Raw genomic sequence first — 55866 nt, 5'->3', positions numbered from 1 at the left:
TCCGGGCAGAGATCCCGGCGCGCGAACCCCTTCGCCTCCAGCCGGCTCACCAGCCGCGTCGCCGAACTCTGGTTCAACCCGACCCGCTGCGCCAGGTCGTTGACCCGCAACTCCTTGTCCGGCGCCTGAGCCAGGAAGACCAGGGCCCGGAACTCGGTGAGCCCGACCCGGTAGCTGTCCGCGAGCCAGCCGTCCAGGCTGGCGTCGACCGCGGAGGCGAACGCGGCGACCTTCGACCATGCCGCGCTGACGCCGCCATCGCCGGGTCCAGATGACTGCATGTGCATGCAGTTACCGTAGCAGAGAGGGCGGGACGGCGCGGATCTGAACGCCGACCCGGTGAATCCGAACGACGAACAGGTCGAGCCCTGACCCGGAGTCCACCGCACGGTCACTGCGGGGACGGGTCGCCGCCCAGATTGCCGACGATGCGCCGCAGGACCGCGATGCAGTCGTCGTACTGCTCGTCCGTCACCCCGGCGATCACGCGGCGATGGGTCGCGCCGCTGCTCTCGCGGGCCCGCCGGAGCCCCTGCTCCCCCGCCGGGGTGAGCCGCAGCCGTTGCGTCGACGCGGCGCGGGTGAGCCAGCCCCGGTCGATCAGATCGCCCAGTTCCCGGTCCAGGTCCAGGTGCTGCTCGTTCGCGTTGAACGGCGCGAGCCGGTCCAGCAACGCGGCCGGTGTCCAGTCACCGTTCGCGACATGATTGAGCATCCACCACTGCGGTTGGGTCACGCCGGCGGCGGCCAGGTTCGCCCGGATGGCGGCCGCGATGTGACGGTAGGCCTCCCCGGTCCAGTATCCGATGGGCTGCCGGGTGACCTCGGTGCGCGGTTGGGACATCAGTCTCTCCAGGATTGTGGCGTGCGGTGGTCACGCGGGCTGGGCGCGGCGGGCGGTCCGGAGCGCCGTCGCCCACCAGGCGAGTTGGGTCAGCAGCTGGTCGAGGGCCGCCCGGGCGGCCTCGTGCTGGTGCGGATTGCCGTCCGGCCCGAACGCGGACCGGGCGCCGTGGAAGCTGACGGTGTCCCGAACGGGTACGGCCAAGAGCTCGATGAAGACCAGCCGGAGCTGTTCGACGGCGCGGAGGCCGCCGGCCAGACCGCCGTACGAGACGAAGCCCACGGGCTTGCGGGCCCACTCGGTGGTGAAGCGGTCGATCACCGTCTTGAGCTCGCCAGGAAAGCTGTGGTTGTACTCCGGGACGACGAACAGGAAGGCGTCGGCCGCCGCGAGCCGGCCTCCGAGCGCCGCCACCGCCTCCCGGTCGACGGCCTGGTGATCGTCGATGTCGACGAGGTCGATGTCGACCTGACGGTGCCGCCGGGCCTGTTCGGTCACCCAGGACGCGACGACCGGGCCGAACCGGCCGGGGCGAGCGCTCCCGAGGACCACGGCCAGTCTGGACACCGCCGTGCCGGTATCGCCGGTGGGGACCCGGTGGCGGTCGTCGACGCTGCTCCCGGACGGATCGACGGACAGGTCTGGTATCACGAACGCTCCTTACTGCAAGGGGTGAGGCCGCCAGTAAACTTCCTCAAGTCCACTTGAGGTCAACGGCACGGATCAGGCAGGCACTGGGCCACGCGTGTAGCCCGACCGCCTCCCGGACACGCCGGTCCGCCCACTACCGACCGTGGCTTTTGCTGGAACATGCAAAACTTTTGTTCGTGTGACGAAGCCTTTTCATCTCTTCGACGGTCCGGTAACGTGACGTCGCAATATAGGCGTGTCGATAGATGAATCCCCCTGCCCATCGAGCCGTAACGTCCCCCGGTCCCCCACCGGGTCCGTCCGCTCACGCCCGTACCCCTGGGTCAACCGTCCCGGCCAACGGCCGGGAGGGTCGATCCACCGTGCCCACCGACGGCGTCCCGACCCTCCCACCTTCCGGCGGCGCCGCGGACCGTTTCCACCCGAGGAGGCGTCCATCATGGATCCACGCCAGGCCGACACCCCATCCCCCGCCGGACCCGACCGCCCGTCGGTCGGCCGCCGCGACGTGCTGCGTGCGGCCACGGTCGGTGCCGCCGCCATCGGCGTCGGCGGCGCCCTGACCAGCCCGGTGTCCGCGGCGCCGGCCGGTACGGCGCAGTCCGGAGGCAACCCGCACCGGGTGCCGGCCGACCGGATCAGCATCCAGCTCTACACGCTGCGCGACCAGCTCGCCGCCGACCTGCCGGGCACCCTCGCGGCCCTGCGGAAGATCGGTTACACCCGGGTCGAGCACGCCGGCTTCGTCGGGCGGACGGCCGCCCAGTTCAAGGCCGCGCTGGACGCCGCGGGCATCCGGGCCACCTCCGGGCACGTCGGCATCCCGCAGCCGTTCGACGCGAGTGCCTGGCAGCGGGCCCTGGACGACGCGCACGTGATCGGCAACCGTTACCTCGTGCACCCGTACTTCGGTACGGACTCCAGCGGCAAGCCGATCCGGGACGCCGAGGTGTACAAGCGGTTCGCCGACGACCTGAACAAGGCCGGCGAACTGGCCCGCCGGGCCGGGCTGCGGTTCGGCTACCACAACCACAACCTGGAGTTCTTCCCCCAGACCGGCGTCCGGCGGGCCGGCTACGACATCCTGACCAGCCGGACCGACCCGCGTCTGGTGCACCTGGAGGTGGACCTGTTCTGGGCCTGGCGCGGGGCGAGCGACCCGGTGGACCTGATCCGCGAGCACCCGGGTCGGATCCAGCAGTTCCACGTCAAGGACCTGAACAGCGCCGGCAGCTTCGAGGACCCCGGCCAGGGCCTGATCGACTTCGGTCGGATCTTCGAGCACGTCCGACAGGCCGGCCTCGACGAGTACATCGTCGAGCGCGACGACGCCGGCACCCCGCCGCGCAACCCGGCGGACGCCCTGAACACCGCCCGAGTCGGTTACGAGTTCCTCCGCTCGATCCGGTTCTGACCCCCTCCCCCGCCCCCTGGGCGAGATCCGTTCCCCCTCGGCGAAAGAGGTACCCGCATGAGAAGGGCCGCGTCACTGGCCGCCCTGGTCCTGCTCGCCGGCGGTCTGACCGCACCGACCACGTCGGCCGCCGCCGCACCGCCGGACCAGACCCCACCACCGGACAGCAGCTTCCAGAAGGTCACCCTCAACGACTACCCCGGCGAGCCGATCGCCCTGGCCGTCCTGCCCGACCTGCGGGTGCTGCACACCGCCCGCAACGGCGACGTCCGGATCAACGACCCGCGCACCGGGTTGAACACCATCGCCGCGAAGGTCCCGGTCTACCAGCACGACGAAGAGGGCCTGCAGGGCGTGGCGATCGATCCGGACTTCGCCCGCAACCACTGGGTCTACCTGTACTACTCGCCGCGGTTGAACACCCCGGTCGACGATCCCGCGACGCCGGGCGTCAACGAGGGCGACGCGCCGGAGACCGGTACGCCGGCCGACTTCGCGCCGTTCAAGGGATACCTGCAGCTGTCCCGGTTCAAGCTGAAGGGCAACACGCTCGACCTCGGCACCGAGGAGAAGATCATCCAGGTCGGCACCGACCGGGGCATCTGCTGCCACGTCGGCGGCAAGATCGACTTTGACGGCAAGGGCAACCTGTTCCTGTCCACCGGGGACGACACCAACCCGTTCGCCTCGGACGGGTACGTGCCGATCGACGAACGGCCGGACCGCAACCCGGCCTTCGACGCGCAGCGCAGCGCGGCCAACACCAACGACCTGCGCGGCAAGCTGCTGCGGATCCGGCCGAAGGCGGGCGGCGGCTACACCGTCCCGAAGGGCAACCTGTTCAAGCCCGGCACGGCGAAGACCCGGCCGGAGATCTACGCGATGGGGCTGCGCAACCCGTTCCGGTTCGCCGTCAACCGCACGACCGGCGAGGTCTACCTGGGCGACTACTCGCCGGACGCCAACAAGGCCGACCCGAACCGGGGTCCGGCCGGCCAGGGCCGGTGGATGCGCATCGACAAACCGGCCAACTACGGCTGGCCGTACTGCGTCACGCCCACCCTGCCGTACGTCGACTACGACTTCGCCACCAAGCAGTCCGGCGCGCCGTTCGACTGCAAGCGCCCGGTGAACGACTCGCCGCACAACACCGGCCTGACGAAGCTGCCGCCGGTGGAGCAGCCCGAGGTGTTCTACGGGTACGGCGCGTCGCCGCAGTTCCCCGGCCTGGGCACCGGCGGCATCGGCCCGATGGGTGGCCCGGCGTACGACTACGACAAGCACAGCCGCTCGCGGGTCAGGTGGCCGGCCTACTACGACGGCAAGCCGCTGTTCTACGAGTGGACCCGGGACTACGTCAAGGAGTTCGTGCTGGACCGGCGCGGCCAGGTCACGGACATCCGGCCGGTCGTACCGTCCGTCGTGGTGGACAACCCGATGGACATGGCGTTCGGTCCGGACGGCGCGCTGTACGTGCTGGAGTACGGCGACGGCTACTTCGCCGAGAACCCCGAGGCGCAACTGGCCCGGATCGACTTCGTTCGCGGCAACCGGACCCCGATCCCGAAGATCAGCGCAGACCCGATCGCCGGCCAGGCCCCGCTGACCGTGCACTTCTCCAGCGCCGGGACGACCGACCCGGACGGTGACGCGCTGGCCTACGCGTGGGACTTCGACGCCGACGGAACGGTCGACTCGACCGAGCCGAACCCGACGTACACGTACGCCAGCAACGGCCTGTACCAGCCGACGGTGAAGGTCACCGACAGCACCGGCCGGTCGGCGGCGGCGACGCTGCCGTTCCTGGTCGGGCCGCGGGCGCCGATCGTGGAGTTCGTGCAGCCGGTGACGGGCCAGCCGTTCGAGTTCGGCCAGACGGTGCAGTTCGAGGTCAAGGTCACCGACGACCTGCCGGTCGACTGCTCGAAGGTGAAGGTGACCTACATCCTCGGACACGACCAGCACGGGCACCCGCTCTCCTCGACGTTCGGCTGCACCGGGTCGTTCACCACGTTCGTCGACCCGGGTCACGGTGGGGCGAACAACCTGAGCGCGGTCTTCGACGCGGAGTACACCGACGCGCCGACCGAGCCGGGCGTACCGCCGCAGACCGGGCGGGCCGAGGTGGTGCTGCGGCCGGGCGGCGGCGGCTGACCGGCGATCGGTGATCGGTGATCGCGCCGGTGGCCGGAACCCCGGGGACGGGGCTCCGGCCACCGAACGGCGCGAGCCCGTCTTCGTCCCCGTCCGGCGAGGGACCGCAAGGTGGCTCAGTCGGCCGGCGTCAGCCGCCAGTAGCCGTACGGGTTGAAGTAGAGGTCGTCCTCCGGGTACCGCCGGCAGGGCCGGTGGTTCAGCACCCAGCGCGGCGCGTCCGCGCTGGTTCGGAAGCCCTCGCCGTCGCGCATCTGGCTCGCCCGGGACTCGGTCGCCAGGTAGACCGCCATGCCGTCCAGGGCGGCCACCCGCTCGGCGTCGGGGCGTCCGTCGGCGACCTCGACGTCGGGCAGGCCGAGCAGGTGCAGGCCGCAGCTGTAGATCACGTCGTCGTCGGTGATCGGCCGTTGCACCCAGGCGTCCAGCAGGGCCGTCGCCAGCTCGTGACCGGCGGGCAGCGTGGCGGGGCCCTCGGGCGTGCCGCGGGCCGCGTCGTCGGCCAGCGTGAGCCACCCGGCCCGGCCGTGTCCGACGCCGCTGCTCTCGCTCTTGACCGCGGTCGCCCCGGCCCGCAGCAGGGCGGCCGTGACCACCAGCATCCGCCGCGAGACGTCCAACGAGGTCTCCCGCGTCATCGGCGGCGACATCAGGTACGCGACGGTGTCGTGTCCGGCGACGGCGGCGCGGTCGGCGTCGCTCCAGCCGGTGGTGGCGGTGGCCGCCTCGAACGCACGCGGCATCCGTGGGTCGGCCGCCCGCTGGGAGTAGTCCCGGTCGAGCAGGACGGCCGAGCCGCCGGCGTCCCGGGTCACCCGCTCGACGAGGTCGAGGTCGAGATCCGAGCCGAGGACACAGAGGACGTGCCGGGGTGGCAGCGCGGAGGATTGATCATGCACGGCGGGAAGCCTACCGGCGAATACCGACAACGCCTCGCCCCGAGGCGGTGGCCGGGGACGTTCCGGCACCTCGTCGTTGTCCGACTGCTGACAGTGTCGTGGATCGGCCGGCTGGACAATCCTCGCGAGGAGGACATGCCGATGAGTTTCCCCGACACCCCGGCCGTCGACCCGGCGGCGCGACCCTGGCCGGAGCAGTGGGCGATCCAGGTCGCGGTGGAGGCGGACCGGATCGAGGGCCGGCTGCGCATCGCGGTGGCGGCCGACCGGCCGGACGCCGACCGGCGGGCCAGCCGGGAGGCGGTCGAACGGCACCTCGCCGCCGCCCGGGCCGCCTGCCTACGGCCGCCCCGGCGCTGGTGGCGGGGGCTGCGGGACCGCTGGCGGGGCACCTCCGTGGAGCAGGCGTACCGCAACGCGCACAGCGCGAAGGTCTTCCTGGTCGACCTGCTGCCGCCGAACGAGTTGCAGATGCTCGCCCCGGAGGTGGGCAGTCGGTTGGCGTCCGTGCTGGACCGCGCCGACCCGCGGCGGGTGGAGGCCGAGCGGCTGCTGACCGGCGACACCGACGGCCGGGTACGCCGGGCCGCGCTGAAGCAGGCGATGGAGACCTCGTACGACGCGGCCGACGAGAAGTACACCCGGCTGCGTGACTTCCGGAACATCATCCTGCTGACCGCCGCGCTGATCACCGTCTTCCTCGGGCTGCTGACGCTCGCCGTGGCGCGCACCCCGGACGCGGTGCCGCTGTGCTTCGAGCGACCGGCGACCGCGAGCACCGCATCGTCGGTGCCGGGCAGCGCCTGCCCGAGCGGACTGCGGCAGAGCCCGTCGCCCGGGGACATGCCGATCGTGGCCGGCCTGGGCGCGATCGGCGGCCTGCTGGCCGGGCTGATCTCGATTCGGACGCTGCGCGGCTCGTCGGTGCCGTACAGCATCCCGGTCGCGCTGGCCCTGCTGAAGGTGCCGGCCGGCATGCTCACCGCCGTGGCCGGCATCCTGCTGTTCGGCGGCGGCTTCGTCCCCGGCCTGTCCAATCTGGACTCGCAGCGGCAGATCCTCGCCTACGCCCTGGTGTTCGGCTACGCGCAGCAGCTCATCACCCGGCTGGTGGACGACCGGGCACAGAGCATCCTCAACAAGATCCCGAGCAAGAGCCCGGAAGCCCCGGCGGTCGAGCCGAACCCGCCGGTGCCGGCGCCGGCGACCGACCCACCGTCGGCGCCCGCCGCGCCGGCGGCCCGGCGGGCGCCGGCCACGCCGATCAACCAACGGGTCACCGGTCCGCCCCGGCCCACCGAACAGACGCCGCCAGGCGGTTTCCGATCGTCCGACGCGGGCGCCGCCGTGGGACAGCCGCCACCGGACCAGCCGACGCCACCAGCCGACTTCCGGCCCCCCGAGCAGGGGCCGACGGCGACCGACCGCGCCACCACCGACTGACCGGCCGCCGCCCGCTCCCCCTTGCCGCACGGGTGAGGAAGGGCCCCCGGCCACCTCGAAAAGTGAAAGGCGGAAGCCCTTCCTCTCCGCTCAGAGGGGGCGGCGCAGGCGGAGTTCGGGTTCGGCGTATTCCGGTTCGATCCGGGTGGTGCCGTCGGGGGTGAAACCGTGCCGGGCGTAGAAGGCGCGGGCCGACGCGTTCGCCGCGAACACCCACAGGGTCGCCGCGTCGTGCCCGGCGGCACGCAGCCGGTCAACAGCCGCGCCGAGCAGCCGGCCGCCCAGGCCCAGGCCCTGCCCGTCCGGGTGCACGTAGAGGCTGAACACGTGCCCGGCGTCCGGGTCGTCGGGGTCCGGGCCGAACCGGACGACACCCCGTACCCCGGCGTCGCCGGGCAGGTCGGCGACCAGGGTGCCGTCCGGGTGGCCGGTCAGGACCCGCCGCCACAGGGCACGCGCGCCGGCCTCGTCGTAACGGGCCAGGGCCGCGGGCGACAGCAGGTCGGCGTACGAGACGTGCCAGCAGGCCAGGAAGACCCGGCCGACCACGTCGGCGTCGGCCGGCGTACCCGGTCGCAGGGTGATCCGGCCGGTCACGCCGCGGACGGTTCGGTGGCCCGGCGGGCGGCCACGTGGCAGGCGACCTCGTGGGCCGGCCGCAGTGGCAGCAGGGCCGGGTCCAGCCGCCGGCACTCGTCCTCGGCGAGGGAACAGCGCGGGTGGAACGGGCAGCCCGACGGCGGCGCGGCCGGATTGGGCACCTCCCCCGTCACCGACGCCTCGATCGGCTGCGACCGGGTCGGGTCCGGTGCCGGCACCGCCTGGCACAGCGCCGCCGTGTACGGGTGCTCGGGCCGGTCCAGCACCGACTTCCAGCCGCCGATCTCGACCACCCGGCCCAGGTACATCACCGCCACCCGGTCGCTGATGTGTCGGACCATGGCCACGTCGTGGCTGATGAAGACGTAGCTCAGGCCCAGGTCGCGGCGCAGGTTCACGAGCAGGTTCATGATCTCGGCGCGGACCGAGACGTCCAGCGCGGAGACCGGCTCATCGAGCAGCAGGACCTTCGGTTCGACGGCCAGGGCCCGGGCGATACCCACCCGCTGCCGCTGCCCGCCGGACAGCTCGTGCGGGTAGCGGGCGGCGAACCCGCCGCTCAGGCCGACCATCTCCAGCAGTTCGCCGACCCGGCGTTCCCGACCGCCGTCGGCCAGCCCGTGCACGGCGAGCACCTCGGACAGGGTCTGCCCGACCCGCAATCGGGGGTTCAGCGACGAGTACGGATCCTGGAAGATCATCTGAATCCGGCGGCGCTGTCGGCGCAACTCCGCCCCCCGGGCGGCGGTCAGGTCCACGCCGTCCAGTTCGACCCGCCCGGACGTCGGGTCCTCCAACCGGACCAGCAGCTTCGCCAGCGTCGACTTGCCGCAGCCGGACTCCCCGACGACGCCCAGGATCTCGCCGTCGCCGAGGGTCAGTGACACGCCGGACAGGGCGTGCACCACCCCCTCGCCGCTCCGCACCGGGTACTGCTTGACCAGATCGGTCGCGGTCAGCATCAGGACCTCCCGTCCCGCGTCGACGCCGGCCGCCCCGGCGTGACCCACTTCTCCGGCGGTACCCAGCAGGCGGCCCGGCCGGCGAGCCGCTCGGTCAGCGGCGGCCGGGTCGTGCAGGCGGCCACCGCCTGGCCGCAGCGTGGCCGGAAGGCACAGCCCTCGACCGGTTCGGTCGCCACCGGCGGCCGGCCGGGGATCTGGGCCAGCGGCGGCCGGTCGTCGTCGGTGGGGTCGGGCAGCGCCGCGAGCAGCGCCGCCGGGTACGGATGCTGCGGCGCGGCGAACAACTGTCGCACCGGGGCGTCCTCGACCACGTTGCCCGCGTACATCACCACCACCCGGTCCACCAGCCGGGCCACCACGCCGAGATCGTGGGTGACCCAGATGGTGGTCATGCCCAGCTCCCGGCGCAGCTCGTCGACCAGCGCCAGGATCTGCTGCTGGATGGTCACGTCCAGCGCGGTAGTGGGCTCGTCGGCGATCAGCAGCCGGGGCCGCATCGCCAACGCGCAGGCGATCATCACCCGCTGGCGCATGCCGCCGGAGAACTCGTGCGGGTACGCCCGCGCCGTGCGACCCGGGTCGGGGATGCCCACCCGGGCCAGCAGGTCCAGCATCCGGGCCCGGGCCTGCGCCGCCGGCACGCCGTGCGCGGTCATCGCCTCGACCACCTGGTCGCCGATGCGCATCAACGGGTTCAGCGAAGTCATCGGATCCTGGTAGATCATCGCGACGTCGTTGCCGCGGATGGCCCGCAGTTCCCGCTCGGACAGGTCGGTCAGGGTCCGCTCGCCGAGGCGGACCGACCCGCCGGTGACCCGCAGCGGGTCCGCGAGCAGCCCCATCACGGCCAGCATGGTCAGCGACTTGCCGGAACCGCTCTCGCCGACCACGGCGACGGTCTGGCCGGCCTCGACGGTCAGGTCGACGCCGTGCACGATCTCCCGGTCGGTGCGGCCGGCGCGGGCCGACACCCGCAGGTCGGCGAGTTCCAGCAGGGCGGTCATCGGGCGGCTCCGGCGGTGGTCAGGCGCAGGGTGGTCGGGGCGACGGCGAGCGGCTCGGGCAGCCGCAGCGGACCGGCGCCGGGCACGATCGCGCCGAGCGTCCGGGCGCCGGTGGCGCCGGTGCAGGACGGCACGGTGGCCGGCAGGCCGTACGCGGTGTGCCAGCCGATCAGCGCGAACGCCACCGCCTCCTTGGTGTCGGTGTCCACGCCGAACTCGTCGGTGGTGGTCAGCCGCACCCCGTCGAGCCGGTCGGCCAGCATCGCCATCAGGGTGGGGTTGGCGCAGCCGCCGCCGGCGGCGACCACGGTGTCCACCTCGTACCGGCGAACCTCGGCGGCGACCGTCTCGGCGGTCAGCGCGGTGAGGGTGGCGGCCAGGTCGGCGTCGGACAGCTCCGCCCGGCCGGCCAGCATCCGTTGCAGGTAGCCGGCGTGGAACAGTTCCTTGCCGGTCGACTTCGGCGCCGGCAGCCGGTAGTACGGCTCGGCGAGCAGTTCCAGCAGCAGCGCCGGGTCGACCCGACCGGCGGCGGCGAGCCGCCCGTCGGCGTCGTACCGGTCCCGGCCGCCGGTGGCGCGTACCACCGCGGCGTCGATCAGCGCGTTGGCGGGACCGCTGTCGTAGGCCAGCGGGGCGTCCGAGCCCGGCGGCCGCAGCACCGTCAGGTTGGCGATGCCGCCCAGGTTCAGGCCCGCCGGCCGACCGGGCAGGCCGGCCAGCAGCATCACGTCCATCAGGGAGACCAACGGGGCGCCCTGACCGCCGGCCACCACGTCCCGGGCCCGCACGTCGGCCACCACCGGTACGCCGGTGCGTTCGGCGATCCATGCCGGCTGGCCGATCTGCAGGGTGCCCAGCACCCGGCCCTCGTCCACCCAGTGGTAGACGGTCTGGCCGTGCGAGCAGATCAGGTCCACCCCGCCGGCCGCCTCCGCGGCGGCGGCGACCTCGGCGAACGCCTGCCCGATCAGGGTGTCCAGTTCGCACGCCTCGGCGAAGGTCAGCGCGGCCGGGGGCAGCGCCCGCATCAGCCGGCCGCGCAGCGCCTCCGGGTACGGCGTGCTGCCGGTGCCGCCGACCTCGCCGTGCAGCACCCCGTCGCGGACGGTGAAGTCGACCACCGCGTGGTCGATCCCGTCGTGCGAGGTGCCGGAGATCATGCCGAGGACTCTCACGGGGTCGCCTCCAGTGCCTCACGCAGCCGGCCGCCGGTGCGGGCCAGCCGCTGCCGGGGATCGCCGTCGCCGTCCGGGCGGGCCACCAGCAGGATCGCGGTCTTGACGTCCAGTCCGGCGGCGTCCAGCGCCGACTCGGCGTCCGGGCGGGACGCCCCGGTCACCCGGCCGATGATCCGTACCGCCCGGTCCCGCAGCTTGTGGTTGGTCACCCGCAGGTCGACCATCAGGTTCCCGTACGTCTTGCCGAGCCGGACCATCGCGATGGTCGAGATCATGTTCAGCACCAGCTTCTGCGCGGTGCCCGCCTTCAGCCGGGTCGAACCGGCCAGCACCTCGGGGCCGACCAGCACCTCGATCGGCGCCTCGGCCGCCGCGCTCAACGGGGTACCCGCGTTGCAGGACAGCCCGACGGTGAACGCCCCGACCGCCCGGGCGGCCCTGACCGCGGCCAGCACATACGGGGTGCGGCCGCTGGCCGAGATGCCGACCACCGCGTCGGCGGCGGTCACCCCCGCCTCGGCCATCGCCGCCGCGCCGGCCCGTTCGTCGTCCTCGACGCCCTCCTTCGCGACGAGGATCGCCTCGGGTCCCCCGGCGATCACGGCGTGGACCAGGTCCGGCGGGGTGCCGAAGGTCGGCGGGCACTCGGAGGCGTCGATCACGCCGAGCCGGCCGGCCGTGCCGGAGCCGACGTAGAGCAGCCGGCCGCCTCCGGCCAGCCGTCCGGCCACCCCCTCGATCGCCGGCACGATCCGGGGCAGTTCGGTGCGGACCGCCCCGGGCACGTCCGCGTCGGCCTGGTTCATCAGGTCGGCCAACTCGGCCACGGACGCGGTGTCCAGGTGGGCGTACCGGCCGTCGACCCGCTCGGTGAGCAGGCCGTCGAGCTGTTCTTTCATTGAACCTTTTTCAACCCCCCCTTGCGCTCCGACGGAGGCGCGGGTGGGAGACGGGGCGCGAGCGCCGCCGGGTTCGGGTTGAAAAAGGTTCATCAGTTGCGTCCGTTCTTCGGGTCGAGCGCGTCGCGCAGTCCGTCGCCGAGCAGGTTCAGCCCGACCACGAACGCGACGATGACAGCGCCGGGCGCGGCCAGGTTCCACCACGCCGTACCGGCGAGGATCTTCGCGTCGAAGATCATCGTGCCGAGCGACGGGGCGGGTGGCGGGCTGCCCAGGCCGAGGAAGCTGAGCGCTGCCTCGGTGAGCACGGCCCAGGACAGCGACAGGCTGACCTGGACGATGACGATCGCGGCGATGTTCGGCAGCACGTGCCGCAGCAGCACCCGCCAGGCGGGGATGCCGAGCACCGTGGTGGCCTTGATGAAGTCGGTCTCCCGCAGCGACAGCACCGGGCCGCGGCTGACCCGGACGAAGATCGGCACGTAGACGACGGCGATGGCGATGGCGATGGTCAGCCAGTTACGGGTGAAGGTGGTGGCCAGGGTCAGCGCCAGCAGCAGCGGCGGGAAGGCGAACAGCACGTTGGTCACCGCCAGCACCGGGCCGCGGACCCTGCCGCCGTAGAACCCGGCGCAGATGCCGGCGGCGGTGCCGACCAGCGCGGACAGCGCCACCGCGACGGCGGCCACCCGCAGCGAGTTGGCCACCCCGGCCAGGCAGCGGGAGAACACGTCCCGGCCGAACTGGTCGGTGCCGAACCAGTACTCGCCGGACGGCGGGCGCAGCCGGGCCATCGGGTGCTGGGCGATCGGGTCGTACGGCGTGAGGCCGAGCAGGGCGGCACCGGCGGCCCCGACCACCAGCAGCACCAGCAGCGAACCGATCAGTCCGGCCGGGCTGCGCAGCAGCCGGCGCCAGGCGGCGGTGCGGCTGGGCGGGGGCGCGGTGGCCACCGGCGGCGCGACGGCGGCGGTCACGCGGCACGCACCCGCGGGTCGATGACCCGGTAGAGCAGGTCGGTGAGCAGGTTGACCACCACGAAGGTGGCGGCGATGACGAGCACCGTGCTCTGCACCACGGCGTACTCCTTCTGCTGGATCCCGGCGAGCACCTGCCGGCCCAGGCCCGGCACGGAGAAGATCTGCTCGACCACGACGGCGCCGCCGAGCAGGTAGCCGAACTGGATGCCGGTCATGGTCACGATCGGGTTGAGCGCGTTGTGCAAGACGTGCCGCACCCGCAGCCGGCGCGGGGCAACTCCCTTGCCGCGGGCGGTGCGGACGAAGTCCTGGGTCTGCACCTCCAGCAGCGCCGACCGGGCGGTCCGCATGATCGGGGCGGCCAGCCCGAAGCCCAGCACCAGCGCCGGGAAGAGCATCTGCTGCAGGTTGAGCAGCGGGTCGTCGAAGAAGTACGCGAAACCCTGCGCGTTCGGGTTGTAGTGCGCGTACCGGGAGACGACGGTGAGCAGGGCGGCGCCGAGCAGGAAGTTCGGGATGGACAGCGCGGCCAGCCCGACGAGTTGGCCGACGCCGTCACGGATCCCGTTCGGCCGGGACGCGGACAGCAGCGCCAGCGGCACACCGATCAGCAGCCCGATCAGGGTGGCCAGCACGGCCAGTTCCATGGTGACCGGCAACGCGTCGGCGGTCATCTGCAGCACCGAGGCACCGGCCCGGCGGGACTCGCCGAGGTTGCCGGTGAGCACGTTGCCCAGCCAGGTGAAGAACTGCACCACCAGCGGCTGGTCCAGGCCGTAGTAGGCGCGCAGCGCCTCCTGCTGCTCGGGGCTGAGGCCGGCGGCCTCGGTGCCCAGCGTGGCGGTGATCTCGTTGCCGGGAATCGCCCGCAACGTGACGAAGACCAGCACCGCGACCCCGAACAGGGTCGCCACGGTCTCCACGATCCTGCGGATCAGCGGGTGACGTGCGAACGCCCGCACCGGCCACCTCCTCGTGTCTGGCGGGTCCACGCCCGGGCGACGGCTCGGCGGCCGTCACCCGGGCGTGGACCGGTGGTCAGTTGAGCGAGACGTCCTTCAGGTTCTGCAGCGAACCGTTGGCCATCGGCGTGAACCCCTGCACGCCCTGCGCGGTGACGGTGTAGCCGTAGCTGGCGAACAGCCACACCCAGGCGGCGTTGTCCTCCAGCAGCTTGCCGACCTGGGCGTAGATCTCCTTGCGCTTGGCCGGGTCGGTGGTGGCCTTGCCGTCGGCGAACAGCTCGTCCAGCTCCGGCGAGGAGTAGCCGGCGACCTTGTTCAGGTTGCCGGTGGAGGTGAAGTACCGGCCGTACATGCCGTCCGGGTCCGGCCGGCCGCCGTTGAGGGCCACCGCGGCGGTGAAGTCTGCGGCCACCCAGCGGTCGACGTACGCGCCGGACTCCAGGGTCTTGATCTCCAGGTTGATGCCGGCCTCCTTGAGCTGGGCCTGCAGGTTCTGCGCCTCGTTGACGGAGGTGGCGTACTCGCCCTGGGAGACGATGGTGGGGATGGTCAGGCCGTTCGCGAACCCGGCGCCGGCCAGCAACTGCTTGGCCTTGTTGACGTCCCGGGTGGGGCACGGCCGGGCGTTCGGGTCGGACTTGTACGCCGGCGAGGTGATCGGACCGGTCACCTCACCCTCACCGAGGGCGGCGGTGTCCAGCACCTGCTTGCGGTCGATCGCGCAGGAGATCGCCAGCCGGACGTCGAGCTTGTCCAGCGGCGCCTTACGCGAGTTGAGCTGCAACACGTGGTACGACAGGCTCGGCGTCTTGGTCACGGTCAGCCCGCTGCCCTCGGCCGACTTGGCGACCAGCGGGTCGTCCAGCGTGGCGAACTGCACGTTGCCGGACTGCAGGCCGGAAACCACCGAGGTCTGGTCCGGGATGATCCGGAACTCCAGGTTGGCGACCTTCGGCTTGCCGCCCCAGTAGTTGGCGTTGGCGGTGAGCTTCACCGACTGGCCGGCAGTGCGGCTGGCGAAGGTGAAGGGGCCGGTGCCGTTGGGCTTCTGGGCGATCGCCTCGGAGGTGTCGTCCTTGGCGAGGACGGCCAGGTTGACGGTGGCCAGGCCGGCGAGCAGGCCGGCGTCCGGGGCGGTCAGCGTGAACACCACGGTCTGCGGGTCGGGCGCCTGGACGGTCTTGACGGACTTGACCGTCGCCGCCGCCACCGCCGCGGTGGCCGGCTTCTGGATGCGCTCGATCGAGGACTTGACGTCGGCCGAGGTCAGCGGCTTGCCGTCGGCGAACTTCACATCCTTGCGCAGGGTCAGGGTCAGGGTCTTGTTGTCGTCGCCGTACTGCCACTTCTCGGCGAGGCCGGGGACCACGTTCAGGTCGCCGTCCAGTTGGGTGAGCGTCCCGTACACCTGCTCCAGCAGGTGGACGGCCTGGAACTGGGTGGCCTTCCACGGGTCGAGGGTGTTCGGGTCGGCGGTGTAGCCGACGACCAGCGTGCCGCCGGAGGCCGAGCCCTTGCTGTCGGACCTGCCGCTGGAACAGCCGGTCGCGACGAGTGCGGCGGTCACGCCGACCGCCAGGCACCGGATCGCTGAGGACCTCAGCGTGCTGCGGAGCTTCACGTACCTTCCTCCGGATCATGGGCGGCTGCCGTGCCGCTTCTGGGTGGGCACCATCGCGGGAGTCGCGATGGTGCCCGGGGACCCGGAGCAGCCACTCGATTGAAATGTTCGTTTTTCGGGACGGAGCAGCAGGCCGGGCGCCTTGGCGACCGAGTATTGGCGCGCACCGGAACGCATGTCAACAGTTGCCGCCAAAATGATGACGGAGGAAAGTTTCTGTCAGAAGGAGTTATGCTCCACCGGTGCCCAGCGTGGAGAAGCTCCTGATCAGAGCGGTCGAGGCGACGGATCGACCGCCGTTCAGCGCGGCCGTGGCGCTGATCCACCGCGACGGCCGGCCGGTGGAGTCGGCCGCCGTCGGCGAACTGGCCCGGTGGGCCGACACCACCGGCACTCCCGCACCTGCCGCCGACCGGCGACCGGTCACCCCGGACACCCTCTTCGACCTGGCCTCGGTCACCAAACTGTTCACCACCACGGTGCTGCTCGGCCTCGCCGACGAGGGCACGGTGGACCTGGACGAACCCGTTGCCCGTCGGCTGCCGGAGTTCGACACCCCCGAACGGCGCGAGGTCACCACGCGGCGGCTGCTCACCCACACCTCGGGCCTGCCGGCCCTGCTGCGGTTGTGGACCGACCACCCCGACCGGTCCGCCCGGATCGCTGCGATCCTGAACGCCCCCCTGGTCAGCCCGCCCGGCACCGCCTTCGAGTACTCCTGCGTCGGGTTCATCGTCGCCGGGCTGCTCGCCGAACGGATCACCGGGCAGCCCCTGCCGGACCTGGTGACCGAACGGGTCTGCCGACCGCTCGGACTGACCGACACGGGTTACCTGCCCGACCCCGCCCGGATCGCCCGAACCGCCGCCACCGAGTACCAGCCGGACGCCGGTCGGGGCCTGGTCCGCGGCAGCGTGCACGACGAGAACTCCTGGTCGCTGGGGGGCACCGCCGGCAACGCCGGGCTGTTCGGCACCGCCGCCGACCTGGCCCGGTTCGGCGAGATGCTGCGCCAGGGCGGCAGCCTTGACGGGGTACGGGTGCTGCGCCCGGAGACGGTCGCCGAGATGACCCGGGACCACCTGCCGGCGCACCTGGACCCGGGCTTCCGACACGGACTCGGGGTCCGCATCGCCGACCCGAACTGGATGGGCGCGCTCGCCGGCTCCGGCGCGTACGGGCACACCGGGTTCACCGGCACCTCACTGACGGTCGACAACCGCCGCGGCCTCGTGGTAATTCTGCTGACCAACCGCGTCCACCCGAGCCGGGACTGGTCCGACATCGCCGGACTCCGCCGGGCCGTGGCCGACGCCGCCGCGGTGAACCGCTGACGGGAAGAGGACGGATGACCCGCACCAGTGCCGGCACCACCGGCCCGAGCAGCGACATCCTGGTCCGGATGCGCGGGGCGCTGCCGTCGCTGCGACCCGCCGAGCGGCGCGTCGCGGAGGTGATCCTGGCCGACCCGGGGGCCGCCGCCGCCGAGTCGATCAGCGCCCTGGCCCGCCGCTGCGGCACCTCCGAGTCGACGCTGATGCGGCTGTGCCGCGCCCTGGGCATCGACCGGTTCCCGGAACTGCGGCTGGCGCTGGCCCGGGCGGCCACCCGGGAGGAGGCCCAGCACGGCTACGGCGAACACGTCAGCGGCGACATCAGCCGAACCGACAGCCTCGACACCATCGTCAAGAAGATCATCTTCAGTGACGCGCGGGCCATCGAGGAGACCGGCTCCACCCTCGATCTGGACGCGCTGCGCCGGGCCGTGGACGCCCTCGCCGCCGCCCGGCGGATCGACATCTACGGCATCGGCGTCAGCGCCTTCGTCGGCATGGACCTGCACCAGAAGCTGCACCGCATCGGCCTGTTCGCCTTCGCCTGGCCGGACCCGCACGCCGCGCTGACCTCGGCCGCCCTGCTGAACGAGGGCGACGTGGCGGTGGCGATCTCGCACACCGGCACCACCATCGACACCGTCGAGCCGCTGCGGCTGGCCCGGGGCCGGGGCGCCACCACCATCGCGGTCACCAACTTCAGCCCGTCGCCGATCACCGAACACGCCAGCCTGGTGCTGACCACCGCCGCCCGCGAGACCACCTTCCGGTCCGGCGCGATGGCCAGCCGAATCGCCCAGCTCGCCCTGGTGGACTGCCTGTTCGTGGCCACCGCGCAACGGTTCTTCGACCGCACGGTGACCGCGCTGGAGAGCACCTACGCGGCCGTGCAGAGCCGGCGTTATCCGCCGGCCGGCCCGGGCCGCGCCGAGCGGGGCCGCATCCCCGGCCCGACCACCCCGTCCTGAGCCGTCGCCCGCGACCTGGCCCGCGATCTCAGGCGTTCAGTGCCTCGGCGTGATCGGCCAGGAACCGGGCGAGCGTTCCGGGTGGGCGGCCGGTCGGCTCCTGGTACCTGAACCTCATGCTCGACGGCATGCGGACGACGGTCGCGACGCGGGCCGCAGGCTGAGCGTGGTCAGCCACTTCAACAAGGCCACCAAGGGCCGGCTGGTCCGCGACCTGCTGGTGGCCGGCGAGGGCGGCCTGCGCCGGACGTCCGGTGGGCAGGTCCGGTCGCCGTTTCGGCGTAGCCGATTCGGGTAGCCGGGGGCACGACCGGGGACCCGGTCACCGTGCCGGCGGCAGCCGGGTACGACGCGAAGGAGGCAGCGGGGTCTGATGGCTGGCATCCTCATCCGCAGTACGGCGTTCAACGACCACGACCTGATGCCCGACCGGTTCTCCCGAGACGGCGGCAATCTCTCTCCACCGTTGGCGTGGTCCGGCGTACCGGAGTCGGCCACCGAACTGGTGCTGCTGGTCGAAGACCCCGACGCGGGCCGGGAGCCGTTCCTGCACTGGCTGGTCACCGGCATCGACCCGGCCAGCCAAGGAACGGACGAAGGTCAGTTGCCGGGTGGCGGCCGGGAATGGACCAACGGCTACGGCAGCCCCGGCTGGGGTGGCCCGCACCCGCCGAAGAACGACGACCCGCACCGCTACTTCTTCCGGCTGTACGCGGTCGACAAGCCGCTGGCGCTGCCCACCAACCCGGGAGCGCAGGACATCCACCGGGCCGTCGAGGACATCGAGTTGGCCAGTGCGAACATGGTGGGCACCTTCGCCCGTTGAGGGCGGGGGCGGACAACCCGGCGGGTTTCCCGGTCGCCGGTCAACCGGCGAGTACCGCCACCCCGAGCAGCACCGGAACCGCGGCCACGGTCGACAGGAGTACGGTGTCGCGCGCCAGTACCGCACCCCGGCCGTACCGGACCGCGTAGACGAAGACGTTCTGGGCCGTCGGCAGCGCGGCGGTGACCGTACCGGCCAGCACGATCGGGTGCGGCAGGCCGAGCACGAAGCGGGCGACCACGTAGGCGACAACGGGCTGGGCCACCGTCTTCAGGAAGACCGCGAGCCGGACGTCGGGCCCGGTGTCGCCGGAGCCGGGCGCGGAAGCACCGCGTAACGAGATGCCGTAGGCGATCAGCGCCGCGGGGACGGCCATCGCCGCGACGAGTTCGATCGGCTTCAGCACCGGTTCCGGCGGCAGCCAGCCGGTCAGGTTGACGGCGAGGCCCAGCCCGCAGGAGATGGTGACCGGGTTGGTGAGCGGTTGGGTCACCACCGTGATCAGCCGCCGGCTACCGCGCGTCGTCGTGATCTCCAGGACGGCGAACGCGAGGGGCGCCATCACGACGAGCTGGAACATCAGGACGGGCACGACGAACGAGGAGTCACCGAGGACGTACACCGCGATCGGGATGCCGATGTTCGCCGCGTTGACGTACGAGGAGGCCAGCGCGCCGATCGTCGCCTCGGCGACCGACCGGCGCCAGCACAGCCTGGCGACCACCACGAACAGCGCCGCGACGGCGGTGGTGCTGATCACCGTGACGACGAGGGCGGACGTGATGACCGCGCGCACATCGGCCCGGGCCACAGTCTCGAACAGCAGCGCCGGAGTCGCCACGAAGAACGACACCCGGGAGAGGACCGTGGTCGCCTCCGGCCCCAGCAGCCCTCGGCGTCCGAGCACGTAGCCGACCGCGATGACCGTGGCGATAACGGCAAACCCGGTGAGCACCCCTCGCACGTCGGCCCTCTCCTCGTCACCGTATCCCGGTCCCCCAGGACTCCGGGCTGCCGATTGTCGGATCAGGCGTTGCTGACCACCTGCTCCGCGCGCGCCGCCTGTCGACCGCGGACGGCCCGGAGAATCGGCACGACGACCACGGTCAGCACGAGCACGACGACGAGCACCGCCGACACGGGGCGCTGAACAAAGCCGATGAAATCTCCCCCGAAGAGACGCATCGACCTGCGGAACGACGACTCCAGCAACTTGCCGAGCACGAAGGCGAGGACGAAGGGACCGGGCTCGAAGCCCAGCTTCTTCATTCCGTAGCCGAGCAGGCCGAGCGCGACGACAAGGAACATGTCGAAGGCGTTGTTCCGGATGCTGTACACGCCGACCATGGTGATCAGGATCGTGAGCGGAGCCAGGATCCCCGCCCGGACCTTGAGCAGGCGCACGAACACTCCGATGAGCGGGATGCTGAGCAGAATCAGGAAGATGTTCCCGACGTACATGGAGTTGATGACCCCCCAGAACACGTCCGGGTGCTCGCTGATGAGCTGCGGTCCTGGCGGGATGCCTTGCAGCAGCAACGCACCGAACAGGACGGCCATCGTCGCGTTCGCCGGGATACCCAGCGTCAGCAGCGGAATGAACGACGACGTCGCTGCCGCGTTGTTGGCGCTCTCCGGACCGGCCACCCCTTCGATCGCTCCCTTGCCGAAGCGCGACGGGTCCTTGGCCGAGCGCTTCTCCACCGCGTACGCGACGAGCGAGGACATCGTGGCGCCGCCGCCGGGTAGCACACCGAGCACGAAGCCGACGACCGACCCGCGCAGGATGGCCATCCGGGACTGGAGCCACTCAAGCCGCCGGGGGACGGCTCGTCCGAACGACAGTACGGCTGGTTGCGGTCGTAGCCGGTGCTCCAGGTTGTAGAGGATCTCCCCGACACCGAACAGCCCCATGGCGACGATGACGAAGTCGATCCCGTCCGCCAACTGGTCACTGCCGAACGTGAACCGGGAGGTTCCCACGATCGGATCGAGCCCCACGGTGGCGAGGACGAGACCGACACCGGCCGCCGCGACGCTCTTGATCAGGGACCCGTTGCCCAGGGTGGCGACCAGCAAGATACCGATCAGGGCCAGGACGGTGTACTCGGCGGGCCCGAACTCCAGCGCGAAGCTGGCGACCATGGGTGCGATGAACGTCAGCAGGATGATCGACGCGGTACCACCGATGAAGGAGCCGATCGCCGCGATCCCGAGTGCCGAGCCGGCCTTCCCCTGGCGAGCCATCTGATGCCCGTCGATGACGGTCACCACCGATGAGGCCTCGCCCGGCAGCCGCAGCAGTACCGACGTGATCGTGCCGCCGTACTGGGCACCGTAGAAGATGCCGGCGAGGAGGATGACCGCCGCAGCGGGCTCGATGTTGTACGTGATCGGCAGCAGGATGGCGATGGTCGCTGCCGGGCCGAGACCCGGCAGGATGCCCACCAGCATGCCGAGCGTCACGCCGAGCAGGCAGTACAACAGGTTCTGTGGCTCGAAGACCACCGCGAACCCGGATAACACAGGAGCTAGGTCCATGGCGGATCTCCCCTCGGTCCCTTGGTATGGGTGGGACCAGTTCCGGTCAGAAGACGATGAGGTGGGGCAACGGCACCCCGAGCGCGATGATGAACAGTCCGTACACGGCCGCCGTGGTCACCACCGACACGACGGCCGTCGAGCGCCAGCCCTCGCGTCCGAAGAACTTCAGCCACAGCACCAGCAGGAGCACGGTGGGGATCTCGAAGCCGACGAGTTCGAACAGGAACGCGTACACCGCCAGGCTGGCCGCGGCGATGACCACGACGGTCGTTCCCCGCGTGAATGCCTCGGTGTCCTTCGCCCTGCGGACGCCGAGCATGATGGCGACACCCGCGAACACGAGCAGCACCGCGACCAGCATCGGCCAGAGCCCCGGACCCGGCTCGGTCAGCGTGCCGAAGCCGAGGCCCTTGGCGAGCCAGATCGTGACCAGGCCCAGCAGGACGGGGACGGCCCCGGCCACGGTGGCGAGGGCCGGGCCGCCCGGGGGGATCTCCCCCTCGGGCGGCTCGGTCGCCGGCTGCAGGTCGTCCTGCGGCACGGCGTCGACCTCGACGGTTTCCCGATCCGTCATTTGCCCGAGCCGAAGGTGAGCCCGAACTTCGCCGTCAGGTCCGCGTACTGCTTGGTGGCGTCCTTGAGGTGCTGCCGCGCATCCTCGTCGGAGACCTCCCAGCGCTCCATGTAGTTGTCCTTGAGGAACTTGTCGTACGCCGCGTCCTTACGAGCCTCGGTGAACGCGCTCTCCAGCGCCTTCGACACGTTCTCGGGCAGACCCGTCGGCGCGATGACGAAGCGCCGCTGGTCGACCACGACGTCGAAGCCCTGCTCCTTGGCGGTGGGGACGTCGGGCAGGTAGGTGCTCCGCTTCTCCGAGAAGACGGCGAGCGGGCGGAGCTTTCCGGCCTTGATCTGCGGCATGGTCTCGGCGAGCGAGGCGGACAGGGCCTCCACCTGGTTGCCGAGCAGAGCCGTCGTGGCCGGCGCGCCACCGTCGAACGGCACGTCCGTCGCCTTCACGTTCGCGGCCTTGAACAGCAACGCCTGCGACAGTTGGGCCCCGGTGCCCACGCCCGCGGTGGCGTACCGGATGGTGGGCGCCTTGAGCAGATCCGGCAACGTCTTGTACGGGGAGTTTCCGTTGACGACGAGGACGTAGTCCTCCTGGTTCAGGGTCGCCACGATCTCCATGCTGTCGATCTTGATGGCGGTCGGGTCCTTGACGGCGAGCGGTGTGATCGCGAACAGCGACTTGACCGCCAGGGCGAGGTTGTAGCCATCCGGTGAGGTGGCCAGCACCTCCTTGTCCCCCACGGCGCCGTTGGCGCCGGCCTTGTTCGTGATGACGATCGACTGGCCGAGCGGCTTCTCGGCGGCCTTGGCGACGGCACGGCTGATCAGATCGCTGCTGCCGCCCGCCGCGAAGGGCACCGTGAACTGGACGGCACGGGTGGGGTATTTGCTGCCGGCGGCGTCCTTGCCGCCCTGCACACCGGAGCAGGCGGCGGCCGGCAGCACCGCCAGCGCGGCCAGCCCGGCCAGCAGGCGTCGGCGTGCGGTGCCACGGGACCAGACGGACAGATTCATGAGCGGACTCCTCGTTGAGCTTTTCGGGGGTTCGGGGGTGGTTCAGCCTCGGGCGAGGCAGGCACGCTTGGGGTCGAAGGCCCACCCGGGGATGAGGTACTGCATGGCCACGGCGTCGTCGCGGGCCCCGAGGCCGTGTTTCACGTACAGCTCGTGCGCCGCCTCGACCCGTTCGAGGTCGAGTTCCACTCCGAGTCCCGGTGCGGTGGGGACCTCGATGGCACCGCCGGCGATGGTCAGCGGATTCTTCGTGAGCCGCTGGCCGTCCTGCCAGATCCAGTGGGTGTCGATGGCGGTGATGTCTCCGGGCGCGGCGGCGGCGACGTGGGTGAACATCGCCAACGACACGTCGAAGTGGTTGTTGGAGTGCGATCCCCAGGTCAGCCCCCAGGCCTCGCACAACTGGGCGACGCGCACCGACCCGCCCATGGTCCAGAAGTGGGGATCGGCCAACGGAATGTCGACCGCGTCGGCGCGTACCGCGTGGGCCAGCTCGCGCCAATCGGTGGCGATCATGTTGGTGGCGGTACGCAGGCCGGTGGCCCGCCGAAACTCCGCCATCAGCTCACGGGCCGAGAAGACGCCCTCGGCCCCGCACGGGTCCTCGGCGTAGGCGAGCACGTCGCCCAGGCCTCGGCACAGTTCGATGGCCTCACGCAGCAGCCAGCCGCCGTTCGGGTCAAGCGTGATGCGGGCCTGCGGGAACCGGGCGGCCAGGGCGGTGACCGCCTCGACCTCCACGGGACCGGGCAGCACACCACCCTTGAGCTTGAAGTCCCGGAAGCCGTAGCGGGTTTGGGCCGCCTCGGCCAGGGCCACGACCGCGCCCGGCGTCAGGGCCTCCTCGTGCCGCAGACGCAGCCAGTCGTCGGCCGCGTTTTCCTCGGACCGGTAGGGCAGGTCCGTGCGGTTGCGGTCGCCGATGAAGAACAGGTAGCCCAACGTCGGGACGCTGGTGCGCTGCTGGCCGTCGCCGAGCAGGGCGGCCACCGGGACCTCAAGGTACTGCCCGAGCAGGTCCAGCAGCGCGGCCTCCAACGCGGTGACCACATGGACGGTGGTGCGCAGGTCGAACGTCTGCACGCCGCGCCCACCGGCGTCGCGGTCGCCGAAACGGCGTCGGACGGCACCCAGCACGGCGTGGTAGTGCCCGACCGGACGACCGACCACGAGGTCACGGGAGTCCTGCAGGGTCTGGGCGATGGCCTGACCCCCCGGCACCTCACCGACACCGACGTGCCCGGTGCTGTCGGTGAGGATGACGATGTTGCGGGTGAAGAACGGGCCGTGCGCACCGCTGAGGTTGAGCAGCATGGAGTCGTGGCCGGCGACCGGCACGACGCGCATGTCGGTCACGACCGGCGTGCCCGGTGGGACCGTGTCGGTTGTCATGATTGCTGGCACCTTGTCGGGGTGGTGGGTTACGGCTACGGCGGGGCGGGTGTCAGTGCCGTCCGAGTTGTCCGTCGACGCGCCGCCACAGGTTGAGCGGGTTGTCGTCGGCCAGGGCGACCGGCAGGAGGTCGGCGGGCACGTCCTGGTAACTGACCGGTCGCAGGAACCGCTCGATCGCCAACGTCCCCACCGAGGTGGTACGGGAGTCGGACGTCGCCGGGAACGGTCCGCCGTGCACGACGGCGTGTCCCACCTCGACCCCGGTCGGCCAGCCGTTGAACAGCACCCGGCCGGCCCTGAGCTCCAGCCGGGGCAGCAATCGTCGCGCTTCCTCGTAGTCGTCCGGAGTCGCGTGCACGGTCGCGGTCAGCTGCCCGTCGAGCCGCTCGATGATCTCGTGGAGCTGCTCGTCGTCGGCGACGCGCACCACCAGGGACACGGCCCCGAAGATCTCCTCGTGCAGGGCGGGATTGGCGAGGTAGGTCGCCCCGTCGGTCACGAAGAGGCCGGTACGGCCGGCCGAGACGATCGTGTCGTCCTCGCCGCCGTTGGCCACCGGGCTGACGCCGTCGGTGGCCCGCAGCCGGTCGACCCCGGCGGTGAAAGCGGCGCAGATGCCGGCCGTGAGCATGGGGGCGGCCGGGGACGCCCGCACGGCGTCGGCCGCCGCGGCGAGGAATTCGTCGAAGCCCTTCTGGTCGCGAAGGAAGACCAGGCCCGGGCTGGTACACAGCTGACCGACGCCGGTGGTGACCGAGCCGATCAGCGCCCTGCCCAGCTCGGCACCCGTCGCGGCCAGGGCGCCGGGGAGAATGATCACGGGATTGACGCTGGACATCTCGGCGTAGACGGGGATGGGCTCCGGGCGGCCGGCCGCCGCCGCGGCCAGGGCCAGTCCGGCCTCGCGGGACCCGGTGAACCCGACGGCCTTGATCCGCGGGTGCCGGACCAGGTCGGTCCCGAGTCCGCGACCGTCCCCGAACAGCAGCGAGAAGACCCCCTCGGGCAGGTCGTGCTGCCGGACGGCGGCCTGGATGGCCCGTCCGACCAGCTCGGAGGTGCCGGGGTGGGCCTGGTGTGCCTTGACCACGACCGGGGCGCCGGCGGCCAGCGCGGCGGCGGTGTCGCCGCCGGCCACCGAGAACGCCAGCGGGAAGTTGCTCGCGCCGAAGACCGCCACGGGACCGAGGGGGATGCGGCGCTGGCGGATGTCCGCCCGCGGCAGCGGCGTCCGATCGGGCTGCGCCGGATCGATGCGCGCGCCGAGCCAGCTGCCCTCGCGCACGACCGAGGCGAACAGGCGCAGCTGGTTGCAGGTGCGGGCGCGTTCGCCCGTCACTCGGGCCCGGACGATGCCGGTCTCGGCCTGCACCCGGTCGATCAGGAGGTCGCCGAGCGACTCGATGTTGGCGGCGATCGTCTCCAGGAACGCGGCTCTGGTCTCCAGGTCGGTGTGCCGGTAGCTGTCGAACGCCGCCCAGGCCAGCTCCGCGGCGCGGTCGACCTCGGTGGTGCCGCCCAGCCCGTACGCCGGTTCGAGTTGCTCCCCGGTGTGCGGGTTCACCGCGCGGACCTCGCCGGTGCCGCCTCGGACCTCACTACCCCCGATCAGCATGGCGCCGGTCAGATCCGTCTTGACGGACGTGCTGTTGGCATCGATGGTGGTCATACGTTCAGTCCAACTTCTCGATGAGGGTGGTCAGGATGGCCTGTTCGTCCGCGGTGAGGTCGGTCAGGGGGGGCCGGACCGGGCCGGCCGAGCGGCCGACCGCCCGCATGCCGGCCTTCACGATCGAGACCGCGTAGCCGGGCTTGCGGCTCCTGATCTTCAAATAGGGCAGCACGAAGTCGTTCAGCCTGCGGTAGACCTCGGTGCGGTCCCGGGTCCGCACGGCCTGGTAGAAGCCGAGGGCGAACTCTGGCGCGAAATTGAAGATCGCGGAGGAGTAGGTGGTAACGCCGAGTTCGAGGTAGGGCAGGGCGAAGGTCTCGGCGGTGGGCAGACCCCCGATGTAGAGCAGACGATTACCCACCGTCGCGTACAGGCTGGTCATCAACTCGATGTCACCGACCCCGTCCTTGAAGCCGACCAGATTGGGGCAGGTCCGGACAAGGTTCTCCATCGTCGACACGGTGAGCGTGGCGTTGGCCCGGTGGTAGACGATCACGCCCAGCGAGGTGGCGGCGCAGACTGCCTGGACGTGCGCGGTCAGACCCTCCTGGCTGGCCTCGGTCAGGTAGGGCGGAAACAGCAGGACCCCGTCGGCTCCCGCCCGCTCCGCGTCGCGGGCCATCTCGGCGGCGGTCGCGGTGCCGTAGCCGGCCGGGCCGATGATCGGCGTCGCGCCGCCGCTCGCCTCGACCGCGGCACGCACGACCCGGGCCACCTCGCCAGGGGTCAGGGAGAAGAACTCGCCCGTTCCGCCCGCCGCGAACAAGCCCGCCGCCGCGTGCGACGACAGCCAGCTCAGGTTGGCGCGGTAGGCCGCCTCGTCGAACTCCAACTCGTCGGTGAAGTGGGTGACCGGGAAGGAGAGCAGCCCGGCCCCCAGCACCTGCTGAAGTTCTTCGGGGAGGTATCGCGTCATGACTCAGGGCTCCAATTTCGAATAGGTGTCCGGGAGGTTACCGAGGCCAGCTCATACCCGTCCAACATGAATTTAGTATCGTGCGATACCTTCTCAGCATCGCCACCGTCTCGACCCGCTCGCTGAACCCCTCGCCTCGTATGACCGGCTTGCCCACGACCGCCGATCCGGCTCACCGACCCAACCTTCGTTCTCATATGTGGAACTTGTGCACCTGGTCGGCTAGCCTCGCTCAGGCGGAGCCGCCCGATACGCGTTGAAGGAGTCGTCGAGGCCGTGGCAGACAACCTCGAAGAGACCGGCGGTGTCCGGGCGGTCAAGTCGGCCGTGCGCACGGTCGAACTGCTGGAGTACCTCGCGGCGAGACAGAACCGCCCCGCCCGCCTGCGCGAGCTGAGCGAGGCCCTCGGCGTTCCACGGAGCAGCCTGCACGCGCTGCTGCGCACCCTGATCAAGCACGGATGGGTGCGCGCGGACGCGTCGGGCAGCATGTACGGCATCGGTATCCGGGCGCTGCTGGCCGGGACCAGCTATCTCGACACCGATCCCTGTCTGCCGATGGTCCTGCCCTTCCTGAGTCAACTCCGGGAGCAGTTCGACGAGACGTTCCACCTCGGCCGACTGGACGGAGTGGACGTGGTGTATCTGGCCACCCTGGAGTCCAGCCAGTACCTGCGCCCCTACAGCCGGATCGGTCGGCGACTGCCCGCGTACACCACGTCGCTCGGCAAGGTGCTGCTGGCCGAACGCACCCCGGAACAACGCCGAGGGCACATTCCGGAAACCCTGGTGGCGTTGACCCCGTACACGATCGTCGACCACTCCGCGCTCGATGCCGAGCTGGAACGCACCCGCAAGAGGGGTTACGCGATCGACGAACAGGAGAACAGTCTTGGCCTGCGCTGCTACGCGGTCGCACTGCATTACGCGGAGCCGGCTACCGACGCCATCAGCGTCTCCATCCCGCTGGCTCGGCTGACCCCGCAACGCGAGCTGGAGGTGGTCGAGATCATGCGCCAGGTCCAGACCAAAATCGCCCGCCTCGTCAACCCGATGGCCGGCGGTCACGTCTGGCTCTGACCCAACGTGCTGTCGGGCCAGCCACGTCATGGGTCCCACCCATGACAAGCGGGCGTCTACATATGTGAATTGAGTCTGTGCTGGTGGGCAAGCGTAGGAACGGGTTGCTGGCGACTTCAAGGGTTCCGAACAGGTTTCCTTCAGGTGAACGGCGCGGCCGCAGCGTGATCGAGCAGCACCGCGAGGGCTGGACTGTCATTGCGGGGACGCCAGGCGGCGTAGACCTCGACGCAGTCCGGCTCGGGCCCGTCAACCTCCAGAAACTGGAGATTCGCCAACCGCATGGCAGCTGCGGACGCCGGCACCAGTGCCACCCCCAGCCCGGCGTTAACCAGGGAGAGCACGCTGTTGACCTGGGTCGCGTGCTGCGTGTAGCGGGGCTCGACGCCGGCCGTCCGGAACGCCGCGACGATCAGTTCGTGAAAGTAGCGGGCCTCTGACGGCGAGTAGGTGATGATGTTGAAATCAGCTACCTCGTGCAGGCGGGGCCGCCGGCCCAGCCGGGTGAGTACGTGCCCACGCGGGACCGCGAGGAGCAGCGACTCCGTGTGCACCAACGCGGCCCGCAGCACCCCTGACCGGGGCACCCCTCGCAGCAGGCCCAGGTCGATCTCGTTCGCCAGCAGCGCTTCGACCTGCACCCCGGTGACCATCTCCTTGAGCACGAGGTCCACCTCGGGCAGCCGCTCGTCGAGGTACTTGACCCACCGACCGAGAACGCTCAGCGCGGCCACCGCGGTGAACCCGAGCCGCAGCGTTCCCTTCGAGCCGTGCGCCGCACGCTGGGCCAACAACGGCGCCGCGTCCGCGAGACTGAGCAACCGGCGCGATTCCTCCAGGAACACCCGGCCGGCCGGGGTCAGTCCCACGCCCCGGGCGGTCCGGTTGAGAAGATCGACCCCGACCGCCCGCTCCAGCTTCTGCACCTGACGGCTCAACGGTGGTTGGGTTATCCGCAGCCGCTCGGCGGCGCGCGCGAAGTTGCCCTCTTCGGCGACGGCGACGAAGCCGCGCACCTGGTCCAGACTGAACATGATCACCCTCCTTATGCCGTACGGGTATTGGACCATGCCATATCTGACGTGGACAGGTATGCCAGCGCCCACGTACCCCCATTCCTTCGACGAACAGGTTGACCATGACCGAACGGACAGCCGGTGGCCGAGTACTGCAGGTGGGGCCATTGATGGCCTCGCTCGAGGCCAGACTCCGATCGAGATTCGCCGCTGTCCGGCTGCCCGACGCACCAGACACGGACTCGTTCCTGAACCAACGCGGCAAGGAGTTCGTGGCGGCCGTGACATCCGGGCGAGTGGGCGTCAGCGACCAGCTGATGGACGCGTTGCCCAACCTCAAGGCGATCATCAACTTCGGCGTGGGGTACGACACCACGAACATCGACTCGGTACGCAGCCGCGGACTCATCCTCAGCAACACGCCCGACGTGCTCACGGACTGTGTCGCCGATACCGCCGTGGGTGCCCTGATCGACGTCATGCGGAGTCTGAGCGCCGCGGACCGGTACATCCGCAGAGGAGATTGGCTGGCCAAGGGCAACTTCCCGCTTACCCGACGGGTCAGCGGTACGACGGTGGGCATCCTCGGTCTTGGCCGGATCGGCTTGGCGATAGCCCATCGGCTTGCCGGCTTCAACATCCACGTCGCCTATCACAACCGCAACCGGCGCGCCGACGTCCCGTACCCCTACGTCGACTCGGTCATCGCGCTGGCGGCCCGCTCCGACATTCTCATCGTGGCGGCCTCCGGTGGCGACTCATCGCGGGGTCTGATCTCGGCCGAGGTGCTCGACGCCCTAGGGCCGGACGGCTTTCTGGTCAACGTGGCCCGGGGCTCCATCGTCAACGAAGCCGCCCTCGTCGACAGCCTGGCGCACCATCGCATCGCCGGCGCCGGACTCGACACGTTCGTCAACGAGCCGCACGTACCGGCCGAACTCCTCAGCCTCGACAACGTGGTGGTACTCCCCCACGTGGGTAGCGGCACCCAGGAAACCCGCGAGGCCATGGCCGAGCTCGTCCTACAGAACCTGTTCCAGTTCCTGGCGGACGGAACCCTGGTGACGCCGGTGACCAGCCCATAGGTGGATCGAGGACGGACCGCGGCCGCTGGCTGGTCACATCTCGGCCCGGATGCCGGTCCCCTGGCCGACCTCGATCAGATAGCCGTCCGGGTCCCGCAGGTAACAGCGGATCTCCACGCCGTGGTCCTTCGGCTCGGTCAGGAACTCGCCGCCCCGGGAGCGCCACTCGTCATAGACCGCACGGACGTCGGTGACCCGGATGTTCATCGCACAGCCCAGCGTGGCCGAGTCGGCCGGCGCCTGGGCTTGGACCCCCGGTTTGTCGTCGGTCGGGCCGCCCTCGGTGTTGAGCACGATGTAGCTGTTGTGGAAGCGCAGGATCGCCGGCATCCGGTCCCGGACCACCTCGGCGCCGAGCACCCGCTGGTAGAAGTCCCGGGACCGGTCGACGTCACGCACGATCAACAGATGGGTGAGCACGGCGCCACCCGCCGGCTCGAAGTAGTCCGGCGCCTCGTCCGTCATCCCCGCCCCCTGGCTCGGCCGTCGCCGGCGGATACCCTCCTGGCGGGGAGCAAACGCGCTCCCCGCCAGGAATTGGGGACCGGGACGGGTCAGGCGTCGGCGATCAGCAGGGCCGGGCGTTCGACGCGGTCCGCCACGTGCCGCAGAAAACCGCCGGCCACCCCGCCGTCGCAGACCCGGTGGTCGAAGGTGAGGCTGAGCTGGGTCACCTTGCGGACGGCGAGCTGCCCGTCCACCACCCACGGCTTGTCGACGATACGGCCCACCCCGAGCAGCGCCGCCTCCGGATGGTTGATGATCGGGGTGGAGCCGTCCACCCCGAACACGCCGTAATTGTTCAGCGTGAACGTGCCGCCGGTCAGCCGCGCGGGCGGCAGCAAGCCGGCCCGGGCCGCCGCCGTGGTCTCGGCCAGCGCGTCGGCCAGTTCCCAGGTGGTCAGCCGGCCGGCGTCCGGGATCACCGGCACCAGCAGCCCCCGGTCGGTCTGCGCGGCGATGCCGAGATGGATCGCGCCGGACTGGACGATCTGCTGCCGCTCGGTGTCGACCCGGGCGTTGAGCTGCGGGAAGCGCCGCAGACCGGAGACGCAGATCCGGGCCAGCAGGGCCAGCACGCCGACCGGCCGGTCGGGCCGGTCGGGCCGGGCCACGTTGATCTCGGCGCGGGTCGCCAGCAGCGCGGTGGCGTCCACGTCGACCCAGATGGTGACCTCGGGGATCTCCCGCCGGGAGCGGGCGAGCTTGTCCGCGATCGTCTTGCGCACCCCACGCAGCGGGATGACCACGTCGGCGTCGCCGGTCGGGAACCCGCCCCGGGCCGCGTCGCCCGCTCCGGCCGTACCGTCGGGGTCCGCCCCGGCGGCGCGGACGCCCGGCGCGGCGAGGACGTCCCGGGCGACCAGGGCCGCGTCGATGTCGCCGCGCCGGATCATCCCGCCGGGACCGGTGCCGCGCACCACCCGTACGTCGATGCCCCGCTCCCGGGCCAACCGGCGGACCAGCGGGGAGATCACCAGCGGCGCCCCGGCGGCGTCGCCGGCCGGCGGTGCCGCGTCCCCGGCGCCGCCGGAGGCCACCGGCATGGCCGGGAGCCGGTCGATCCGGCGCGGCGGCGGATCGACTGGTACGGACCCGGGGTGCCGCCCCGCGAGCGTCCCCACCCGGGCCCGGCGGCGCCGCCCCGGACCGTGCCCGGTGCCGTAGCCGATCAGCACGTTGCCCGACCCGGCCCGCTCCTCCTTTCGGTAGGTGGCGTGCCCGGGCGGTTCCGGCGCCGCGCCGTCACCGCCGTCGACCGGTTCGATCGTGATCAGCGGCTGGCCGACCGGCCGCGCCTGCCCGGGTGTGCCGTGCAGGGCGACCACCCGCCCGGCGTACGGGCAGGGCACGTCCACGACGGCCTTGGCGGTCTCCACCTCGACCACCGCCTGGTCGACCTCGACCAGGTCACCGACGGCGACCCGCCATTCGACGATCTCCGCCTCGGTCAGCCCTTCCCCCAGGTCGGGCAGCAGGAAGACCTGGGTGGTGCCGGCGGTCATGCCGCCACCGCCGCGTCCGACAGCCACCGGGTGTCCGGCCGGTCGTCCCACTGCAGTCGGGCCACCGCGTCCAGTACCCGGTCGACGCCGGGCAGGTGCACGTGTTCCAGCTTCGGCGCCGGGTACGGGATGTCCAGCCCGCTGACCCGCAGCACCGGGGCGTGCAGCGAGTGGAAGCAGCGCTCCTGCACCCGCGCGGCGATCTCGGCGCCCACCCCGGCGAAGCCCTGCGCCTCCTGGATCACGACGCACCGACCGGTGCGGCGGACCGACTCGACCACCGTGGCGTCGTCGAACGGCACGATCGTGCGCAGGTCGACCACCTCCAGGTCCCAGCCCTCGTCGGTGGCGGCCGCGGCGGCCTCCAGCGCCACCGGCACCGACGGCCCGTACGCCACCAGGGTCGCGTCCCGGCCGGGCCGGCGGATCACGGCCCGGCCGAACGGCTCGGTGTCGACCGGCAGCTCGGCCTCGGCCACCGAGAAGTAGAGCTTCTTCGGCTCCATGAACACCACCGGGTCCGGGTCCGCGATCGCCGCCCGCAACAGCGAGTACGCGTCGTCCACCGTCGCCGGGGTGACCACCTTCAGCCCCGGGGTGTGCGCGTAGTACGCCTCGCTGGAGTCGCAGTGGTGCTCCACGCCGCCGATGCCACCCGCGTACGGCACCCGGATCACGATCGGCACGCTCAGCGCGCCCCGGGTCCGGTTGCGCAGCTTCGCCACGTGCGAGGCGATCTGCTCGAAGGCGGGGTAGGCGAACGCGTCGAACTGCATCTCCACCACCGGGCGCAGCCCGGACATCGCCATCCCGACCGCGAAGCCGACGATGCCGGCCTCGGCCAGCGGCGTGTCGAAGCAGCGGGTGTCCCCGTAGGCCGCCAGCAGCCCGTCGGTGATCCGGAAGACGCCGCCGAGCTGGCCGACGTCCTCGCCGAACACCACCACCCGGTCGTCGTCGGCCATCGCGTCGCGCAGCGCGGCGTTCAGCGCCTTCGCCATCGTCACCGGTGCCATCAGGCGTCCCCCTCCTCGTCCCGGGCGGCCGCCAGCTCGGCCTGGACCTGCTCCCGCTGCTCGACCAGTTGCGGCGTCGGCTCCGCGTAGACGTGCGCGAACAGCGACAGCGGGTCCACCGTCGGTTCGGCGTTCATCCGGGTACGCAGGTCCGCGGCGAACGCCTCGGCCTCGGCGCGGACCGCCTCGACCTCGGCGTCGTCCAGCGCACCGACCCCGCGCAGGTACGTCTCCAGCCGGGCGATCGGGTCCCGCCCCACCCAGGCCGCCACCTCGTCGGCGTCCCGGTAACGGCTGGCGTCGTCGGCGTTGGTGTGCGGTTCCATCCGGTAGGTGTGCGCCTCCACCAGGAACGGACCGTTGCCCGACCGGGCGTGCTCCACCGCCCGGTTCAGCACGGCCAGCACGGCGACCGGGTCGTTGCCGTCCACCTGCTCACTGGCGATGCCGTAGCCGACACCCTTGTACGACAGGGCCGGCGCCGCCGTCTGCCGGGACAGCGGCACGCTGATGGCGTACCGGTTGTTCTGCACGAAGAACACCACCGGTGCCCGGAACACGGCGGCGAAGTTGACCCCCTCGTGGAAGTCGCCCTCGCTGGTGGCGCCGTCGCCGATGAACGCCAGCGCGACGGTGTCCCGGCCCTGGTGCGCCTCGCCGTAGGCGAGCCCGGCGGCGTGCACGGTCTGGGTCGCGAGGGGGGTGCACTGCGGCGCGGTGCGCCGCGCGGCGGAGTCGTACCCGCAGTGCCAGTCGCCGCGCAGCAGGGTCAGCACCTCGACCGGGTCGATCCCCCGGGCGACCAGCGCCATCGACTCGCGGTAGGTCGGGAACACCCAGTCGGTGTCCCGGACCGCCATCACCCCGGCCACCTGACATGCCTCCTGGCCCCGGGCGGACGGGTAGACGGCGAGCCGGCCCTGCTTGGTCAACGCGGTCGACTGCAGGTCGAACCGGCGGCCGACCACCATCCGGCGGTACAGCTCGCGGAGCGTCTCGGGGGACGGTTCGGCGTATTCGGCCGGGCCCGGGACCCGGCGGCCGGACTCGTCGAGCAGCCGGACCGGTTCGGCGTGCGGCAGCAGCGCCGCCACCCGATCGGCCGGCGCGGTGGTGGTCGACTCGGGACCGGCGGCGGTGGCCTCCGGACCGGGCGGGGATGGCCTGCGGACCGCCTGGGGTGTGGTCGTCACGGCAAGGACCTCCTGGACATGTGGTGGGCCTATGCTCACGGCTGGCGGATGTTTGCTCAACATCCGTCGCGAAGGTGGGACGGATGACCGTGAGGAGGGCCTTTAGTGAGCCAGGAGCCCCGGCCGGAGGCCGCAAACCCGGCCGGCGCCGGACGATCGGCCCGCCCGCCGGATCCGGGCCGACCGGTTGGCCCGGCCCGGCCCCTCGACGAGGTGGACCGGCGGATCCTGGACGCCCTGGTCCGGGACGGACGCACCTCGATCCGGACCCTCGCCGAACGGATCCACATCTCCCGCACCAACGCCTACGCCCGGGTGGAACGCCTGATCGCCGACGGGGTGATCACCGGCTTCCGGGCCCGGATCGCCCCGGAGCCGGCCGGGTTGATGACCTCCGCGTACGTCAGCCTGACCATCGAGCAGAACACCTGGCGGGAGGTGTCCGCCCGGCTGGCCCGGATGCGCTACATCGAACACGCCGCGCTGCTCGGCGGCGACCACGACGTACTGGCCCTGGTCCGGGCGCCGGACAACGCGGCCCTGCGGGACCTGGTCCTCAACCAGGTGCAGGGCATCCCCGGCGTGCTGTCGACCCGTACCTGGCTCGTCTTCGAGGAATTCGACGGCGTCGAAACCCCCTGGCCCTGACCGCACGGCAGCGCGCGGGCCGCCGGGGCGGGGATTCCGACAATGTCGGGGGCTTTGCTGCATCGACCACGCCCCGAAGCAGCAATGTCAGGGATTTTGCTGCTTCCCGAACGACGTCGCTGTGGCTGATTCCGATCAGGCCTCGTCGGGGTTGACGCCACGCGCCTGGTGGGGTCGGTGCACCGCGATCCACGCCTCCACGTCCTCGACCAACCACACCGTGCCCCCAGCCAGGCGGTCGAAGGGTGCGGGGAAGTCAGGCCGGCTCGTGATCTGCACGACGCGCGCGCGGGATACGCCGAGACGCTCCTGAAGCTCCGCCGAGCCGTACAGCCTCCGAACCATGATCCGACGCTATGCGGACCGATAGTGTCATGTTTGACACCTATACAACTTGACACTATTAGGTCTGAGAGGGCATGGTGGCTGTAGAGCAGCCGTTCCACCGAGCACAACCTCTGGAATGACGACGCATCCACGGAGGTAATCACCGGTGAGCCCCACTCCTCTCGCCGAACCCGACCAGCCCGACGACGCCATCCCCTCCCAACAGGATCTCGACGACGCGGAGTTCGTCCTGGCCGCCCATCCGCCGCGGGCCGTCGCCCGGCTGGTCTGTGCCTGCGGTGAGGACTACCCGTGCGACGAGGTGCGCTTCGCCCAACTCGTGAAGGAGGGCTTGTGACCGGCCTGTCCCCCACCGACCTCGTCGACTACGCCGACCAGCGGTTCGCCGAAGCGCAACAGACGATCGACACGCACACCACCTCCTCGTACACCGGTCTCTGCGTCGCCTGCGGACGGCCCGGCCCCTGCGAGGCACTGACCGCCGCGCGCGACCAGGCCCGCACCTACAGCCGCCCGGACCTACCGGTCGGAACCACCGCGCCGACGCCACAGACGCTCGCGGTCACGGGAGCGGCCGGCGCCATGGAGGACCTACGCCAGGCCGTGCTGGCCGCCATCGCCTCGGCCGACCGGACCCACGGCAACCTCGCCGACCTCCCCGGCCTACGCCGGTGGGCGGTGCCCTGGAAAGGCGCGATCACCGCCGGCTGGGAGGCCCTCGGCCACCTGCACGCCGGGCTCGGCCACGCCCGCCGGACTGGTCGCGGCCCGCCGCTGGGCGGCGGCCATCACCGCGTCGGCCGGCGTCAGGGGCGAGTAGCCGGCTCCCGCAGGCGCCAGGCGCGGCGTGGGGCGGAGGGTGTGCCGTCGATGGCCGCCTTGTCCCGAGGGACGGCACTGCCCTCGTCGACACCGGACTGCAGGTCCGCACCGCTCTTCTCACCCGAGACGGAATTCGCGTCGGCGGTGCTGTGCTCGGCTGCGGCGGACTTCCCGTCGGTGGCGTGCCTTGTCGCGGCGGCGGGCGTCCCGTCGGTCGGGGCGAGGGTGTCAGCGGTGGCGGCGGACGGCTGCGGGCCGGCGGTGGCGAGGGCACGGCGCCGGGTGACGGAGATCGCGACCGCGCCCAGGGCGAGGCCCGCCGCGACGCCGCCGGCCAGCCCCATGGCCAGCAACTCGCCGCCGCTCAGGCCGGATCCGTCGTCGGTCGACGCGGCGGCCTCGTCCACCGGAGCCGCCGCCGCGTCGTCGGCGGTACCGGTTCCGCTGTGACCGCCGGCGTGCTGCTCTCCGTCACCGTGCACCGGATCCGGGCCGACCAGCAGGGTCAGCACCGGCGCCGGGCCGGCGGGCTCCGGCGCGCCCGCCACCGGGTCGCCGAAGGTGGCCACCGTGCCGTCGGAGTAGGTCTGCAGGAGCGTGAACGTCAGCCGGTCGCGCTGCGGTATCGGCCCCATCGAGATGGTCAGGTCGGCGGCGCCACCCGGGCGACCGGCGCCGGCCCGGGTCCAGATGACCGCGGAGGTGACCGTGCTGGTGGCACCCTGGTGCAGCCCGCCGATGGGGTTGTCGAGGGTGCGGGTGGTCATCTGCGGCGCCCAGTCCGGCACGGACAGCGGGTACACCTCGGCGACCGGTACGTCCGCCGGGAAGCGCAGCTCCACCTTGGTGGTGTACGCCCCCGGCCGGGTGTCGCTGACCCGGAAGGTCACCTTGGCCGCGTCCCCGCGTACCGCGAAGTTCGGGGTGATCGCGACGTCCGCCCAGGCCGGGGCGGCGAGGGCCGTCGCGCAGGCCACCGCGGCTCCGACGATCGCGGTACGGACCAGCAACAGCGCCCTACGAGTCACCCCGGTGTCCCTTCGCCTGCCGGTACGTACCAGGCGGAGCGGGCCGACCGGCCGGACAGGGCCGGGCGCGGCCGGACGGGCGCACCGGCATCGAGACCCGTCCTCACGTGCTCCAACCATGTGGTTCGGATCCGAGGGCCGGAAGGTTCAACCGGACGTGGATTTTCTTCACCCGACATCCGCGGGTGGGGCGGTCGGTCAGTCGGTGGCCTCGATCGTCGCCTCGAACTGCTCCGCCGCGCCGCCGGCACCCGCCCAGGCCCGTCGCCGGGCCAGTCGCAGCGGGGAACTGCCCGCGCCGACGACGCTGAACCGGAACTCCCGCTCGCCACCCCCGCCCAGCGCGGAGCCGGCCGCCGGGCGGAACTCGTCACCGGCGAGCCGGAGCACGTCCGGGTCGTACCCGTCGAGCGCCCACCGGTAGCCGGAGGTGGGCGTCTCGGGCAACCGGAGGATCACCAGGTCACCGGCGGTGACCTGGTGTCGCTGCCCGGCGCCGGCCCGGTCCAGATCGCGTCGCGCCATGCCGTCGCCGGTGGCTCAGCGCGGGAGCTCGACGGCGCAACACGCCTCGCCGTCGGCGTGCAACAGGCTTTCGAAGTCGCTCCGCTTCATCGTGAACCGGCCCTTGGCGCCCCAGGTCGCGCCCCAGGAGTTCTGGAACAGGTAGGCGTCCTCCGCGTCGATCTTGTCGATCAGCAGGTAGCAGTGGCCGCCGGCCACCGCGCCGGTGGGCTTTACCAGTCCCTTGGCGTCCGGGTGGAACATGTCGTCGGTCCAGTTCGTGCCGACCACCACGGAGCCCTGCTTGTTCACCCAGTCGTCGATCTCGCCGAGCGTGGTGGCGAAGGCGAACGCCGCCAACCGTCCCCGGGCCCGTACGGCGAGCGCCCCGGACCGGACGGTGGAACCGTTTTCCGCCCGCGGTTCACCGTCGATCACCTTGCACTCGTAGTAGAGGGCGTGCCCGTCGGCGTTCTGGTACTCGCCCTCGACCGGTGCGGCGTCCACCCAGCCGGACCAGCCGAAGCCCACGCAGTGCGGGGTGTCCGCCTGGTCCAGTTGGATCTTCAGCTCCCAGGCCGGCGCGGCGTCGGTGGGCGGCGGCGGCGTGGGGCCGGGCGGCACCGGCGGGCGGTGCTTGCGCAACCACCGCCAGAAGACCAGGTACGACCGCCAGTCCGAAAAGTACGGGGTCTCCCGCAGCACCTGCTCGACCGTCCGCTGCAGGACGGCCTCGTCGGGCTCGGCGATCTCCAGCAGCCGGTCCAGGCTCCAGTCCCGGGGATCGGGACGGTAGACCCGACCGAGCAGGTGCGGGCCGACCCGCTCGGCGGCGCTGCGCTCCGGCGGATCGATCGCGAGTCGTCGTTCGTTCGCCATGGGACACACTCCTTGAGCCGGCGCCGCCGGCCGACGACGGCACCCGCCGCCACCAGCGGGTACGCCCGTCAAGCCTGCGCGATTCCGACCCGGAACGCTGTCCACTACACGACTGGCCAGGTGTCGGACGACGCCGGTCCCGGTCCGTCGGTCAGGGGCTCTCGGCCGCCAGCCGGGTGCCGAAGCCGAGCAGGGCCAGTCCCGTACCGGTGTCCAACGCCCGGCGGACCCCGCGGCGGGCGAACACCCGGCGGGCCCGGTGCAGACCGGCGACCAGGAGCGTCAGGTACGCCAGCGACAGCAGCGCGTGGCTGAGCGCCAGCGGCAGCACCTGCCAGACCGGCGCCGCCGCTGGTGATGTTGGACAGGAAACCGTTGCGTGCGAGTGAGCAATAGTGCACCCAGCCGTTCGCAGTCCGGCGTTACCACCGGACGCTCCTCGTCTGACCCGCCTACGCGGTGCGAGGTTGACGCTTCACCGACCACTGCCAGCACAAGCGCTGGTCCTACACGGTCTCCACGTCCGTTCGACCCTGCGGGGTCCGGCTCCCGAGGCACTCCCGGTACCGATCACACCGACGTGTTTAACCTGCCGCCGCAGGCGTCCTACGTGTCAGACGAGCTTGGCTATCGCCCGTTTAACGGTGAAGACTCTACCACCGGAGCGCTCCGAAATATGTCAATGTTTACTCCGTCGCCAACAGTCGCCACCCCCGCCGCCGCCCACCAGCACGCCCGCCGGCGAGGGGTTGCAGGTGACCACGGCGAAGACGAGGAACGAACCGTAGCTCTGCCAGTCCATACCGGCGACGCTACTCCGGGCGCGACGCGCGCCCGCGACCAGCCGGGGACGCGCCCGCGACCAGCCACGATCGTACGGGCGTTCGAAGGATGGGTATGGTGGTCCCATGTCCCCGCTGGCCCACCAGCCGTCGATGTTCGACCAGGCGCCCACCACGACCCTGGGCGACCTGACCGGCCGGGTGCGCCGGCACCGGCTCACCCGGGGCGCCTGGGTGGATCACCTGCCCGGCTGGGTCAGCGGCTCGGACCCGGTGCTGGAAACGCTGCTGCGGGACGTCGACTGGCGCGCCGAGCGGCGCCGGATGTACGACGGCGAGGTCGACGTGCCGCGCCTGCTGCGCTGGTACTCCGGTCGGGAGACGCTGCCGCACCCGGTGCTGACCGAGGCCCGCGAGCGGCTGTCCGCGTACTATGCCGACGAGTTGGGCGAGCCGTTCGTCACCGCGGGCATGTGCCTGTACCGGACCGGCGCGGACAGCGTGGCCTGGCACGGCGACACGCACGGCCGGTCGGCCCGGATCGACACCATGGTCGCGATCGTCTCGTTCGGGACGCCCCGACCGTTGCTGCTGCGCCCGCGCGGCGGCGGGGACAGCCTGCGCTTCCCGCTCGGCCACGGCGACCTGATCGTGATGGGCGGCTCCTGCCAGCGGACCTGGGAACACGCCGTCCCGAAGACCGCCCGTCCGGTCGGCCCCCGGGTCAGCGTCCAGTTCCGCCCGGCCGGCGTGGCCTGAAACCGGGCCGCTGGTCAGCCGCAGAGCCGGTCCCGGGCTCGCATGAGGGCGAAGCCGAGCAAATTCAGCCCCGGCCACTGGTCCGGGTCCGCGGCGCGCGGATCGTCGGCGGCCAGCCCGATGCCCCAGATTCGGTCGACCGGGCTTGCCTCGACCAGCACCCGGCCCCGAGTGCCGGTCAGGTATGCCGCCAACTTCGGGTGCTGGCCGAACTTGGCCTCACTGCCGGCCACCACGATGTCGAAGCGATGCGCCTGCCACGTCGCCTCGTCGAATTCGCGCACCTGCGCGCCGAGCGCCTTGGCCGCACCGGGGCTGGACGCGTCGAGGATCTGGCGGGCCACCGTGTCGTCGCCGAACAGCCACGCCTTGTGCGCCATCATGTAGTGCTCGGCGGAGGCGTACCGGATGTCGTCGACCACAAACGGCGCCGGCCACCACTGGCTGAGGCAGTGCGGGCCGGCGGCGCCGTCCCGGCGCGGCCGGTGCCCCCAGAAGTAGAGATAGTCGATCCGGTCGCCGGCGGCGAGCCGCCGCCGCAGGTCCGTCAGGTCGCGTGGATCGGCACGGGTCTCGGACACCGCCGCAGCCTGGCAGAAGGCCCTGCCGCACCGCCACTCCCTTTCCCGACCCCGCGTCCCGGCGATTCCCCACAGGCATGTCTAATGCCGGCAGTACGTGAACATCTGGTGCTGTTCGAGCGACACTCAGCGCGCACAAATAGATCCGCCGCCACGCTTCGCCATACGTGGAGGTGCCCCGCCGGGCGGCGGTCCCGTGTTCGCTGTCGGAAAAACGTTAGTGAGTGAGTGACTCACTCAGTTATCCTCTCCGGCGTGCCAGCCACCAGCTCACCCGGAACACCGGACCACTGCGCGCCGAGACCCGGCCGGGCCCGACCGTTGCCGCCGGACGAGCGCCGGGCCGCCCTGATCACGGCGACCCTCCCGCTGATCGGCCGGTACGGCAAGAAGGTGACCACCCGGCAGATCGCCGAGGCGGCCGGGGTCGCGGAGGGCACCATCTTCCGCGTCTTCCCGGACAAGGAGGCGCTCATCCAGGCCGCCGTCGCCACCGCCCTCGATCCGGAACCACTCTTCGAGCGGATCGAGCGGATCGATCCCGCGCTGCCGCTACGGGAACGGCTGACCGAGTTGACCACGGTCATGCAGGACCGGTTGATCACCGTGACCAACCTGTTGCTGGCGCTCTGCATGCACGGGCCGCCGGAGGACACCGACGAGCACCGGCGTCGCAACGACCCGGTCAACCAGCGCATCGCCGCGGCGGTGGTCCGGCTGCTGGAACCGGACCAGCACCTGCTCCGTTACCCGGTACAAGAGGTGGCGCGGCTGCTGCGGCTGCTCACCTTCTCCGGTTCGCACCAGTTGATCGCGGACGGGAACCTGCTCACCGCCGATCAGATCGTCGCCGTCCTGCTCGACGGCGTCCGCACGCATCACCCGGACGACCACGACGGCGTCCGCGCACACGACAAGGACGACCACGACGGCGTCCGTCCGCACCACCCGGCCGACGCCGCGGCGGCGTCGGCCGACCGACCATCCGGGGGAAACCAGGAATGTTGATCCGACTACTCCGCGGCCACCTGAGGCCGTACCGTGGCCCGCTCGGTGCGGTGCTGCTGCTGCAACTGGTCGGCACCATGGCCTCGCTGTACCTGCCGAGCCTGAACGCCGACATCATCGACAACGGCATCGCCAGGGGCGACACCGACTACATCATCAGCACCGGCGGCTGGATGCTGCTGGTGTCCGCGTTGCAGATCGCCTGCTCGATCGCGGCGGTCTACTTCGGCGCCCGGACCGCGATGAGCTTCGGTCGGGACGTCCGGTCGGCGCTGTTCCATCGGGTCGGCCAGTTCTCCAGCCGGGAGGTCGCCCAGTTCGGCGCCCCGTCGCTGATCACCCGCAACACCAACGACGTGCAGCAGGTGCAGATGCTGGTCATGATGACCTGCACCATGCTGGTCGCGGCGCCGATCATGTGCATCGGCGGTGTGATCATGGCGTTGCGCGAGGACGTCGGGCTGTCCTGGCTGATGGTGGTCTGCGTACCGGTCCTGGTGCTGGCCCTCGGCCTGATCATCCGGCGGATGGTGCCGTTGTTCCGGCTGATGCAGACCCGGATCGACACGGTCAACCGGGTGCTGCGCGAGCAGATCACCGGCATCCGGGTGGTCCGGGCGTTCGTCCGCGAGCCGTACGAGACCGAGCGGTTCGCCGCCGCCAACGACGATCTCACCTCGGTGGCGTTGCGGGCCGGCCGGCTGATGGCGCTGCTCTTCCCCATCGTGATACTGGTGCTCAGCGCCTCCAGCGTGGCGGTGCTCTGGTTCGGCGCGGCGCGGATCGACTCCGGCCAGATCGAGGTCGGCGCGCTGACGGCGTTCCTCAGCTACCTCATGCAGATTCTGATGTCGGTGATGATGGCGACCTTCATGCTGATCATGGTGCCCCGGGCCGCGGTCTGCGCCGAGCGGATCAGCGAGGTGCTGGACACCGACTCGACGGTCCGGCCGCCGGAGCGCCCGGTCACCGAGCCGACCGCCCGGGCGGAACTGGAACTGCGCGGGGTCGAGTTCCAGTACCCGGGCGCCGCGGCGCCGGTGCTGCGGGACGTCTCCTTCCGCGCCGGACCGGGCCGGACCACGGCGATCATCGGCAGCACCGGTGCCGGCAAGACCACTTTGCTGTCGCTGGTCCCCCGACTGTTCGACGTGACCGGCGGCTGCGTACTGGTCGACGGGGTCGACGTCCGGGAACTCGACCCGGACGTGCTGTGGGACCGGATCGGCCTGGTCCCGCAGAAGCCGTACCTGTTCACCGGGACGGTCGCCAGCAACCTGCGGTACGGCAACCCGGACGCCACCGACGAGGAACTGTGGGAGTGCCTGGAGATAGCCCAGGCCCGCGACTTCGTGGCGGCCATGCCGGAGGGCCTGGCGGCGCCCATCGCGCAGGGCGGCACCAACGTCTCCGGCGGTCAGCGGCAGCGGCTCGCGATCGCCCGGGCGCTGGTCCGCCGACCGGAGATCTACCTGTTCGACGACTCGTTCTCCGCGCTCGACCTGGGCACCGACGCCCGGCTGCGGGCCGCGCTGCGCCCGGTCACGGCGGACGCCGCCGTGGTCATCGTCGCGCAGCGGGTGTCCACCATCGTCGACGCCGACCAGATCATCGTGCTGGAGGACGGCGCCGTCGTCGGCATCGGCCGACACGACGAACTGGTCGAGACCTGCCCGACCTACGCGGAGATCGTCGAGTCCCAGCTCCCGATGGGGGCGGCGGCATGACCGAGGCACGCGAAAACACCGGTCCGGAACGCACCGACGGCGGTCCGGGACACAACGACGGGGGAACGATGACGAAGCAGGGCGGCACGGCCACGATGCCGAAACGGTTGCCGCCGGCGGGACGGCGCACCGGCGGACCGCCATGGATGACCGCCGGGATGCCGGCGGAGAAGTCGATGAACTTCGGCCCGTCGGCGAAACGGCTGATCGGCCGGCTGCGTCCGTACCGGACGCGGCTGATCATGATCATCGGGCTGGCGGTGGCCAGCGTGGGACTGAGCGTCATCGGGCCGAAGGTGCTGGGGCACGCCACCGACATCATCTTCTCCGGCCTGTTCAGCAAGCAGTTCCCGGCCGGCACGAACATGGCGGACGTGATCGCCGGCATGCGGGCCCGGGGCGACAACCGGCTCGCCGACATGCTGGCGCACATGACCGTCGTGCCCGGCGCCGGCATCGACTTCGGTCGGCTCGGTCAGGTGCTGCTGCTGGCGCTGGGCCTGGCCGTGGGCTCGTCGGTGCTCAGCTGGCTGCAGGGCTACCTGCTCAACGACGTGGTCCAGCAGGCCGTCCGGCAGATGCGCTCGGACGTGGAGGACAAGCTCAACCGGCTGCCGCTGCCGTACTTCGACCGGCAGCCGCGCGGCGAGTTGCTCAGCCGGGTCACCAACGACATCGACAACGTCGCGCAGAGCCTGCAGCAGACGTTGAGCCAGCTGCTCACCTCGCTGCTCACCGTGGTCGGCGTGCTCACCATGATGTTCGTCATCTCGCCGCTGCTGGCGGTGATCGCCCTGGTGATCGTGCCGCTGTCGATGGTGCTGACCAAGCAGATCGCCAAGCGGTCGCAGAAGCAGTTCGTCGCGCAGTGGACGCACACCGGCGCGCTCAACGCCCAGATCGAGGAGGCGTTCACCGGTCACGAGCTGGTCAAGGTCTTCGGCCGGCGACGGGAGGTGGAAGCGGCGTTCGCGGCCAAGAACGATGAGCTGTTCAAGGCCAGCTTCGGCGCCCAGTTCGTCTCCGGCATCATCATGCCGTCGATGATGTTCCTCGGGAACCTCAGCTATGTGGCGGTCGCCGTGGTCGGCGGGCTACGGGTCGCCTCCGGCGCGATGAGCCTCGGTGACGTGCAGGCGTTCATCCAGTACTCCCGGCAGTTCACCCAACCGCTGACCCAGGTCGCCTCGATGGCCAACCTGCTGCAGTCCGGGGTGGCCTCGGCCGAGCGGGTGTTCGACCTGCTCGACGCGGACGAGCAGAGCCCGGAGCCGGCCACCCCGGCCCGGGTCCGGGAACGGCACGGGCGGGTCGAGTTCGAGCACGTGTCGTTCCGGTACCAGCCGGAGAAGCCGCTGATCGAGGACCTGTCGCTGGTAGCCGAGCCGGGACACACCGTCGCCATCGTCGGACCCACCGGCGCCGGCAAGACCACCCTGGTCAACCTGGTCATGCGCTTCTACGAGCTGGACGCCGGCCGGATCACCCTGGACGGGGTGGACATCACCACCATGCGCCGGGACGACCTGCGCGGCGAGATCGGCATGGTGCTGCAGGACACCTGGCTGTTCGGCGGGACCATCCGGGACAACATCGCCTACGGCAACCCGGCGGCCACCGAGGAACAGATCCACGCGGCGGCCGAGGCGACCTTCGTGGACCGGTTCGTGCGCAGCCTGCCGGACGGTTACGACACGGTGATCGACGAGGAGGGCAGCAACGTCAGCGCCGGCGAGAAGCAGCTGATCACCATCGCCCGGGCGTTCCTGGCCGACCCGTCGCTGCTGATCCTGGACGAGGCGACCAGCTCGGTGGACACCCGTACCGAGGTGTTGCTGCAGCACGCGATGGCCGCGCTGCGGACCGACCGGACCAGCTTCGTGATCGCGCACCGGCTCTCCACCATCCGGGACGCCGACCTGATCCTGGTGATGGAGAACGGCCGGATCGTCGAGCAGGGCGACCACGAGCACCTGCTCGCCGCCCGCGGCGCGTACCACCGGTTGTACAACACGCAGTTCTCCCAGGCCGTGGCCGATGTGGCCGCGGAGGCGCCGGTCCCGGCCGGCGCGGTCAGCCTGCCGGCACCTCGGGGGTGACGGATCCGCGGCGGCCGTCCGCCGCGGGAAACGGCGGCGGGGCGTGGCGGTAATCCGCCACGCCCCGCCGCCGCATCGTGGGGGTCAGCGCCGGTCCGACACCCGACGCGGGTCGGCCGGCGGCCCGCGGTCCCAGCGACGTCCCAGCGCCTTCGCGTCGGTCGAGGTGGCGGGCGATCCCAGCGTCCCAGCGTCCCAGCGTCCTTGCCCGGGGTGTGCGCGGTTGGCAGCGTCGCCGATCAAGGGACGACTGTCCCGCCGGCCGGACACCGACCGCCCAATTTAGGAGGGCATATGCCCGCAGTATCCGCCCGGAGGACGCTGACCGCGCTCCTCACCACCTCGGTCGCCACCGCGGCGTTCCTCGTCCCCGCCGGCGGTGCGGAGGCCGCCGGAACGGCGACGAGCTGCTACGGGGGCGCGAAGCAGACGAAGTTCACCAACGTCCTGACCTACGGTCCGGTGACCACCACCAGCCGCTGCACCGATATCAACATGCGGATCGTCAGCGGTGACTCCGAGTGGATCGAGGTGTGCGTCGTCTTCGTCAAGCACACCAGCAAGTGCAACTACACGACGATCGTCCGGCGTTCCTGGAAGACCATCGCCACGGATGTCCTGGACGGCACCAGCTTCCAGGTGTTGGGCAAGGCCGACGGTGAGGGCGCCACCAACACCGTCGAGATCGCCTACTGACCGCAGGCCCCCGCCGATCCCCTCCCACGAAAAAGGAAGACACCCTCATGAAGCGCTTCAGGACGCTGCTCTCGACCCTGGCCGTGGCCGCGATGTCGTTGACCGGACTGGCCGTCGCCGGCGCCCCGGCCTCGGCGGCGACCAGCTGCTACGGCGGTGCCATCAACCTCAACTACAAACTCCAGAGCGGCTACCGCGAGTACGGGCCGTACACCACGTCGAGCCGGTGCAACGACATCAACATGCGGCTGACGACCGACGACGGTCGCTCGTTCCTGGCCGCCTGCGTGGTCTTCGTCGCGCACACCACCAAGTGCAACAACAACGACTCCTACCAGATCTTCGGTCCGCCGTGGGGCACCGTGGCGACCGACGTCAAGGACGGCACCAAGTTCGTCCTGCGGGTCCGCCCCTACGACTCGGACGCCAAGAACGTGAACTTCCAGCTCGCCTACTGATCGCCGCGACCATCGACAAGGACGTGTCAATGTCTGACTCCGCGATGCACATGAACCGTCGCCGGCTCCTGCGGGGCGCCGTGATCCTCGGCGCGGGCGCCGTCGCCGGCCCGCTGCTCATCTCGGGAGCCGCCCAGGCGTACTCCTGGACCCGGACCCTGCAGCAGGGCTCCAACGGCGCCGACGTCAAGGAACTGCAGATCCGGGTCGCCGGTTGGGCCGCCGCCAGCCCCAGCCACACCCGGGTCGCCATCGACGGCGACTTCGGTCCGGGAACCGACGGCGCCGTCCGTCGCTTCCAGGCGGCGTACGGCCTGGCCGTCGACGGCCAGGTCGGCCCGAACACCCAGGCCAAGCTGAACGCCCTCGAGTCGTCGGACGGCTCCACGCTGCACTTCAACTGGAGCGAGTTCACCGACCGCAGCACCGGCACCTTCTCCGGCGGGAAGCTGAGCACGGCGGAGGTGAAGGAGAACGTCCGGCGCTGCATGTACAAGCTGGAGGCGCTGCGGGTGAAGCTGGGCAACAAGGCGATCACCGTCAACTCCGGCTTCCGCAACATCAAGCACAACGCCGAGATCGGCGGCGCCAGCGACAGCATGCACATGTACGGCACGGCGGCCGACCTCAACGTGCCGGGCGTCTCCAACAAGACCGTCTACCAGAAGGCCGAGACCTGCGGCTTCTCCGGTCTGGAGACGTACACCGTCGACCACCAGCACGTCGACAGCCGGGCCGACCTCGGCCGGGCCTGGTGGTGGGAGAACGGAACGGTCTGAACCAGCGCGACAGCGGAGGCCGTCGGGGCGGTTGCCCCGGCGGCCTCCGTCCGCGTCGGGTGGCCATGCCGGGCCGGCGGACGTACCCCCACCCGGGACCGGCCGGCGTCCCAGCCGCGTCCCAGCGAGCCAGGTACGTGGAGGTGGCAGGGGTCGCGGCGTCCCGCACGTCCCAGCCGGCGTCGAGACCTTGTGCCCGGCCTCCGCCATCGATGACGGTCTCCCCCGTACGGCACGGCCGTCGCGACGGCCGTGCATTCGTGAGAGAGGGGCTCTGCCGCATGGAGGAGACAACCGCCACGGGTGGGACGGCGTTCGACCGCCGACGCTTTCTCGGCCTGACCGCCGCGACCGGCGCCGGGCTGGTGCTCGGATCGGGTCTGGTCCTCACCGCCGGAGCGCCGGCCCTCGCGGCGCCCGTCCCGACGATCCACCCGACCTCGGAATGGGGGGCGACACCGGCGGCCGGGGCGATCCAGATGCTCCCCCAACCGCCGACAAAGCTCTTCATCCACCACACCGACTCGCCGAACAGCACCGACTACTCGTTGCAGCACGCGTACGCGCTCGCCCGCTCGATCCAGAACGACCACATCAAGAACCGGGGCTGGGTCGACAGCGGCCAGCAGTTCACCCTGACCCGGGGTGCGCACGCCCTGGAGGGACGGCACCGCAGCCTGGAGGCGCTGCGCCGGGGCGACGAGCACGTACAGGGCGCGCACTGCTACGCCCAGAACGACTTCGCGGTGGGGATCGAGAACGAGGGCAACTACATGACCGCGGCGCCCCGGGCGGAGCACTACGCCGCCCTGGTCGAGCTGTCCGCGTACATCTGCGCCCAGTTCGGCATCCGGGCGTACCAGATCTACGGGCACCGCAACTTCAACGCCACCGACTGCCCGGGCGACCAGCTCTACGCGATGCTGCCGCGGCTGCGGGCAGACGTGGCCACGCGGATCGGGGGTGACCCGACGCCGGCCGCCTGGACCACGCTGCGCGCCGGCGCCACCGGGGAACGGGTCCGGGCCCTGCAGTACCAGCTGCGGGCGCACGGCGCGACCGTGATCGCCGACGGGTCGTTCGGCCCCGGCACCGAGTCCGCCGTCCGCACGTTCCAGAGCAGCGTGCACGCGAGCGTCGACGGCGAGGCGGGGCCGCAGACCTGGAACCAGCTGCATCGACAGTTGGCCCGGGGATCGTCCGGCGAGGCCGTCAAGGCCGTGCAGAACCAGCTCAACGCGGCCGGCATCCCCGTCGGCACGGTGGACGGCGCGTTCGGCCCGGCCACCGAGTCGGGTGTGCGGACCTTCCAGACCCGGGCCAAGTTCCCGGTCGACGGCGTCGTCGACCCCCGGACGCTCGCCCGCCTGACCGCCTGATCAACCCCTACCGTAAGGAGAATCATGCAATCCCTGCTCCGCAGGCCCGGAACCGTCGCCCGCCTCCTGGCCGTCCTGGTGACGGTGACGCTGGCCGGACTGGTCTCCTCGACCCCCGCCCAGGCGGTGGACTCGACGACCACGCTCCAGAAGAACCTGGTGGGAATCGGCTACCTGGCCACCTCCGGTGTGGACGGCCAGTACGGCCCGCAGACCACCGCCGCGGTCAAGTCCTTCCAGCACGACAACGGCCTGGCTGAGGACGGCGACTACGGCTCCCGCACCGAGCTGGCCCTGCACAACAAGATCAAGGAGGTGCAGCGGGTCGCCGGCGTCAGCGCCGACGGCGCCTACGGGCCGAACACCACGGCCGCGGTCCGCAGTTACCAGAGCGGCCACGGACTCACGGCCGACGGCATCGCGGGCGGCAACACGATGTCCAAGATGGGCGTCGCCCGGACCGTCTGGATCACCGCGCAGAACAAGATTGTCCAGCACGGCTGGACCGTCTCGGCCCAGTTCAACTGCCTGAACCAGCTGTGGATCCACGAATCCAACTGGAAGGTCTACGCCACCAACCCGTCCTCCGGGGCGTACGGCATCCCACAGTCCCTGCCCGGCAGCAAGATGGGCGCCGCCGGCAGTGACTGGCAGACCAACCCGGCCACCCAGATCGAGTGGGGCGAGGACTACATCAAGTCCCGGTACGGCACCCCGTGTGCCGCGTGGTCGTTCTGGCAGGCGCAGTCGCCGCACTGGTACTGAGCGATCTCCTGGCCGGTGCGCCGCTCAGCAAACCCTGAGCGGCGCACCGGCGGAGCCCGCCGCGGAACGCCTTCGACGGCTTCCTACTGCGTGATACGTTGGCACGGCTTCCAGGGTGTTCGATCCCACGGGGGAGGGATCCGTGTCCGATTCCATTCATATTGATCAATTTGCTGCGTTTCTTCGAATGCTCAAGTACCGCAGCGGTCGGGGCTTCGAGTGGCTCGGTCGACAGGCCAGGGTCAGCGGCTCAAGTGTCCATCGCTACTGTTCCGGGCTGAGCGTCCCGTCCGACTACCGGGTCGTGCACTCCTTCGCCAAGGCGTGCGGCGCGAGTCCCGAGGAGATGCGCAGCGTGCACCGGCTCTGGGCGTTGGCGGACGCGAGCCGGGACGCGATCGCCTCGCCGTCGAGGCCCAACCCGCCCACCCGGGACCTGGTGCACGCCGGGCGCATCTCGCCGGACACCCCACCCGCGGCCGCCGTGGCATCGGCCGCCGGTGGGTCGGACAACTCCAGGCCGGGCCGGCAAGCGGTCCGCCGCGGCGTCGTCCTCGACGGCGTACCGCGGGCATCGGCACCCCGGACCGGGCCCGCGACGCCGGTGCTGAGCCTGCGGCATGGCCTGCTCGCGGGGGCCGCGATCTGTGTGCTGGTGGGCGTGGTGGGGGTGTGGGCGCTGCGCGCCGACGGGCGGCCCGGCCCCGCCGGCCGGGACTGACGACCAGCGGAATGCTGGTACGGAGCGTGCACGACCGGGCGGAGCTCGCCGAACTGCTGGGTCGGGACCCCGGCCTGCACGCGTACGAGCTGGGCGACCTGGACGACTTCTTCTGGCCGTACACGACCTGGTACCGACACCGCGACTCGGTGGCGCTGCTCTACCACGGTACGAGTGAGCCCACCCTGATCGCGCTGGAGCGGCCGGAGCGGCTGGGCGACCTCGTCGCCCGGGCGGGCGCCACCGGCGTACCGCGCGCCCCGGACGGGCAAGGGCGGTGCCGTGTGGCACCGCCCTTGCGTTCTCCCGTCTTGCCGGTCTTCCCGGGGACGCTCAGTGCACCAGGACCGGAACCTGCTCCGACCCGTCCGGCCGCTCGCCGGCCGGGGGCTCCTCGCGCCGGCGGGACAGGAACGCGACCGGGATGAACGTCGCCAGCACCAGGGCGAACCCGACCCAGAAGGTCGTGGCGAAGGAGTCGGCGGCGAACTGCAGCCCCTTCTCGATCATCCCGGGCGGGACCGGGAACTGCTTGGCCAGTTCGGGCTTCTGCTGCACGGCGATGGCCAGCCCGGCCTCGGTGACCGGCTTTCCGGTGCTCGGGTCGACCGCGCCCGGGATGGCCGCCGATCCGTTCAGCCGGCTGGTCAGGATCACCGACATCACCGCGGCGCCGATCGACGAGCCGATCTGCTGCAGGATGTTCACCAGGGTCGACCCGCGGGCCACCTCGGGACCGCTGAGCGACTTGAGCGCCGACGTCATGATCGGCATCATGGTGCCGCCCATGCCGAGCCCCATCACGAACAGCGAGCCGCACAGCAGCAGGTAGGACGTGTCCGCGTCGACCTGGGTGAAGGTGAAGAACCCGGCGGCGATGAGCAGCAGGGCGAACGGCACGGTCCGGCCCACCGGCACGCGGTCGGCCAGGGTGCCGGCGATCGGCATGGTGATCATCGCGCCGATGCCCTGCGGGGCGATCAGCAGGCCGGCGGCCAGCGTCGACTCGCCGCGCACCTGCAGGAAGTAGCTCGGGAACAGCAGGCCGGCCCCCATGAAGGCGATGATGAAGACGAACATCGACACGGCCGCCACGGTCAGCCGCGGGTTGCGGAACAACCGCAGGTCCAGCAGCGGGTGCCGGGGCTTGAACGAGTAGATCACGAAGCCGATCACCAGCAGTCCGCCGACCAGCATGGTGGCCCACACCTTGGTGGCGGTGATGGTGCCGGTCTCCGGCAGCGAGGAGACGCCGAACAGGAACAGCGCGAGTCCCGGCGACAGCATCAGCATGCCGAGGAAGTCGAACGACTCGGTCGGCTCGGGGGTGTCCTTGGGGAGCGCGAGCAGGGCGTAGACCAGGGCCAGCACGCCGATCGGCACGTTGATCAGGAAGATCCAGTGCCAGCTGGCCGTGTCGATCAGCCAGCCGCCCAGGATCGGGCCGGCGATCGGACCGAGCAGCATCGGGATGCCCAGGATCGCCATCAGGCGGCCGATCCGGTGCGGGCCCGCGGCCCGGGTCATGATGGTCATGCCGAGCGGCATCAGCATGCCGCCACCGAGTCCCTGCAGGACCCGGTAGCCGATCAACTGCTCGATCGAGTCGGCGGTGGCGCACGCGGCCGACCCGGCGGTGAACAGCAGCAGCGCCAGCATGTAGAGCCGCTTGGTGCCGAACCGGTCGGCGGCCCAGCCGCTGAGTGGGATCACCGTGGCGAGGGCCAGCGTGTAGCCGGTCATCGTCCAGGCGACCTGCGCGTAGGTCGCGGTGAACTCGCTCTGGAAGGTCGGCAGCGCGACGCTGACGACGGTGATGTCGAGGATGGACATGATGGCGCCGAGGACGACGACGCCCGCGATCTTCAGTACCGCTCCGTCGATCTTGTCGGACGGTGCGGCCGTTGGGCCGGACACGGATTTCCCCCCGCTGTGGTGACGAATTCTCAGGTTCTTGTCGGCCTCACAGCCTAGTCCGGCGGTCCGACAACCCGATCCGCGGATCGGCGATACCAATGCATTGACATGCGTGAAACAGGCTGACAACATCACGGGCACATCGCAGTTGGGAGCGCTTCCATCGATCTCGGCCACGCCTCCCGGGTGGCCGGTTCCACACTCCATTCCGCCCTCCGAAAGGACCCCGGCGTGTTTCCAGGATCCGCACGGCGTGGTAGCCGACTCGCGCTCGCCGCGACGGTGGCGCTCGTCGCGGCCGGCCTCACCGGCGCACCCGCCCGGGCCGACGGCCCGGAGCAGATCGTCAACGGCACCTTCGACAACGGTTCCGCCCCCTGGTGGGGCACCGGCAACCTCACCCTCGACGCGACCGGCGGGCGCCTGTGCACGGACGTGCCGGGCGGGACGGTCAACCCCTGGGACGCGATCATCGGGCAGAACGACATCCGGCTGGTCGCCGGGGAGACGTACAAGTTCTCGTTCTTCGCCTCGGCCAGCCCCGGCCGGGTGGTCAAGGCCCTGGTCCAACTGCCGGTCGACCCGTACACCCAGTACCTCGCGGCGAACCCGTCGGTGAGCGTCTCCGGCGACGTCTACTCATACACCTTCACCTCGCCGGTCGATCTGCCCAACGCGCAGGTCGCCTTCCAGATCGGCGGCGCCGCCACGGACTGGCGGTTCTGCCTGGACGACGTCTCGCTGACCGGGGGCGCCCCGCCGGACGTCTACCAGCCGGACACCGGACCGCGGGTGCGGGTCAACCAGGTCGGCTACCTGCCCAAGGGTCCGAAGGCCGCGACCCTGGTCACCGAGGCCACCACCGCCCTGCCCTGGCAGCTGCGCAACGGCGCCGGCGCGGTCGTCGCCAGCGGCCGGACCACCCCGCGCGGCGTCGACCAGTCCTCCGGGCAGAACGTGCAGACCATCAACTTCGGGTCGTACACCCGGGTCGGCAGCGGTTACACGCTGGTCGCCGACGGCGAGACCAGCCGGCCGTTCGACATCCGCAGCGACTTCTACGAGTCGCTGCGCACGGACGCCCTGAAGGTGTTCTACCCGCAGCGCAGCGGCGTCGCCATCCGGGACGACCTGCGGCCCGGATACGGCCGGCCGGCCGGGCACGTCGGGGTGGCCCCGAACCAGGGCGACACCGACGTACCGTGCCAGCCGGGGGTCTGCGACTACCGGCTGGACGTCTCCGGCGGCTGGTACGACGCCGGCGACCACGGCAAGTACGTGGTGAACGGCGGCATCGCCGTCCACCAACTGATGAGCGAGTACGAGCGCTCGCTGCTGGCCCGCACCGGCGAGCCGTGGAAGCTGTGGGACGGCACGCTGGCCGTGCCGGAGAGCCACAACAAGGTGCCGGACATCCTGGACGAGGCCCGCTGGGAGCAGGAGTTCCTGCTCAAGATGCAGGTGCCGGCCGGTCAGCCACTGGCCGGGATGGCGCACCACAAGGTGCACGACGACACCTGGACCGGGCTGCCGCTGCTGCCCCACCTGGACGGCAAGAAGCGCGAGCTGCACCCGCCGTCGACCGCCGCGACCCTCAACCTGGCGGCCACCGCGGCCCAGGCGGCCCGGGTGTGGCTGCCGTACGACCGGGCCTTCGCGGCCCGCAACCTGGCGGCGGCCAAGGCGGCCTGGACGGCGGCCAAGGCGCACCCGGCGGTGTACGCCAGTCCGGCCGACGGCACCGGCGGCGGCACCTACGACGACGGCGACGTCAGCGACGAGTTCTACTGGGCCGCCGCCGAACTCTACCTCAGCACGGGCGCCACGGAGTACCGGGACTACGTGCTGGCCTCGCCGCTGCACACCGCCGACATCTTCACGCCCGGCGGGTTCAGCTGGGGCAGCGTCGCCGCGTTGGGCCGGCTCGACCTGGCGGTGCTGCCCAGCCGGCTGCCGGACCGGGACCGGGTCCGCGCCTCGGTGGTACGGGGTGCCGACGGTTACCTCGCCACCGCCGCCGCGCACCCCTACGGCGTGCCGTACGCGCCGACCGGCAACCGATGGGAGTGGGGGTCGAACAGCTCGATCCTGAACAACGCGGTGGTGCTGGCCACGGCGTTCGACCTGACCGGGAAGAACACCTACCGGGCCGCGGTGCTGGGCACGATGGACTACCTGCTCGGGCGCAACGCGCTCAACCAGTCGTACATCACCGGGTACGGCGAGGTCGCGTCGCACAACCAGCACAGCCGCTGGTACTCCCACCAGCTCGACGCCAGCCTGCCGAACCCGCCGCGCGGCACCGTCGCGGGCGGCGCCAACTCGGGGATCCAGGACCCGCTGGCCCAGCAGAAGCTGGCCGGCTGCGCGCCGCAGTTCTGCTACATCGACGACATCGAGTCCTGGTCGACCAACGAACTGGCGATCAACTGGAACTCGGCGCTGTCCTGGGTGGCGGCCTTCGTCGCCGACCAGGACAACGGTGACGCCCAGGGCCGCCTGCCCTGACCTGGGCGCCCGGGTGTCCCGGGCGGCGGCGTCGGATCCGGTCCCGTGGGTGGTCACCCACGGGACCGGATCTTTTCCCCTCCCCACTTCCCAACCGACGAACATGTTCGTCCGAATCGCGACGCCACCCCGGCCCGGCCAGGGCCGTCCTGCTGGCCGAGTTCGCCGACTGGGCGCCCGAACTGCGGGCACTGATCGGTGCGGCGGACGGTCCGCTGGTGCCCCGCACGACCGGGTGGGACGCGGAGCGGGCGGCGGTCAGTCGCCGGCGCGTCGGTCGACGATGCGGCGCATCTTGCCGAGCGAGCGTTCGACGTCGTCCGGCTCGACGACCCGCACCGCCACGCTGACCCCGATCGTGTTCTTCACCAGTTCGGCCAGGTCGGCGCCGGCCCGGTCGGCCGCCGCCGGCTCGGCCTCGACCCGCCGCTCCACCCGGACGGTCATCGTGTCCATCCGGCCCTGCCGGGACAGCACGCACTGGAAGTGCGGGGACAACTGCGGGGTACGCAGGATCAGCTCCTCGATCTGGGTCGGGAAGAGGTTGACCCCGCGCAGGATGATCATGTCGTCGGTGCGTCCGGTGATCTTCTCGATCCGGCGCATCGGGCGGGCGGTGCCGGGCAGCAGGCGGGTCAGGTCCCGGGTCCGGTAACGGATCACCGGCATGGCCTGCTTGGTCAGCGAGGTGATCACCAACTCGCCCGGTTCGCCGTCCGGCAGCACCTCGCCGGTGGCCGGGTCGATCACCTCGGGATAGAAGTGGTCCTCCCAGATGTGCAGCCCGTCCTTGGTCTCCACGCACTCGTTGGCAACTCCCGGCCCCATCACCTCGGACAGTCCGTAGATGTCCACCGCGTGCATGTCCAGCCGGTGCTCGATCTCCCGTCTCATGTCCTCGGTCCACGGCTCGGCGCCGAAGATGCCCACCTTCAGCGACGTGCGCCGCGGGTCGACGCCCTGCCGGACCATCTCGTCCACGATGGCCAGCAGTTGACATCCTCCTCGCCCTGCAGGACGAGGATTCCCTCCACGCTGCGCGTGGATGGCGCAACGTGCGGGTGGGTTACCGCTTCACTGCGCGCTGCCGGGACGAGTCCTGGTCTTATGTGCGCTCCGCGGTCGTTGAAGTCCGCCTGTCCGGCGGCCTTGATGTTGATGGCGGCGTTGACGTCTCGGTCGTGGGCTGCTCCGCAGGGG

Annotated in this window: 55 protein-coding genes (1 of these 55 only partly in view); 22 read left to right on the top strand and 33 right to left on the bottom strand. The window is 71.2% G+C overall.

The features are described from left to right. The 3 genes from ACFOX0_RS28085 to ACFOX0_RS28075 form a co-directional block, all read right to left on the bottom strand. A protein-coding gene (locus tag ACFOX0_RS28085; RefSeq protein ID WP_377551608.1) for a MarR family winged helix-turn-helix transcriptional regulator crosses the window boundary here: on the bottom strand, nt 1-287 show its 5' portion. Its footprint begins 184 nt before the window's first position; the window shows 287 of its 471 coding nt (coding positions 1-287); the start codon lies at nt 285-287; the stop codon falls past the left edge of the window. A 104-nt stretch (nt 288-391) separates the two neighbouring features. Then, nucleotides 392-844, bottom strand: coding sequence for a MarR family winged helix-turn-helix transcriptional regulator (locus ACFOX0_RS28080; protein WP_377551606.1), 453 nt, complete (start codon nt 842-844; stop codon nt 392-394). Nucleotides 845-874: 30 nt separating this feature from the next. Further along, on the bottom strand, nt 875-1495 hold the full coding sequence (locus ACFOX0_RS28075; protein WP_377551604.1) for an NADPH-dependent FMN reductase: 621 nt from the start codon (nt 1493-1495) through the stop codon (nt 875-877). Nucleotides 1496-1934: 439 nt separating this feature from the next. On the opposite strand from ACFOX0_RS28075, the gene ACFOX0_RS28070 reads away from it, so the two are divergent. Then, nucleotides 1935-2909, top strand: coding sequence for a sugar phosphate isomerase/epimerase family protein (locus ACFOX0_RS28070; RefSeq protein WP_377551601.1), 975 nt, complete (start codon nt 1935-1937; stop codon nt 2907-2909). A gap of 57 nt (nt 2910-2966) precedes the next feature. Then, nucleotides 2967-5063, top strand: a complete 2097-nt coding sequence (locus tag ACFOX0_RS28065; RefSeq protein ID WP_377551599.1) for a PQQ-dependent sugar dehydrogenase — start codon at nt 2967-2969, stop codon at nt 5061-5063. A gap of 116 nt (nt 5064-5179) precedes the next feature. Here the strand turns inward: ACFOX0_RS28065 and ACFOX0_RS28060 are convergent, their stop codons facing one another. Beyond that, entirely contained in the window at nt 5180-5962 is a 783-nt protein-coding gene (locus ACFOX0_RS28060; protein ID WP_377551596.1) for a hypothetical protein, read from the bottom strand. A gap of 141 nt (nt 5963-6103) precedes the next feature. On the opposite strand from ACFOX0_RS28060, the gene ACFOX0_RS28055 reads away from it, so the two are divergent. Further along, nucleotides 6104-7405 carry a hypothetical protein gene (locus ACFOX0_RS28055; RefSeq protein WP_377551594.1) on the top strand — a complete coding sequence of 434 codons (1302 nt, stop codon included), beginning with the start codon at nt 6104-6106 and terminating at the stop codon, nt 7403-7405. Nucleotides 7406-7495: 90 nt separating this feature from the next. Here the strand turns inward: ACFOX0_RS28055 and ACFOX0_RS28050 are convergent, their stop codons facing one another. From ACFOX0_RS28050 to ACFOX0_RS28015, 8 genes are all read right to left on the bottom strand, one after another. Beyond that, complete coding sequence (locus ACFOX0_RS28050; protein WP_377551592.1) at nt 7496-8002, bottom strand: GNAT family N-acetyltransferase; 507 nt, start codon at nt 8000-8002, stop codon at nt 7496-7498. Beyond that, nucleotides 7999-8967 carry an ABC transporter ATP-binding protein gene (locus tag ACFOX0_RS28045; protein WP_377551589.1) on the bottom strand — a complete coding sequence of 323 codons (969 nt, stop codon included), beginning with the start codon at nt 8965-8967 and terminating at the stop codon, nt 7999-8001. The genes ACFOX0_RS28050 and ACFOX0_RS28045 overlap by 4 nt, the downstream gene beginning before the upstream one ends. Continuing rightward, the gene (locus tag ACFOX0_RS28040; protein WP_377551587.1) at nt 8967-9974 is read right to left on the bottom strand and encodes an ABC transporter ATP-binding protein; all 1008 of its coding nucleotides are present in this window, start codon (nt 9972-9974) and stop codon (nt 8967-8969) included. The genes ACFOX0_RS28045 and ACFOX0_RS28040 overlap by 1 nt, the downstream gene beginning before the upstream one ends. Further along, nucleotides 9971-11137, bottom strand: coding sequence for an anhydro-N-acetylmuramic acid kinase (locus tag ACFOX0_RS28035; protein ID WP_377551584.1), 1167 nt, complete (start codon nt 11135-11137; stop codon nt 9971-9973). Before ACFOX0_RS28035 ends, ACFOX0_RS28040 begins: the two co-directional genes overlap by 4 nt. Before the next feature lie 11 nt (nt 11138-11148). Next, nucleotides 11149-12054 (bottom strand): N-acetylmuramic acid 6-phosphate etherase, encoded by a 906-nt coding sequence (murQ, locus tag ACFOX0_RS28030; RefSeq protein ID WP_377551582.1) that lies wholly within the window; start codon nt 12052-12054, stop codon nt 11149-11151. A gap of 92 nt (nt 12055-12146) precedes the next feature. Continuing rightward, the gene (locus ACFOX0_RS28025; protein WP_377551580.1) at nt 12147-13031 is read right to left on the bottom strand and encodes an ABC transporter permease; all 885 of its coding nucleotides are present in this window, start codon (nt 13029-13031) and stop codon (nt 12147-12149) included. Next, nucleotides 13028-13996, bottom strand: a complete 969-nt coding sequence (locus tag ACFOX0_RS28020; RefSeq protein ID WP_377551578.1) for an ABC transporter permease — start codon at nt 13994-13996, stop codon at nt 13028-13030. The genes ACFOX0_RS28025 and ACFOX0_RS28020 overlap by 4 nt, the downstream gene beginning before the upstream one ends. A gap of 76 nt (nt 13997-14072) precedes the next feature. Beyond that, complete coding sequence (locus ACFOX0_RS28015; protein ID WP_377551575.1) at nt 14073-15620, bottom strand: ABC transporter substrate-binding protein; 1548 nt, start codon at nt 15618-15620, stop codon at nt 14073-14075. Nucleotides 15621-15862: 242 nt separating this feature from the next. On the opposite strand from ACFOX0_RS28015, the gene ACFOX0_RS28010 reads away from it, so the two are divergent. The 4 genes from ACFOX0_RS28010 to ACFOX0_RS27995 all read left to right on the top strand — a co-directional run bounded on the left by ACFOX0_RS28010 (nt 15863) and on the right by ACFOX0_RS27995 (nt 18748). Beyond that, nucleotides 15863-16954: a serine hydrolase domain-containing protein gene (locus ACFOX0_RS28010; protein ID WP_377551573.1), complete on the top strand. Its 1092-nt coding sequence runs from the start codon at nt 15863-15865 to the stop codon at nt 16952-16954. Nucleotides 16955-16968: 14 nt separating this feature from the next. Further along, entirely contained in the window at nt 16969-17922 is a 954-nt protein-coding gene (locus ACFOX0_RS28005; protein ID WP_377551570.1) for a MurR/RpiR family transcriptional regulator, read from the top strand. 166 nt (nt 17923-18088) lie between these two features. Then, the gene (locus tag ACFOX0_RS28000; RefSeq protein ID WP_377551568.1) at nt 18089-18220 is read left to right on the top strand and encodes a hypothetical protein; all 132 of its coding nucleotides are present in this window, start codon (nt 18089-18091) and stop codon (nt 18218-18220) included. 75 nt (nt 18221-18295) lie between these two features. Further along, entirely contained in the window at nt 18296-18748 is a 453-nt protein-coding gene (locus ACFOX0_RS27995; RefSeq protein ID WP_377551566.1) for a YbhB/YbcL family Raf kinase inhibitor-like protein, read from the top strand. A 40-nt stretch (nt 18749-18788) separates the two neighbouring features. On the opposite strand, the gene ACFOX0_RS27990 is transcribed toward ACFOX0_RS27995, so the two are convergent. The 7 genes from ACFOX0_RS27990 to kdgD all read right to left on the bottom strand — a co-directional run bounded on the left by ACFOX0_RS27990 (nt 18789) and on the right by kdgD (nt 26862). Beyond that, a complete protein-coding gene (locus tag ACFOX0_RS27990; protein WP_377551563.1) occupies nt 18789-19712 on the bottom strand; it encodes an AEC family transporter in 924 nt (307 codons plus the stop codon). Nucleotides 19713-19774: 62 nt separating this feature from the next. Continuing rightward, nucleotides 19775-21289: a tripartite tricarboxylate transporter permease gene (locus ACFOX0_RS27985; protein ID WP_377551561.1), complete on the bottom strand. Its 1515-nt coding sequence runs from the start codon at nt 21287-21289 to the stop codon at nt 19775-19777. 46 nt (nt 21290-21335) lie between these two features. Next, nucleotides 21336-21866: a tripartite tricarboxylate transporter TctB family protein gene (locus ACFOX0_RS27980; RefSeq protein ID WP_377551558.1), complete on the bottom strand. Its 531-nt coding sequence runs from the start codon at nt 21864-21866 to the stop codon at nt 21336-21338. Beyond that, a complete protein-coding gene (locus tag ACFOX0_RS27975; protein ID WP_377551556.1) occupies nt 21863-22879 on the bottom strand; it encodes a tripartite tricarboxylate transporter substrate binding protein in 1017 nt (338 codons plus the stop codon). The genes ACFOX0_RS27980 and ACFOX0_RS27975 overlap by 4 nt, the downstream gene beginning before the upstream one ends. 42 nt (nt 22880-22921) lie before the next feature. Continuing rightward, complete coding sequence (gene gudD / locus ACFOX0_RS27970; protein ID WP_377551554.1) at nt 22922-24271, bottom strand: glucarate dehydratase; 1350 nt, start codon at nt 24269-24271, stop codon at nt 22922-22924. A gap of 52 nt (nt 24272-24323) precedes the next feature. Then, nucleotides 24324-25943, bottom strand: coding sequence for an aldehyde dehydrogenase (NADP(+)) (locus tag ACFOX0_RS27965; RefSeq protein WP_377551551.1), 1620 nt, complete (start codon nt 25941-25943; stop codon nt 24324-24326). A 4-nt stretch (nt 25944-25947) separates the two neighbouring features. Next, the gene (gene kdgD, locus ACFOX0_RS27960) at nt 25948-26862 is read right to left on the bottom strand and encodes a 5-dehydro-4-deoxyglucarate dehydratase (protein WP_377551549.1); all 915 of its coding nucleotides are present in this window, start codon (nt 26860-26862) and stop codon (nt 25948-25950) included. A 276-nt stretch (nt 26863-27138) separates the two neighbouring features. On the opposite strand from kdgD, the gene ACFOX0_RS27955 reads away from it, so the two are divergent. Continuing rightward, a complete protein-coding gene (locus ACFOX0_RS27955) occupies nt 27139-27942 on the top strand; it encodes an IclR family transcriptional regulator (protein WP_377551547.1) in 804 nt (267 codons plus the stop codon). Between the two features lie 140 nt (nt 27943-28082). Here the strand turns inward: ACFOX0_RS27955 and ACFOX0_RS27950 are convergent, their stop codons facing one another. Next, nucleotides 28083-28976: a LysR family transcriptional regulator gene (locus tag ACFOX0_RS27950; RefSeq protein WP_377551545.1), complete on the bottom strand. Its 894-nt coding sequence runs from the start codon at nt 28974-28976 to the stop codon at nt 28083-28085. Nucleotides 28977-29128: 152 nt separating this feature from the next. Here ACFOX0_RS27950 and ACFOX0_RS27945 point away from each other — a divergent pair, with 152 nt between their 5' ends. Further along, nucleotides 29129-30043: a 2-hydroxyacid dehydrogenase gene (locus tag ACFOX0_RS27945; protein ID WP_377551542.1), complete on the top strand. Its 915-nt coding sequence runs from the start codon at nt 29129-29131 to the stop codon at nt 30041-30043. 33 nt (nt 30044-30076) lie between these two features. Here ACFOX0_RS27945 and ACFOX0_RS27940 read toward each other — a convergent pair whose 3' ends face one another. The 4 genes from ACFOX0_RS27940 to pdhA form a co-directional block, all read right to left on the bottom strand. Continuing rightward, nucleotides 30077-30508, bottom strand: a complete 432-nt coding sequence (locus tag ACFOX0_RS27940; RefSeq protein ID WP_377551540.1) for a VOC family protein — start codon at nt 30506-30508, stop codon at nt 30077-30079. An 89-nt stretch (nt 30509-30597) separates the two neighbouring features. Further along, nucleotides 30598-32049: a dihydrolipoamide acetyltransferase family protein gene (locus tag ACFOX0_RS27935; RefSeq protein WP_377551537.1), complete on the bottom strand. Its 1452-nt coding sequence runs from the start codon at nt 32047-32049 to the stop codon at nt 30598-30600. Then, the gene (locus ACFOX0_RS27930) at nt 32046-33065 is read right to left on the bottom strand and encodes an alpha-ketoacid dehydrogenase subunit beta (protein WP_377551534.1); all 1020 of its coding nucleotides are present in this window, start codon (nt 33063-33065) and stop codon (nt 32046-32048) included. The genes ACFOX0_RS27935 and ACFOX0_RS27930 overlap by 4 nt, the downstream gene beginning before the upstream one ends. Next, nucleotides 33065-34258, bottom strand: a complete 1194-nt coding sequence (pdhA, locus tag ACFOX0_RS27925) for a pyruvate dehydrogenase (acetyl-transferring) E1 component subunit alpha (protein ID WP_377551532.1) — start codon at nt 34256-34258, stop codon at nt 33065-33067. The genes ACFOX0_RS27930 and pdhA overlap by 1 nt, the downstream gene beginning before the upstream one ends. 105 nt (nt 34259-34363) lie before the next feature. Between pdhA and ACFOX0_RS27920 the strand changes: the two genes are divergently transcribed. Further along, on the top strand, nt 34364-34906 hold the full coding sequence (locus tag ACFOX0_RS27920) for an Lrp/AsnC family transcriptional regulator (protein WP_377551530.1): 543 nt from the start codon (nt 34364-34366) through the stop codon (nt 34904-34906). Nucleotides 34907-35041: 135 nt separating this feature from the next. On the opposite strand, the gene ACFOX0_RS27915 is transcribed toward ACFOX0_RS27920, so the two are convergent. Continuing rightward, entirely contained in the window at nt 35042-35251 is a 210-nt protein-coding gene (locus ACFOX0_RS27915; RefSeq protein ID WP_377551528.1) for a helix-turn-helix transcriptional regulator, read from the bottom strand. 148 nt (nt 35252-35399) lie between these two features. On the opposite strand from ACFOX0_RS27915, the gene ACFOX0_RS27910 reads away from it, so the two are divergent. Next, nucleotides 35400-35591 (top strand): hypothetical protein, encoded by a 192-nt coding sequence (locus ACFOX0_RS27910; RefSeq protein ID WP_377551525.1) that lies wholly within the window; start codon nt 35400-35402, stop codon nt 35589-35591. 469 nt (nt 35592-36060) lie between these two features. Here ACFOX0_RS27910 and ACFOX0_RS27905 read toward each other — a convergent pair whose 3' ends face one another. The 5 genes from ACFOX0_RS27905 to ACFOX0_RS27885 all read right to left on the bottom strand — a co-directional run bounded on the left by ACFOX0_RS27905 (nt 36061) and on the right by ACFOX0_RS27885 (nt 39289). Continuing rightward, nucleotides 36061-37104 (bottom strand): DUF1775 domain-containing protein, encoded by a 1044-nt coding sequence (locus ACFOX0_RS27905; RefSeq protein WP_377551524.1) that lies wholly within the window; start codon nt 37102-37104, stop codon nt 36061-36063. Between the two features lie 198 nt (nt 37105-37302). Beyond that, complete coding sequence (locus ACFOX0_RS27900; RefSeq protein WP_377551522.1) at nt 37303-37629, bottom strand: protease inhibitor I42 family protein; 327 nt, start codon at nt 37627-37629, stop codon at nt 37303-37305. A 15-nt stretch (nt 37630-37644) separates the two neighbouring features. Then, nucleotides 37645-38487, bottom strand: coding sequence for a C1 family peptidase (locus ACFOX0_RS27895; protein ID WP_377551520.1), 843 nt, complete (start codon nt 38485-38487; stop codon nt 37645-37647). 151 nt (nt 38488-38638) lie between these two features. Further along, nucleotides 38639-38881: a LysE family transporter gene (locus tag ACFOX0_RS27890; protein WP_377551665.1), complete on the bottom strand. Its 243-nt coding sequence runs from the start codon at nt 38879-38881 to the stop codon at nt 38639-38641. Nucleotides 38882-39166: 285 nt separating this feature from the next. Next, nucleotides 39167-39289: a hypothetical protein gene (locus tag ACFOX0_RS27885; protein ID WP_377551517.1), complete on the bottom strand. Its 123-nt coding sequence runs from the start codon at nt 39287-39289 to the stop codon at nt 39167-39169. A gap of 106 nt (nt 39290-39395) precedes the next feature. Here ACFOX0_RS27885 and ACFOX0_RS27880 point away from each other — a divergent pair, with 106 nt between their 5' ends. Continuing rightward, entirely contained in the window at nt 39396-40028 is a 633-nt protein-coding gene (locus tag ACFOX0_RS27880) for an alpha-ketoglutarate-dependent dioxygenase AlkB (RefSeq protein ID WP_377551515.1), read from the top strand. Nucleotides 40029-40042: 14 nt separating this feature from the next. Here the strand turns inward: ACFOX0_RS27880 and ACFOX0_RS27875 are convergent, their stop codons facing one another. Continuing rightward, nucleotides 40043-40609, bottom strand: coding sequence for an NADAR family protein (locus ACFOX0_RS27875; protein WP_377551512.1), 567 nt, complete (start codon nt 40607-40609; stop codon nt 40043-40045). A 255-nt stretch (nt 40610-40864) separates the two neighbouring features. On the opposite strand from ACFOX0_RS27875, the gene ACFOX0_RS27870 reads away from it, so the two are divergent. The 9 genes from ACFOX0_RS27870 to ACFOX0_RS27830 all read left to right on the top strand — a co-directional run bounded on the left by ACFOX0_RS27870 (nt 40865) and on the right by ACFOX0_RS27830 (nt 50241). Further along, nucleotides 40865-41617 (top strand): TetR/AcrR family transcriptional regulator, encoded by a 753-nt coding sequence (locus tag ACFOX0_RS27870; protein WP_377551509.1) that lies wholly within the window; start codon nt 40865-40867, stop codon nt 41615-41617. Beyond that, complete coding sequence (locus ACFOX0_RS27865) at nt 41611-43344, top strand: ABC transporter ATP-binding protein (RefSeq protein ID WP_377551506.1); 1734 nt, start codon at nt 41611-41613, stop codon at nt 43342-43344. Before ACFOX0_RS27870 ends, ACFOX0_RS27865 begins: the two co-directional genes overlap by 7 nt. 68 nt (nt 43345-43412) lie before the next feature. Continuing rightward, nucleotides 43413-45443, top strand: a complete 2031-nt coding sequence (locus ACFOX0_RS27860; RefSeq protein ID WP_377551663.1) for an ABC transporter ATP-binding protein — start codon at nt 43413-43415, stop codon at nt 45441-45443. A gap of 294 nt (nt 45444-45737) precedes the next feature. After that, the gene (locus tag ACFOX0_RS27855) at nt 45738-46139 is read left to right on the top strand and encodes a hypothetical protein (RefSeq protein ID WP_377551503.1); all 402 of its coding nucleotides are present in this window, start codon (nt 45738-45740) and stop codon (nt 46137-46139) included. Between the two features lie 47 nt (nt 46140-46186). Then, on the top strand, nt 46187-46597 hold the full coding sequence (locus tag ACFOX0_RS27850) for a hypothetical protein (RefSeq protein ID WP_377551501.1): 411 nt from the start codon (nt 46187-46189) through the stop codon (nt 46595-46597). Nucleotides 46598-46626: 29 nt separating this feature from the next. Beyond that, the gene (locus ACFOX0_RS27845) at nt 46627-47376 is read left to right on the top strand and encodes a D-Ala-D-Ala carboxypeptidase family metallohydrolase (protein WP_377551498.1); all 750 of its coding nucleotides are present in this window, start codon (nt 46627-46629) and stop codon (nt 47374-47376) included. A 281-nt stretch (nt 47377-47657) separates the two neighbouring features. After that, nucleotides 47658-48755, top strand: a complete 1098-nt coding sequence (locus ACFOX0_RS27840; RefSeq protein ID WP_377551496.1) for a peptidoglycan recognition protein family protein — start codon at nt 47658-47660, stop codon at nt 48753-48755. A gap of 24 nt (nt 48756-48779) precedes the next feature. Then, complete coding sequence (locus ACFOX0_RS27835) at nt 48780-49520, top strand: aggregation-promoting factor C-terminal-like domain-containing protein (RefSeq protein WP_377551493.1); 741 nt, start codon at nt 48780-48782, stop codon at nt 49518-49520. Between the two features lie 115 nt (nt 49521-49635). Then, nucleotides 49636-50241 carry a helix-turn-helix domain-containing protein gene (locus ACFOX0_RS27830; RefSeq protein WP_377551490.1) on the top strand — a complete coding sequence of 202 codons (606 nt, stop codon included), beginning with the start codon at nt 49636-49638 and terminating at the stop codon, nt 50239-50241. Between the two features lie 333 nt (nt 50242-50574). Here the strand turns inward: ACFOX0_RS27830 and ACFOX0_RS27825 are convergent, their stop codons facing one another. Next, complete coding sequence (locus ACFOX0_RS27825; RefSeq protein WP_377551487.1) at nt 50575-52158, bottom strand: DHA2 family efflux MFS transporter permease subunit; 1584 nt, start codon at nt 52156-52158, stop codon at nt 50575-50577. Between the two features lie 231 nt (nt 52159-52389). On the opposite strand from ACFOX0_RS27825, the gene ACFOX0_RS27820 reads away from it, so the two are divergent. After that, the gene (locus ACFOX0_RS27820) at nt 52390-54666 is read left to right on the top strand and encodes a glycoside hydrolase family 9 protein (RefSeq protein WP_377551484.1); all 2277 of its coding nucleotides are present in this window, start codon (nt 52390-52392) and stop codon (nt 54664-54666) included. A 258-nt stretch (nt 54667-54924) separates the two neighbouring features. Here the strand turns inward: ACFOX0_RS27820 and ACFOX0_RS27815 are convergent, their stop codons facing one another. Beyond that, complete coding sequence (locus ACFOX0_RS27815; RefSeq protein ID WP_377551661.1) at nt 54925-55638, bottom strand: AMP-binding protein; 714 nt, start codon at nt 55636-55638, stop codon at nt 54925-54927. Nucleotides 55639-55866: the final 228 nt, after the last annotated feature.

Source organism: Micromonospora zhanjiangensis (assembly GCF_042650605.1).
GTDB classification, from domain to species: Bacteria; Actinomycetota; Actinomycetes; order Mycobacteriales; family Micromonosporaceae; genus Micromonospora_J; species Micromonospora_J zhanjiangensis.
Note: the sequence above shows the minus strand (reverse complement) of the source record. Positions and strands in the feature narration are given on the sequence as shown.

What these genes read in the sequence shown, in the direction of transcription:
- ACFOX0_RS28080 (WP_377551606.1), bottom strand. Translation starts at nt 844, where the DNA reads ATGTCCCAACCGCGCACCGAGGTCACCCGGCAGCCCATCGGATACTGG.
- ACFOX0_RS28070 (WP_377551601.1), top strand. Translation starts at nt 1,935, where the DNA reads ATGGATCCACGCCAGGCCGACACCCCATCCCCCGCCGGACCCGACCGC.
- ACFOX0_RS28065 (WP_377551599.1), top strand. Translation starts at nt 2,967, where the DNA reads ATGAGAAGGGCCGCGTCACTGGCCGCCCTGGTCCTGCTCGCCGGCGGT.
- ACFOX0_RS28055 (WP_377551594.1), top strand. Translation starts at nt 6,104, where the DNA reads ATGAGTTTCCCCGACACCCCGGCCGTCGACCCGGCGGCGCGACCCTGG.
- ACFOX0_RS28045 (WP_377551589.1), bottom strand. Translation starts at nt 8,967, where the DNA reads ATGCTGACCGCGACCGATCTGGTCAAGCAGTACCCGGTGCGGAGCGGC.
- ACFOX0_RS28040 (WP_377551587.1), bottom strand. Translation starts at nt 9,974, where the DNA reads ATGACCGCCCTGCTGGAACTCGCCGACCTGCGGGTGTCGGCCCGCGCC.
- ACFOX0_RS28035 (WP_377551584.1), bottom strand. Translation starts at nt 11,137, where the DNA reads ATGATCTCCGGCACCTCGCACGACGGGATCGACCACGCGGTGGTCGAC.
- murQ (WP_377551582.1), bottom strand. Translation starts at nt 12,054, where the DNA reads ATGAAAGAACAGCTCGACGGCCTGCTCACCGAGCGGGTCGACGGCCGG.
- ACFOX0_RS28005 (WP_377551570.1), top strand. Translation starts at nt 16,969, where the DNA reads ATGACCCGCACCAGTGCCGGCACCACCGGCCCGAGCAGCGACATCCTG.
- ACFOX0_RS27995 (WP_377551566.1), top strand. Translation starts at nt 18,296, where the DNA reads ATGGCTGGCATCCTCATCCGCAGTACGGCGTTCAACGACCACGACCTG.
- ACFOX0_RS27985 (WP_377551561.1), bottom strand. Translation starts at nt 21,289, where the DNA reads ATGGACCTAGCTCCTGTGTTATCCGGGTTCGCGGTGGTCTTCGAGCCA.
- ACFOX0_RS27980 (WP_377551558.1), bottom strand. Translation starts at nt 21,866, where the DNA reads ATGACGGATCGGGAAACCGTCGAGGTCGACGCCGTGCCGCAGGACGAC.
- ACFOX0_RS27975 (WP_377551556.1), bottom strand. Translation starts at nt 22,879, where the DNA reads ATGAATCTGTCCGTCTGGTCCCGTGGCACCGCACGCCGACGCCTGCTG.
- gudD (WP_377551554.1), bottom strand. Translation starts at nt 24,271, where the DNA reads ATGACAACCGACACGGTCCCACCGGGCACGCCGGTCGTGACCGACATG.
- ACFOX0_RS27965 (WP_377551551.1), bottom strand. Translation starts at nt 25,943, where the DNA reads ATGACCACCATCGATGCCAACAGCACGTCCGTCAAGACGGATCTGACC.
- kdgD (WP_377551549.1), bottom strand. Translation starts at nt 26,862, where the DNA reads ATGACGCGATACCTCCCCGAAGAACTTCAGCAGGTGCTGGGGGCCGGG.
- ACFOX0_RS27950 (WP_377551545.1), bottom strand. Translation starts at nt 28,976, where the DNA reads ATGTTCAGTCTGGACCAGGTGCGCGGCTTCGTCGCCGTCGCCGAAGAG.
- ACFOX0_RS27945 (WP_377551542.1), top strand. Translation starts at nt 29,129, where the DNA reads ATGGCCTCGCTCGAGGCCAGACTCCGATCGAGATTCGCCGCTGTCCGG.
- ACFOX0_RS27940 (WP_377551540.1), bottom strand. Translation starts at nt 30,508, where the DNA reads ATGACGGACGAGGCGCCGGACTACTTCGAGCCGGCGGGTGGCGCCGTG.
- ACFOX0_RS27935 (WP_377551537.1), bottom strand. Translation starts at nt 32,049, where the DNA reads ATGACCGCCGGCACCACCCAGGTCTTCCTGCTGCCCGACCTGGGGGAA.
- ACFOX0_RS27930 (WP_377551534.1), bottom strand. Translation starts at nt 33,065, where the DNA reads ATGGCACCGGTGACGATGGCGAAGGCGCTGAACGCCGCGCTGCGCGAC.
- ACFOX0_RS27915 (WP_377551528.1), bottom strand. Translation starts at nt 35,251, where the DNA reads ATGGTTCGGAGGCTGTACGGCTCGGCGGAGCTTCAGGAGCGTCTCGGC.
- ACFOX0_RS27900 (WP_377551522.1), bottom strand. Translation starts at nt 37,629, where the DNA reads ATGGCGCGACGCGATCTGGACCGGGCCGGCGCCGGGCAGCGACACCAG.
- ACFOX0_RS27895 (WP_377551520.1), bottom strand. Translation starts at nt 38,487, where the DNA reads ATGGCGAACGAACGACGACTCGCGATCGATCCGCCGGAGCGCAGCGCC.
- ACFOX0_RS27885 (WP_377551517.1), bottom strand. Translation starts at nt 39,289, where the DNA reads ATGGACTGGCAGAGCTACGGTTCGTTCCTCGTCTTCGCCGTGGTCACC.
- ACFOX0_RS27880 (WP_377551515.1), top strand. Translation starts at nt 39,396, where the DNA reads ATGTCCCCGCTGGCCCACCAGCCGTCGATGTTCGACCAGGCGCCCACC.
- ACFOX0_RS27865 (WP_377551506.1), top strand. Translation starts at nt 41,611, where the DNA reads ATGTTGATCCGACTACTCCGCGGCCACCTGAGGCCGTACCGTGGCCCG.
- ACFOX0_RS27860 (WP_377551663.1), top strand. Translation starts at nt 43,413, where the DNA reads ATGACGAAGCAGGGCGGCACGGCCACGATGCCGAAACGGTTGCCGCCG.
- ACFOX0_RS27855 (WP_377551503.1), top strand. Translation starts at nt 45,738, where the DNA reads ATGCCCGCAGTATCCGCCCGGAGGACGCTGACCGCGCTCCTCACCACC.
- ACFOX0_RS27850 (WP_377551501.1), top strand. Translation starts at nt 46,187, where the DNA reads ATGAAGCGCTTCAGGACGCTGCTCTCGACCCTGGCCGTGGCCGCGATG.
- ACFOX0_RS27845 (WP_377551498.1), top strand. Translation starts at nt 46,627, where the DNA reads ATGTCTGACTCCGCGATGCACATGAACCGTCGCCGGCTCCTGCGGGGC.
- ACFOX0_RS27840 (WP_377551496.1), top strand. Translation starts at nt 47,658, where the DNA reads ATGGAGGAGACAACCGCCACGGGTGGGACGGCGTTCGACCGCCGACGC.
- ACFOX0_RS27835 (WP_377551493.1), top strand. Translation starts at nt 48,780, where the DNA reads ATGCAATCCCTGCTCCGCAGGCCCGGAACCGTCGCCCGCCTCCTGGCC.
- ACFOX0_RS27815 (WP_377551661.1), bottom strand. Translation starts at nt 55,638, where the DNA reads ATGGTCCGGCAGGGCGTCGACCCGCGGCGCACGTCGCTGAAGGTGGGC.